The 56,654-nt window shown below is 42.5% G+C and carries 56 protein-coding genes and 1 pseudogene; 23 read left to right on the forward strand and 34 right to left on the reverse strand.

Going from position 1 to position 56,654, the window contains the following annotated elements; all coding sequences use genetic code 11:
• Window positions 1-861, forward strand: an 861-nt coding sequence (locus tag F6K57_RS13720; protein WP_364302781.1) for an alpha/beta fold hydrolase, incomplete at its 5' end; no start/stop codon positions are given.
• Window positions 862-955: 94 nt separating this feature from the next.
• On the opposite strand, the gene F6K57_RS13725 is transcribed toward F6K57_RS13720, so the two are convergent.
• The 8 genes from F6K57_RS13725 to F6K57_RS13760 form a co-directional block, all read right to left on the reverse strand.
• Entirely contained in the window at window positions 956-1,369 is a 414-nt protein-coding gene (locus F6K57_RS13725) for a hypothetical protein (RefSeq protein ID WP_293038014.1), read from the reverse strand.
• A complete protein-coding gene (locus F6K57_RS13730; protein ID WP_293068369.1) occupies window positions 1,366-1,515 on the reverse strand; it encodes a hypothetical protein in 150 nt (49 codons plus the stop codon). Before F6K57_RS13730 ends, F6K57_RS13725 begins: the two co-directional genes overlap by 4 nt.
• Window positions 1,516-1,788: 273 nt before the next feature.
• A complete protein-coding gene (locus F6K57_RS13735; protein WP_293020810.1) occupies window positions 1,789-2,148 on the reverse strand; it encodes a hypothetical protein in 360 nt (119 codons plus the stop codon).
• A 51-nt stretch (window positions 2,149-2,199) separates the two neighbouring features.
• Window positions 2,200-2,439, reverse strand: a complete 240-nt coding sequence (locus F6K57_RS13740) for a hypothetical protein (protein WP_293020808.1) — start codon at window positions 2,437-2,439, stop codon at window positions 2,200-2,202.
• Window positions 2,440-2,470: 31 nt separating this feature from the next.
• Complete coding sequence (locus F6K57_RS13745) at window positions 2,471-3,916, reverse strand: PRC-barrel domain-containing protein (RefSeq protein WP_293068373.1); 1,446 nt, start codon at window positions 3,914-3,916, stop codon at window positions 2,471-2,473.
• 486 nt (window positions 3,917-4,402) lie between these two features.
• The gene (locus tag F6K57_RS13750) at window positions 4,403-4,846 is read right to left on the reverse strand and encodes a hypothetical protein (protein ID WP_293068376.1); all 444 of its coding nucleotides are present in this window, start codon (window positions 4,844-4,846) and stop codon (window positions 4,403-4,405) included.
• Between the two features lie 76 nt (window positions 4,847-4,922).
• Complete coding sequence (rimK, locus tag F6K57_RS13755) at window positions 4,923-5,852, reverse strand: 30S ribosomal protein S6--L-glutamate ligase (protein ID WP_293068378.1); 930 nt, start codon at window positions 5,850-5,852, stop codon at window positions 4,923-4,925.
• Window positions 5,849-6,325, reverse strand: a complete 477-nt coding sequence (locus F6K57_RS13760) for an ATP-dependent zinc protease (RefSeq protein WP_293020802.1) — start codon at window positions 6,323-6,325, stop codon at window positions 5,849-5,851. Before F6K57_RS13760 ends, rimK begins: the two co-directional genes overlap by 4 nt.
• 15 nt (window positions 6,326-6,340) lie before the next feature.
• Between F6K57_RS13760 and F6K57_RS13765 the strand changes: the two genes are divergently transcribed.
• A complete protein-coding gene (locus F6K57_RS13765) occupies window positions 6,341-6,472 on the forward strand; it encodes a hypothetical protein (RefSeq protein WP_293020801.1) in 132 nt (43 codons plus the stop codon).
• A gap of 145 nt (window positions 6,473-6,617) precedes the next feature.
• Here F6K57_RS13765 and F6K57_RS13770 read toward each other — a convergent pair whose 3' ends face one another.
• Entirely contained in the window at window positions 6,618-7,826 is a 1,209-nt protein-coding gene (locus tag F6K57_RS13770; RefSeq protein ID WP_293068382.1) for a VCBS repeat-containing protein, read from the reverse strand.
• Window positions 7,827-8,944: 1,118 nt separating this feature from the next.
• Between F6K57_RS13770 and F6K57_RS13775 the strand changes: the two genes are divergently transcribed.
• The 4 genes from F6K57_RS13775 to typA all read left to right on the forward strand — a co-directional run bounded on the left by F6K57_RS13775 (window position 8,945) and on the right by typA (window position 13,220).
• Entirely contained in the window at window positions 8,945-9,073 is a 129-nt protein-coding gene (locus F6K57_RS13775) for a hypothetical protein (RefSeq protein WP_293038025.1), read from the forward strand.
• A 234-nt stretch (window positions 9,074-9,307) separates the two neighbouring features.
• Entirely contained in the window at window positions 9,308-11,038 is a 1,731-nt protein-coding gene (locus F6K57_RS13780; protein WP_293068386.1) for a peptidoglycan-binding domain-containing protein, read from the forward strand.
• A 7-nt stretch (window positions 11,039-11,045) separates the two neighbouring features.
• Window positions 11,046-11,357: a hypothetical protein gene (locus F6K57_RS13785; protein WP_293068389.1), complete on the forward strand. Its 312-nt coding sequence runs from the start codon at window positions 11,046-11,048 to the stop codon at window positions 11,355-11,357.
• 60 nt (window positions 11,358-11,417) lie between these two features.
• Complete coding sequence (gene typA, locus F6K57_RS13790) at window positions 11,418-13,220, forward strand: translational GTPase TypA (protein WP_075896790.1); 1,803 nt, start codon at window positions 11,418-11,420, stop codon at window positions 13,218-13,220.
• 87 nt (window positions 13,221-13,307) lie between these two features.
• Here typA and F6K57_RS13795 read toward each other — a convergent pair whose 3' ends face one another.
• From F6K57_RS13795 to F6K57_RS13810, 4 genes are all read right to left on the reverse strand, one after another.
• The gene (locus F6K57_RS13795; protein WP_075896792.1) at window positions 13,308-14,519 is read right to left on the reverse strand and encodes a PilT/PilU family type 4a pilus ATPase; all 1,212 of its coding nucleotides are present in this window, start codon (window positions 14,517-14,519) and stop codon (window positions 13,308-13,310) included.
• 291 nt (window positions 14,520-14,810) lie between these two features.
• A complete protein-coding gene (locus tag F6K57_RS13800; RefSeq protein WP_293068393.1) occupies window positions 14,811-15,104 on the reverse strand; it encodes a hypothetical protein in 294 nt (97 codons plus the stop codon).
• The gene (locus F6K57_RS13805) at window positions 15,097-15,429 is read right to left on the reverse strand and encodes a hypothetical protein (RefSeq protein WP_293038036.1); all 333 of its coding nucleotides are present in this window, start codon (window positions 15,427-15,429) and stop codon (window positions 15,097-15,099) included. The genes F6K57_RS13800 and F6K57_RS13805 overlap by 8 nt, the downstream gene beginning before the upstream one ends.
• Window positions 15,430-15,626: 197 nt before the next feature.
• Window positions 15,627-16,613, reverse strand: a complete 987-nt coding sequence (locus F6K57_RS13810; RefSeq protein ID WP_075896794.1) for a GntR family transcriptional regulator — start codon at window positions 16,611-16,613, stop codon at window positions 15,627-15,629.
• A gap of 666 nt (window positions 16,614-17,279) precedes the next feature.
• Between F6K57_RS13810 and F6K57_RS13815 the strand changes: the two genes are divergently transcribed.
• The 3 genes from F6K57_RS13815 (at window position 17,280) to F6K57_RS13825 (ending at window position 19,824) form a co-directional block, all read left to right on the forward strand.
• Window positions 17,280-18,023 carry a dienelactone hydrolase family protein gene (locus F6K57_RS13815; RefSeq protein ID WP_293068396.1) on the forward strand — a complete coding sequence of 248 codons (744 nt, stop codon included), beginning with the start codon at window positions 17,280-17,282 and terminating at the stop codon, window positions 18,021-18,023.
• A 77-nt stretch (window positions 18,024-18,100) separates the two neighbouring features.
• Window positions 18,101-19,006: a S1 RNA-binding domain-containing protein gene (locus F6K57_RS13820; protein WP_293068398.1), complete on the forward strand. Its 906-nt coding sequence runs from the start codon at window positions 18,101-18,103 to the stop codon at window positions 19,004-19,006.
• 110 nt (window positions 19,007-19,116) lie between these two features.
• Complete coding sequence (locus F6K57_RS13825; RefSeq protein WP_293068401.1) at window positions 19,117-19,824, forward strand: ROK family protein; 708 nt, start codon at window positions 19,117-19,119, stop codon at window positions 19,822-19,824.
• A 46-nt stretch (window positions 19,825-19,870) separates the two neighbouring features.
• Here F6K57_RS13825 and F6K57_RS13830 read toward each other — a convergent pair whose 3' ends face one another.
• The 3 genes from F6K57_RS13830 to F6K57_RS13840 are packed head-to-tail and all read right to left on the reverse strand — an operon-like array spanning window position 19,871 to window position 22,576.
• Window positions 19,871-20,719, reverse strand: coding sequence for an alpha/beta fold hydrolase (locus tag F6K57_RS13830; RefSeq protein WP_293068404.1), 849 nt, complete (start codon window positions 20,717-20,719; stop codon window positions 19,871-19,873).
• A 19-nt stretch (window positions 20,720-20,738) separates the two neighbouring features.
• Entirely contained in the window at window positions 20,739-22,208 is a 1,470-nt protein-coding gene (gene gatA / locus F6K57_RS13835; protein WP_293068407.1) for an Asp-tRNA(Asn)/Glu-tRNA(Gln) amidotransferase subunit GatA, read from the reverse strand.
• Between the two features lie 11 nt (window positions 22,209-22,219).
• Window positions 22,220-22,576, reverse strand: a complete 357-nt coding sequence (locus F6K57_RS13840) for a hypothetical protein (RefSeq protein WP_293068410.1) — start codon at window positions 22,574-22,576, stop codon at window positions 22,220-22,222.
• A 76-nt stretch (window positions 22,577-22,652) separates the two neighbouring features.
• On the opposite strand from F6K57_RS13840, the gene F6K57_RS13845 reads away from it, so the two are divergent.
• Window positions 22,653-22,799 (forward strand): hypothetical protein, encoded by a 147-nt coding sequence (locus F6K57_RS13845; protein WP_293038048.1) that lies wholly within the window; start codon window positions 22,653-22,655, stop codon window positions 22,797-22,799.
• Here the strand turns inward: F6K57_RS13845 and F6K57_RS13850 are convergent.
• A complete protein-coding gene (locus F6K57_RS13850; RefSeq protein ID WP_293068414.1) occupies window positions 22,756-23,343 on the reverse strand; it encodes a class I SAM-dependent methyltransferase in 588 nt (195 codons plus the stop codon). The two genes, F6K57_RS13845 and F6K57_RS13850, sit on opposite strands and share 44 nt — an antisense overlap.
• Before the next feature lie 548 nt (window positions 23,344-23,891).
• Here F6K57_RS13850 and F6K57_RS13855 point away from each other — a divergent pair.
• Window positions 23,892-25,919 carry a hypothetical protein gene (locus F6K57_RS13855; RefSeq protein WP_293068417.1) on the forward strand — a complete coding sequence of 676 codons (2,028 nt, stop codon included), beginning with the start codon at window positions 23,892-23,894 and terminating at the stop codon, window positions 25,917-25,919.
• Complete coding sequence (locus F6K57_RS13860; RefSeq protein WP_293020785.1) at window positions 25,916-26,371, forward strand: hypothetical protein; 456 nt, start codon at window positions 25,916-25,918, stop codon at window positions 26,369-26,371. The genes F6K57_RS13855 and F6K57_RS13860 overlap by 4 nt, the downstream gene beginning before the upstream one ends.
• Window positions 26,372-26,671: 300 nt before the next feature.
• On the opposite strand, the gene F6K57_RS13865 is transcribed toward F6K57_RS13860, so the two are convergent.
• The 4 genes from F6K57_RS13865 to F6K57_RS13880 all read right to left on the reverse strand — a co-directional run bounded on the left by F6K57_RS13865 (window position 26,672) and on the right by F6K57_RS13880 (window position 29,306).
• On the reverse strand, window positions 26,672-27,004 hold the full coding sequence (locus tag F6K57_RS13865; protein WP_293068420.1) for a DUF433 domain-containing protein: 333 nt from the start codon (window positions 27,002-27,004) through the stop codon (window positions 26,672-26,674).
• A gap of 171 nt (window positions 27,005-27,175) precedes the next feature.
• On the reverse strand, window positions 27,176-27,811 hold the full coding sequence (locus F6K57_RS13870) for a type I restriction endonuclease (RefSeq protein WP_293068423.1): 636 nt from the start codon (window positions 27,809-27,811) through the stop codon (window positions 27,176-27,178).
• A 240-nt stretch (window positions 27,812-28,051) separates the two neighbouring features.
• Entirely contained in the window at window positions 28,052-29,065 is a 1,014-nt protein-coding gene (locus F6K57_RS13875; RefSeq protein ID WP_293068426.1) for a YheC/YheD family protein, read from the reverse strand.
• Complete coding sequence (locus tag F6K57_RS13880) at window positions 29,055-29,306, reverse strand: hypothetical protein (RefSeq protein ID WP_293038056.1); 252 nt, start codon at window positions 29,304-29,306, stop codon at window positions 29,055-29,057. Before F6K57_RS13880 ends, F6K57_RS13875 begins: the two co-directional genes overlap by 11 nt.
• A 112-nt stretch (window positions 29,307-29,418) precedes the next feature.
• Here F6K57_RS13880 and F6K57_RS13885 point away from each other — a divergent pair, with 112 nt between their 5' ends.
• Window positions 29,419-29,559, forward strand: coding sequence for a hypothetical protein (locus F6K57_RS13885; protein ID WP_293038058.1), 141 nt, complete (start codon window positions 29,419-29,421; stop codon window positions 29,557-29,559).
• Between the two features lie 69 nt (window positions 29,560-29,628).
• A complete protein-coding gene (locus F6K57_RS13890) occupies window positions 29,629-30,201 on the forward strand; it encodes a Uma2 family endonuclease (protein WP_293020780.1) in 573 nt (190 codons plus the stop codon).
• Here F6K57_RS13890 and F6K57_RS13895 read toward each other — a convergent pair.
• Window positions 30,144-30,296: a hypothetical protein gene (locus F6K57_RS13895; RefSeq protein WP_293020779.1), complete on the reverse strand. Its 153-nt coding sequence runs from the start codon at window positions 30,294-30,296 to the stop codon at window positions 30,144-30,146. The genes F6K57_RS13890 and F6K57_RS13895 overlap by 58 nt on opposite strands.
• A 134-nt stretch (window positions 30,297-30,430) precedes the next feature.
• Here F6K57_RS13895 and F6K57_RS13900 point away from each other — a divergent pair, with 134 nt between their 5' ends.
• On the forward strand, window positions 30,431-30,580 hold the full coding sequence (locus F6K57_RS13900; RefSeq protein WP_293020778.1) for a hypothetical protein: 150 nt from the start codon (window positions 30,431-30,433) through the stop codon (window positions 30,578-30,580).
• Here F6K57_RS13900 and F6K57_RS13905 read toward each other — a convergent pair.
• Window positions 30,555-34,838, reverse strand: coding sequence for a DUF6519 domain-containing protein (locus F6K57_RS13905; protein WP_293068432.1), 4,284 nt, complete (start codon window positions 34,836-34,838; stop codon window positions 30,555-30,557). The two genes, F6K57_RS13900 and F6K57_RS13905, sit on opposite strands and share 26 nt — an antisense overlap.
• 159 nt (window positions 34,839-34,997) lie before the next feature.
• Window positions 34,998-37,181, reverse strand: a complete 2,184-nt coding sequence (locus tag F6K57_RS13910; RefSeq protein WP_293068435.1) for a phage tail protein — start codon at window positions 37,179-37,181, stop codon at window positions 34,998-35,000.
• 462 nt (window positions 37,182-37,643) lie between these two features.
• Between F6K57_RS13910 and F6K57_RS13915 the strand changes: the two genes are divergently transcribed.
• The gene (locus tag F6K57_RS13915; RefSeq protein WP_293068438.1) at window positions 37,644-39,125 is read left to right on the forward strand and encodes a putative Ig domain-containing protein; all 1,482 of its coding nucleotides are present in this window, start codon (window positions 37,644-37,646) and stop codon (window positions 39,123-39,125) included.
• A 248-nt stretch (window positions 39,126-39,373) separates the two neighbouring features.
• Here F6K57_RS13915 and F6K57_RS13920 read toward each other — a convergent pair whose 3' ends face one another.
• The 4 genes from F6K57_RS13920 to F6K57_RS13935 all read right to left on the reverse strand — a co-directional run bounded on the left by F6K57_RS13920 (window position 39,374) and on the right by F6K57_RS13935 (window position 43,626).
• A complete protein-coding gene (locus F6K57_RS13920) occupies window positions 39,374-41,638 on the reverse strand; it encodes a hypothetical protein (protein ID WP_293068441.1) in 2,265 nt (754 codons plus the stop codon).
• A 752-nt stretch (window positions 41,639-42,390) separates the two neighbouring features.
• Window positions 42,391-42,516: a hypothetical protein gene (locus F6K57_RS13925; RefSeq protein WP_293068444.1), complete on the reverse strand. Its 126-nt coding sequence runs from the start codon at window positions 42,514-42,516 to the stop codon at window positions 42,391-42,393.
• A gap of 80 nt (window positions 42,517-42,596) precedes the next feature.
• Window positions 42,597-43,112, reverse strand: coding sequence for a DUF29 family protein (locus F6K57_RS13930; protein ID WP_293068447.1), 516 nt, complete (start codon window positions 43,110-43,112; stop codon window positions 42,597-42,599).
• Between the two features lie 160 nt (window positions 43,113-43,272).
• Window positions 43,273-43,626 (reverse strand): DUF433 domain-containing protein, encoded by a 354-nt coding sequence (locus F6K57_RS13935; protein WP_293068495.1) that lies wholly within the window; start codon window positions 43,624-43,626, stop codon window positions 43,273-43,275.
• 232 nt (window positions 43,627-43,858) lie between these two features.
• Here F6K57_RS13935 and F6K57_RS13940 point away from each other — a divergent pair, with 232 nt between their 5' ends.
• Window positions 43,859-44,194: a XisI protein gene (locus tag F6K57_RS13940; RefSeq protein ID WP_293047812.1), complete on the forward strand. Its 336-nt coding sequence runs from the start codon at window positions 43,859-43,861 to the stop codon at window positions 44,192-44,194.
• Between the two features lie 30 nt (window positions 44,195-44,224).
• On the opposite strand, the gene F6K57_RS13945 is transcribed toward F6K57_RS13940, so the two are convergent.
• The 5 genes from F6K57_RS13945 to F6K57_RS13965 all read right to left on the reverse strand — a co-directional run bounded on the left by F6K57_RS13945 (window position 44,225) and on the right by F6K57_RS13965 (window position 48,452).
• The gene (locus F6K57_RS13945; protein WP_293068450.1) at window positions 44,225-44,398 is read right to left on the reverse strand and encodes a hypothetical protein; all 174 of its coding nucleotides are present in this window, start codon (window positions 44,396-44,398) and stop codon (window positions 44,225-44,227) included.
• A 252-nt stretch (window positions 44,399-44,650) separates the two neighbouring features.
• Window positions 44,651-45,925 carry a glycosyltransferase gene (locus tag F6K57_RS13950; RefSeq protein WP_293068453.1) on the reverse strand — a complete coding sequence of 425 codons (1,275 nt, stop codon included), beginning with the start codon at window positions 45,923-45,925 and terminating at the stop codon, window positions 44,651-44,653.
• A 105-nt stretch (window positions 45,926-46,030) separates the two neighbouring features.
• A complete protein-coding gene (locus F6K57_RS13955; protein ID WP_293068456.1) occupies window positions 46,031-47,002 on the reverse strand; it encodes a CinA family protein in 972 nt (323 codons plus the stop codon).
• Between the two features lie 399 nt (window positions 47,003-47,401).
• Entirely contained in the window at window positions 47,402-47,650 is a 249-nt protein-coding gene (locus F6K57_RS13960; RefSeq protein ID WP_293068459.1) for a UPF0175 family protein, read from the reverse strand.
• Window positions 47,651-47,759: 109 nt separating this feature from the next.
• Window positions 47,760-48,452 (reverse strand): Uma2 family endonuclease, encoded by a 693-nt coding sequence (locus tag F6K57_RS13965; RefSeq protein ID WP_293068462.1) that lies wholly within the window; start codon window positions 48,450-48,452, stop codon window positions 47,760-47,762.
• Between the two features lie 293 nt (window positions 48,453-48,745).
• Here F6K57_RS13965 and F6K57_RS13970 point away from each other — a divergent pair, with 293 nt between their 5' ends.
• The 5 genes from F6K57_RS13970 to F6K57_RS13990 all read left to right on the forward strand — a co-directional run bounded on the left by F6K57_RS13970 (window position 48,746) and on the right by F6K57_RS13990 (window position 54,413).
• Complete coding sequence (locus F6K57_RS13970) at window positions 48,746-48,874, forward strand: hypothetical protein (RefSeq protein ID WP_293068465.1); 129 nt, start codon at window positions 48,746-48,748, stop codon at window positions 48,872-48,874.
• Between the two features lie 284 nt (window positions 48,875-49,158).
• Window positions 49,159-50,172: a 3-oxoacyl-[acyl-carrier-protein] synthase III C-terminal domain-containing protein gene (locus tag F6K57_RS13975; RefSeq protein WP_293068468.1), complete on the forward strand. Its 1,014-nt coding sequence runs from the start codon at window positions 49,159-49,161 to the stop codon at window positions 50,170-50,172.
• A gap of 568 nt (window positions 50,173-50,740) precedes the next feature.
• Entirely contained in the window at window positions 50,741-51,175 is a 435-nt protein-coding gene (locus F6K57_RS13980) for a hypothetical protein (RefSeq protein WP_293068470.1), read from the forward strand.
• A gap of 10 nt (window positions 51,176-51,185) precedes the next feature.
• A complete protein-coding gene (locus tag F6K57_RS13985) occupies window positions 51,186-53,633 on the forward strand; it encodes a pentapeptide repeat-containing protein (RefSeq protein WP_293068473.1) in 2,448 nt (815 codons plus the stop codon).
• A 210-nt stretch (window positions 53,634-53,843) separates the two neighbouring features.
• On the forward strand, window positions 53,844-54,413 hold the full coding sequence (locus F6K57_RS13990) for a Uma2 family endonuclease (protein ID WP_293020745.1): 570 nt from the start codon (window positions 53,844-53,846) through the stop codon (window positions 54,411-54,413).
• A 34-nt stretch (window positions 54,414-54,447) separates the two neighbouring features.
• Here F6K57_RS13990 and F6K57_RS13995 read toward each other — a convergent pair.
• A pseudogene (locus tag F6K57_RS13995) lies at window positions 54,448-55,346 on the reverse strand (transposase).
• Window positions 55,347-56,025: 679 nt separating this feature from the next.
• On the opposite strand from F6K57_RS13995, the gene F6K57_RS14000 reads away from it, so the two are divergent.
• A partial coding sequence (locus tag F6K57_RS14000) for a calcium-binding protein (RefSeq protein ID WP_293068477.1) occupies window positions 56,026-56,654 on the forward strand: 629 nt, incomplete at its 3' end.

Below are 56,654 nucleotides of genomic sequence, written 5' to 3' on the forward strand. Positions count from 1 at the left end.
TCCCACGGACTGGGTTCAGAACGGAAGACATTTGAGTACTTAGCCCGTCACCTGGCATCCCATGGATTTGCTGTGGCTGTACCGGAACATCCAGGCAGTAATGCGGATCAAATACAGGCTTTGTTAACTGGTCTTGCCAAAGAGGCAGCTCCACCATCAGAATTTATTAACCGCCCTCTGGATATTAAGTTTTTACTGGATGAACTAGAAAGTTCCTTTCAAGGGCAGTTAAATTTGCAACAGGTGGGAGTATTGGGTCAGTCCTTTGGGGGTTACACATCCTTAGCTCTTGCTGGAGCCGAGATCAATTTTGAGCAATTGCAACAGGATTGCGCTCCCTTAAATCAGGATACCTTGAATATATCCCTACTACTTCAGTGTCGTGCCTTTGACTTACCACCACAGGACTATCAGTTATCGGATCAACGGATTAAAGGTGCGATCGCAATTAATCCAATTACTAGCACAGTCTTAGGAAAATCCCAACTTAGCCCAATTCAAGTGCCCCTGATGGTAGTCGCTGGTAGTGATGATACCATAGCGCCAGCGTTACCAGAACAGATTCAACCCTTTACTTGGCTGACAACTCTACAGAAGTATCTAGTATTGCTTAGGAGAGGAACCCACTTTTCCACCCTCGCCCCATCACCCGATGATGTCCCCTTACCTGAGGCAGTGCTTGGTCCTGACCCAACTATTGCTCAGGAGTATATGAAAGCATTGAGTTTAGCATTTTTTCAAACCTATATTGCTGGTAAATCAGAGTACCAAGCTTATCTGAGTGCTGCCTATGCTCAATCCCTTAGTAAAGAGCTGATGCCCTTGAGTTTGGTGACAATTCTTGAGCCTTTGGTACGGTAAAAAGCAGGGTTGTGAGGTAAGAAGTCAGAAGTCAGAATTCAGAATTCAGAATTCAGAAGTCAGAAGTCATAAGTCATAAGTCATAAGTCATAAGTCAAAATATTGCTCGTTCTAGCTGTTGAACTTGTTTTGCCTGTTCTGATTCTGCCGGAGCCTCTTTCAATGACGTAATTTCTGTAGTTAGCTCCTTGAGCTGGGTATAAAAGAAATATCCTGTGCAAGCTCCTGCTCCTGCTACCATCAAGATTAAGATCATCCAAATAGCGGTGAAACGACCCATTTTTTTCTGTAGCTCTTTTGTTTCTTGCTCCTGTTTCTTCTTATCGGACATGGCAGTCATTTTAAATTCCACCAATGCTTCGGCGACTTCTTCGATATGTTGCTCTTGGAGATTAGCAAGAGGATTGACTGGGGTCACAACAGGAAGGGCTGTGTTGGTAAGAGGTTTGTTGTCTATAGCAAAATTATTGATCGTGCTTGTTTTACTTAGATGATTGTTGTTAGTCATGGCCTTTTTTTGAGACTATTTATTGTTGGTTTTTTATAGCAAAGAGAACAGTGAGTAGGGAGTAGGGAGTAGGGAGTAGGGAGTAGGGAGTAGGGAGTAGGGAGTAGGGAGTAGGGAGTAGGAAAATTATGATCAAAAATGGGCACAATTAATTTAGTAATACTCTAGTATTTATTAGAGCAATTATATATGCCATGAGGTACCAAGAGATACCCCTAAATCCCCCTTATCAAGGGGGACTTTGAGGTTGAGAAGCGTACCTCATAAATCCTATAAACGCTATATTTAGTTTTAATGGTAGACCTCTTGCAAAAGTATTTTTCTGATAGTGTTTGCGTCAATTATTCTCCACTGTTCCCTGTTCCCTGTTCCCTGTTCCCGACTTCTGCAAGAAGTCTGGTGAATAATTAATCAAAAAATCACCGGTTTTGTTGAGTGGTTTTCCAGGAATTTACTGGTGCGAATTGCTGCTGCAACTGCTTGTAAGTCATAGCACCAAGGGGACTGATAGCAGCAATACTACCTCCTAGGATCACAATACTTAAAACCAGCCAGATTTGGAGCCGTTTCACTGAGGCTTCTAGGAACTCCACCTCCTGTTGCAACCCATTAATAACTCTTATTGCTCTGAGGTCAGACCATATACTGTCTTCTTGAAGAAATTCACAATCGCTATTGTTGTCAGTGGTGATCATTATTTGAGTACTTCTTAAATAAACGTTTCTTGCCACCTTCTGAGATATTACTAAGTAAGCATTCAGCCGTTGGCCGTAGGCCAAGGGCTGATCGCTGAGGGCTGATCGCTGAGGGCTGATCGCTGAATACTGATATTACTGATCAGCGACCATTAACACAGAGATTATGTTCTGCAGAGAGCTCTGTTTTTCTTTTCTCTCGGATGCAACGGTTTCTGCTGGTGTTTGGGGTGCAGTTGCTTCTGCTGAACTCGGAGTCGGTTTAGACTGAGAGTTCTCATTACCATCAGTAGCTAGAGACAACCAAGATGCGATCGCTAAAATACTTAGCACCATTGCAAATTGTCTAGTTACCAGTATTGCAACTTGTCTCATGGTATTTTTCTCCTTGAGTTGTATAGATCAGTTAGTGCTTAAGAGCTGTTTTGGCAGATTCTGGCTCAGAACTAGCTTTGAGTGTCTTGTCTTTCTGAGCAGCTTCTGTAGTAGTAGCGGAGTCAGCACTCGGCAACTTTGTCTTTACTTGAACTAGTTTTTCCTTAGCCTGGTCAGTCAGCTGTTTAGTGGTCTGTTGTGCTTGACCAGCGACCTCAGAGAGCTTTTCTTGGGTATTCTCCGCTACTTTTTTAGTAGTTTCTTGCACTTGAGCGGTGAGATCAGAAAGCTTCTGTTGAGCATTACCAGTCAGCTGTTTAGCAGTCTGTTGCACTTGAGTAGTAATCTCAGAAAACTTCTCTTGGGCATTCCCCGCTACTTTTTTATTGGTCGGTTGTACTTGACCAGCAACATCAGAGAGTTTCTGTTGAGCATTACCAGTTAACTGTTTAGTGGTCTGTTGTGCTTGACCAGCGACCTCAGAGAGCTTCTGTTGAGCATTACCAGTTAACTGTTTAGTGGTCTGTTGTGCTTGACCAGCAACCTCAGAAAACTTATTTTGGCTATTCTCCGCTACTTTTTTAGTAGTTTCTTGCACTTGACCAGCAACATCAGAGAGCTTCTGTTGAGCATTATCAGTCACCTGTTTAGTGGTCTGTTGCACTTGACCAGCAACCTCAGAAAACTTATTTTGGGTATTCTCCCCTACTTTTTTAGCATTTTCTTGCACTTGAGTGGTGACATCAGAAAACTTCTCTTGAACATTACCAGTCACCTGTTTAGTGGTCTGTTGCACTTGACCAGCAACCTCAGAGAACTTATTTTGGGTATTCTCCGCTACTGTTTTAGCATTTTCTTGCACTTGAGTCGCTAACCCCTGAGCCCCTTCCATCAGCGCCGCCATATCTTCCTTAGTTTTGGCGTAGTCATCTTTCAAGGATTCAGCCGCCTGAGCAACTTTTTGGTTGATGCCATCGGTATACTGCTCAGCGTTTTGCACCATCGCCTCTATGGCCATCACTCGTTTACCGCCCACACTGGCGATGGCGACAGGGGGAAGTCGGTAGGTGCCATCAGTGACACCACGCCAGCCCTTGGAGCCAAAGATATACTCAACTACCGTCCCGGTGTTGGGGTCAAATCGATAGTCCACCAAAGTACCTGCCTGATTCCCTCCGTCCGTCCACAACTGATGTCCCACAATCGATTCCACTGATGGGGGTTTTTTCGCTGCGGTTTCCGAGTCAAGGTAAACTAGAATGCTGTCGGAGCCAATCGCCTCAATTTCTGCCCAAGTAAATGACCGTTTTTTGCGACCCAGCAGTCCTGACTTGCAAACCAAACCCAAAACTTTATGAGCCATTGGGTCGAGCCACAGCTCAGCTACCCGACCAATTTCTTCAGTGTTTTGGCGATTCAGTACTATCCGGTTGATTACATCACTGTGCTTAATGGCAGTTTCTGATTGTGTGTTCATCAACGTTCTCCTTAGTTTTAAATCAGAGTTTTTAGAGCAAATCTGGTAGCATCGGAGTTGTTAACAACTGGCATTTGCCGACCTTGACTCTCTCCATCTCCTCCCCTTTTTAGTCATGACATTAGGCATCAGCTGGTTGTTTACGCCGAAACAGAGTATTTACTTAGACATTCGGCTCCTTTGATTAAGCTCTGATGAAAGATTAATCAAACTTTGTGAACAAACTGTGAGTATGCTAGGGGCGCACTCGCGCTAAAAAAGCTTTTGAATGACTGATATCAGCAGAAAATTGTCAACTGCTTGACCAGATTTGTAAACTATTGGTTTTGTGAAAATTCCTAACTCAAGGTGTCAGCATTCAGCCGTCAGCTTATTTTATTCAAAAGCTGTTCGGTGTCAGGATAGGCTGAGCCAGCGGTAAACTTTTCAGGACTTACGCATAAAGGCGTTTCTCGTACTTATCAGGTACACTCAATTTTATTCCCCCTACTCCCTACTCCCGACTCCCGACTCCCGACTCCCGACTCCCGACTCCCGACTCCCGACTCCCGACTCGCTGCTCCCTTGCACTTGCTCCCCCAGCCACTTAGTAATTAGTTCTGGACAATTCTTCTTAAACCAGCGCAGAGCAACAACTCTGAAGGCTGGTTTGGACATACGGGCAATTGATTTCATCATCCAGTTGAGGGAGCGAGACTGAAACTTTTTGTTGATCAGGTTTACTGAGCCCACATCGTAGAGGCAATCGAGGATGAGCTTCACGGTAGCCTCTTCCCTTTCTACTAAATGTTCCAGCAGCAGCAGGACATCATGCATACGCTCCTTTTGCATGCGCTCTTCTTCCAAGATTTTCGGCACCTCGACCAATGGTTCGGAAGATGTCATCATAGTCGTAGTATCTATACTTGACTGTTCCAGGCTTGGATTCATTCCTGACACCCTAATCAATAATTTACCTATGTTCTAGTAACAATAACCTAGTATTCCGTCAAAATTGAATGACAATTTAATACTTTATGCGATCGCGAACAGCTCCACTGCGAGGTGTACCTTTTTTATCATTCGCAGCACTTTTTTCCAAAAATTCAATAATCTTCCCCGCCACATCTACTTCAGTCGCCTTTTCAATTCCTTCTAGTCCTGGTGAAGAATTTACTTCCAACACTACCGGACCATGATTGGAGCGTACCATGTCTACCCCAGCTATGCGTAATCCCATGGCTTTAGCAGCACGAATTGCTGTGCTACGCTCTTCAGGGGTTAACTTGATTTTTTCTGCTGTTCCCCCTCGGTGTAGGTTCGAGCGAAATTCCCCTTCTGCTCCCTGTCGCTTCATTGATGCTACTATTTTACTATCAATCACAAGGCAACGAATATCCATACCCCCTGCTTCTTTGATAAATTCTTGGACTAAAATATTGGCTTCTAAACCGCGAAAGGCTTCAATGACGGAGGTAGCAGCTTGATGAGTTTCTGCCAGTACCACCCCAATGCCTTGGGTACCCTCCAATAGTTTAATCACCAAAGGAGCACCACCTACCATCTCGATTAAGCCGTCAATATCTTGGGTGGAATGGGCAAAGCCAGTTACGGGCAAACCAATACCTTCACGAGAAAGGATCTGAAGAGAGCGTAGCTTATCACGAGAGCGGGAAATTGCCTGAGTTGGATTAGCACTAAAAACACCCATCACTTCAAACTGCCGTACAACGGCGGTGCCATAGAAGGTCTTTGATGCCCCGATCCGGGGAATAATGGCATCAAAGTCATCTAAGGGTTTGCCCTGATACATTACCATTGGCTTGTGAGCTGTAATATTCATATAACAGCGCATATAGTCAATCACCCGCATTTCATGACCCCGCTTGTCCCCAGCATCCTTCAAGCGTCGGGTAGAATATAAGCCAGCATCTAGGGATAAGATAGCAATTTTCATCCTTGATTACTCCTATCATTGCTCTGGTGACTCGTAGTTGAACTTTGTACAAAGGAATGACCCGAGTCTACCAAAAAGCGCCTCTGAACAGCTTGACGCCCCAGCAACATCCGGAAACCCATGGCATCTCGATTGGTTAAGGTAAGTTCAATCGGCCACTGCTTGCTACCTAGTTTTACAGTAGTCTGGATAACCGGTCGCAACTGAGTTTGTCCATTGGAACTGCGTACCTTTCGCTGGTCTAACAGTTTCGCTTCTGCGATTACAGTTTGATGGCTGTCCCGCTGATAGGGATGCACTTTAAACCGAACCCACTTGATCCCATCATGGTCGAAGGTTTTGATATCAAAGGCATGTAAGGCGGATGAACGTGCGCCAGTGTCAATTTTCGCCTTGACCTGTATAATACCAAGTTCAGGCAACGTCAACCATTCTCGCCAGCCAATGATTGGCAAGTGTTCGGAGTGCTTCATTTAGGGTAAATTAGTATGCTATGGCGCAGGGAATCGGGAATCGGGAATCGGGAATCGGGAATCGGGAATCAGAACAGTGTGGGGAGAGGGGCGGGGGCGCGTTCCTATAACTATCGTTCTCTTGATAATGAATATAACAAAAATTAGCCTTAGGGGCGCATCCCGTGCGCCCCTAAGGTGTGTGAGTAATTGATTGTATGCGACAGCAAGTCAGAAGTGCGAACGCATAATTTGATTGAGCGCTGTTTGTTGACAGTCAACCGTCAACAGTCAACCCTCAACAAAGGTCACTTTAGGCATGGCTTTCCCAGCTCAAATCTATCGACTCAGAGATTACTGGTCGCTCGTAACCGTTTTCATTGATCATCCACATCCCTGTCTTGCCATCAACAGTATTGCTCCAGAAAATGTCATCGTAATTATTGTCGTCAAAATCCATAACTCCTTGAAATTTCCAGGTGTTGTCGAAGGGTGCATTATTCACCAACACTGACTCGATGTAATCTGTACCTGCCATCCGCCAGTAGGAAACATTTTGGTTTTCAGTATTAAGCCAGAGAATATCCCCGTCATCATCTCCATCAAAGTCTCCGGCACCAACCATCTTCCATTTACTGTCGGCTGATTCTGATTTGATTAGTACTCCCTGAGTTAGCTCAGTGCCATTCATCAGCCAAACTGCATTTTCGCCAGTGGAGTGATTACGCCACAGCAGATCGGTTTGCTGATCACCGTTGAAATCTGCTGTGCCATGGATTTGCCAGTTAAGGTCTGAGACTGGGACGATGGATACTGCTTCTTGGAACTGGGAACCCTTCATTAACCAGATACCAATGTCTCCAGTAACGGTATTGCGCCAAACCATATCTTTGTGGCTATCATCGTTAAAGTCTCCAGCAGCACGAATCTCCCAGTCACTGTTAACTGATTCCATTTGAATCGTCACTGCCTCATCTAGGTCAGTACCCATGACCCCATGCATCCGCCAAGCTCCCATGGCACCAGTCTGAGAATTATGCCAGAACAGATCCACTTCAGCAGAGGTAAATTCGATGGCGTCAATTCGCCCTAACTCGAAGGTCTCATTATCAAGACTATCTGCCTCTACAACAATTTCGATGCGATCGCCTGGGGCAAGTTGTACATCCTTAAAGATAGGATTTGGATTAGGATCACCATTGCTGAGAGAGTCAGTGAAACCGACATAGTTAAGGGGGTTGGGTCCGTCTCCACCAAGGTTTTTCTCCAAAGTATAGGTGTCAATTTCAATACCGTTAACCTGTAGTTTTAGTTTGGCTTTTCCATCCACTTCATCAAAGTGAGCGATACCGATATGGTATTTGCCAGCAACACCATCACTTTCTGTCCAGTCAATTCTGATTATGCCGTTGCTTTCAATGTCTTCGATTCTGACTGCTTTAGAGCCTGAAGCAATATCATTATCAAAAACCTCGTAATTTTCCAGGGTAACGCGAATTGAGTTTTCTGCTTCGATTTTCATGGTTGTTTTCCTGTTTTAGATGAAGCGCGTTTTGTTAATTGGTAACTGTTGACAGTAAACTGTCAGCGGTCAGCCGTCAGCGGTCAGCCGTCAGCGGTCAGCTTCAAATAAAATAGAAAGTCTGGGGAAAACCCCCATTTCACGTAGCCCATAGGCTGATAGCTGATAGCACCTCAAGTAGCACCATCTGTAGCGCATTAGCTGATAGCTGATAGCTTACATTAACAGCTAATTAACTAGTAGTTTGCTGAAAATCCCTTTGGCATAACTGTTAGGAATTGCTCTAATAATTCCCAAACTATTGAGCAAAACTATTGGTAGAATGCAGTTTTTGGTTTAAATGCAGCCTGGTTTTGTCTTGTGTCGATTGCACAAGTGTCTCTTTTACGTGGATGGTAGAGATTGCACACTAGATTATTTTATACCATGACAGATTTTTGAGCTGTTTTGAAATTAGGTCACTTTGACAAGTGGCACAGTTAAATGCTATTATAGAAATTAGCTGCTATAATATTTCGGGTTTTAATTGGGTGAGGTATAGGAAAGGGAATAGGGAACAGGGAATAGGGAACAGGGAATAGGGAATAGGGAATAGGAAACAAAAATTATCACAATTCCTACACGGATTCCTCTTTAACCATCAAAAATAAATTATTTGAATTATTTATAATAGTTTATTTACGATATTTATTTAAATAAGTATGAAGCTTTATTTAAGCTAATTTATGATTGCTATAGCGAGAATATATAGGACAGGTAACCAACAAAAAAAATCACCATTGACTTAGGTTTTTTATACTACTCATATATTAAAAAATCCTGCTAAAATTGGTGACTCGCTAGTCTGATATAAAAAGCTTTTTGAAGGAAATAATTTAAAATTCAAAAATAATTAGTGCGTAGTTAGGGGCGGACTTGCCATTATTTTTCGCCTCTTAGCCAGCCTTGGGATAGTCCGCCCCGTAACGCACCACTACTAATAACCTTTAATAATAGCATTTTCTAGTCAGGGTGGGGGGAGTTTCTGGAAATTGATAAACGCGATTGACCTTGGCCAAAAGGCCACGCTACGCGAATGGTCACGCTACGGGATTGGCCGTAGGCCACGCTAAAAGCGATTGACCTTGGCCAAAAGGCCACGCTACGCGAATGGTCACGCTACGCGATCGCATCTAGCCGAATTCCCCATATTCCCGACTCCCGACTCCCGACTCCCGACTCCCGACTCCCTGCTCCCTTTACCATAGTTTACAAAACTTTACAAATTTCCTCACTAAAATATCCGGGTTGACAAAATAAATTGTGCAAAGCTTACTAGACTCAAGTGCTGTCTATAGCGTTTCTCCATCAGATGTAAACCGAGGAGGTCTTTTTTTATTGTCGAATAAAACTCCGGATCTCTTTCCCCTCTAGCATGCATGCCTCTTACCTCTTGCCTTTTAAAGCAAGAGGTGTGTTTACAACCTAGATAAAAACGCTATATGCCTGACCCCTCTACTCTCCTACTACTAGCCTACAGCCACTGCAAAAATGCCACTGCTAGTCTTGACTACAGTGACAGCATTATCTGCACGCCCACTCAAGAGCCCAACCAATCCCCTCGGCTGGGGAAACCCTCCAAGAGCATCACTGCTCCAGAAGCGATCGCAATTGCTCAAAACTCTCGATTCAGTAATCTCAAAACAGTCCAGGGACGGTCTTTACCAGGAATAAATGTCCCCCCAACACTGCGTTTGGGGAGCAAAGGGGAAGTTGTCACTAGACTACAAACTATACTGCAACAGTTAGGCAACTACCAACAGCCAGTGGATGGTGTATACGGTTCCAATACCTTTGCTGCTGTCTCTACATTCCAGCAAGCACTAGGATTGAATGCGGATGGTATTGTTGGACCAATAACCTGGATAACTCTACAACAATTGCACTCAGAATTCTTATCTGCTACCCAAGAGAGGGAGTTGATCGAGATTTCCCCAAATCAGCCACAAACTAGAGGGGAAGGTCAGGATACTATCATTAATAATTTTATTTCAACACCAGAGTCTGCCTTAGCAAATCAATCGGTTACTTCAACCCCCTTGAACGCCCTCTCCAATAAACCACTATACCGATGGTTGTTTGGCTGGGCAGTGGTATCTCTTGGAGGATGGGGAGTAATTGCGCTACAGATAAACTATCAACGGCTCCCGATTCGGCTGAGGATAGGAAAATCCTCTACAAAAACAGGGCAACCTGAGAATATTGTGCCCAGAGAAGATATAGAAGATAGCGAATCAAGCATCTATTCCATGGATGATTTGCTAACTACCATCAGTGAGAGCGAGATAGACCAATCTTCAATCCCTGAAACGGTCTCTGAAACGGTTGCTATTGAGGAAACTGTAGACCAAAACAATCAAGACTTAAGCTTAGAGAAGTATGGTCTACTTCTGTTCACCAGCCCAGTGGCAACAAGCCCTAATGTTTTACCGATACAATTTGAAGATAGTAATGAAAATAAAGCTAAGCTAAACTTAGCTAAATCCTCTACTTTGTTCTTGCCCTTAGATCAGATTAAATTTAAACAATCCCCACCATCGAGCGGTGAAGATAATCTATCTTTATCAGCTGTTTTGGAATCTTCTGAGGAAGGTCTCTACAGTTTTACCCACCCTTCTATATCCTCCGTTATTCAAGAATTGACCAACAGTGAGTTAGTGGAAGTCGAGGCAGCTAAGGGTGGGATTAAACCTCTCAATAACTTCTTTACTGACCTGTATCGCCTTGCTCAAAACGCTAGCTTACCTGACCAAAACCATCACCAAGATACCAGCACAACTCAGGAAAACGTTCCCCAAAGATCCCAAAACTCTGACCAAGCTGATCAACGTATCCCTGATCAGATCAAACCAGGAACTGTAGTTGGTATCCTATCCCCGACTAATCCAAAAACAGGAGAACGGTATACCTACTCATTAATTGATGATGCTGGCGGGCGGTTTATGTTGAAGGAGAATAAACTGGCTCTTACCGAGCAAAGCTTGATTAATTTCAAAACAGACACCAGCCATACCGTGATTGTCCGTCGCACGGATTCCAAAGGTATCTATGTTGATAAATCCTTTACTCTGCGTTTGAAGGCTGAGAACGAGTCAGCACCTCCTCAGCCCCCGGTTAACAATCAGAAGAAGGTATCCACTGAAACGCGATCGCTTACCAGTGTCAGCAGTTGATCAATTCATGATTTACCCAGTAACAGGTAACCCACAACTGATGGCACTAGGAGCAAAGATTGACCTTGGCCAAAAGGCCACGCTACGCGAATGGTCACGCTACGGGATTTTCCTTTGGAACCGCTTCGCGAACGCAAACCTATCAAGACGGCATAGTTTGATAGGGGTCTGTGTAGAAATTGTGATAATTTTTGATGCCATATTCTCTACTCCCGACTCCCTACTCCCGACTCCCTTTGCTATACATAGGTTTAACTTAGCCGGATGCTACCAGTCCGGCATCAGCCATTTTTCTTTGGCTCTTCCCAAGGTAAGCTAGAATTATTAAGAAATCTTTAGAAAAAATTGTAACTGCTGCTACCTATTTCCAGGCGCTGGTATGACTCTCCCAATTCGCAACGTTGCTATTATTGCTCACGTCGATCACGGCAAAACTACCTTAGTTGACGCTCTACTCAAACAATCCGGTATCTTCCGCGAAGGGGAAGACGTTCCAGACTGCGTCATGGACTCCAACGATTTAGAGCGGGAGCGGGGTATTACTATTCTTTCTAAGAATACCGCCGTTCGGTACAAAGACATCCTAATTAATATTGTTGATACTCCCGGTCACGCTGACTTTGGTGGAGAAGTAGAGCGGGTATTGGGTATGGTGGATGGCTGCATCCTAATTGTGGATGCTAATGAAGGACCAATGCCTCAAACCCGATTTGTCCTGAAAAAAGCTCTGGAAAAAGGACTCCGCCCGATTGTAGTGGTCAATAAAATTGACCGACCCCAAGCGGACCCTTATGGTGCCATCGACAAAGTGCTGGATCTGTTCCTAGAATTAGGAGCAGACGATGACCAGTGTGAGTTTCCCTACCTATTTGCCTCCGGTCTACAAGGCTACGCCAAAGAAGATTTGGACGCAGAAGCGGTAGATATGCAACCACTGTTTGAAGCGATTTTGCATCATGTCCCGCCACCAGTAGGAGACCCTGCCAAGCCGCTACAACTACAAGTCACCACCTTGGACTATTCCGAGTACCTAGGTCGCATTGTGATTGGCAGAATTCACAACGGAACCATTAAGGCCAGTCAACAAGCTGCTTTAGTTAAGGATACTGGGGACATAGTTCAGGCAAAAGTTACCAAGTTGATGGGATTTGAAGGACTCAAGCGAGTTGACCTAAAAGAAGCATCAGCTGGTTATATCGTGGCGGTAGCTGGGTTTGCTGATGCCAATATTGGTGAAACCATTACTTGTCCCAATGAACCCCAAGCCTTACCCCTAATTAAGGTAGATGAGCCTACCTTGCAAATGACCTTCTGCGTGAATGATTCCCCCTTTGCGGGTAAGGAAGGGGACTTTGTAACTTCGCGACAATTACGCGATCGCTTATTCCGAGAATTAGAAACAAACGTAGCACTACGGGTAGAACCCACTGACTCCCCCGATAAATTCCTAGTATCTGGTCGTGGAGAGCTACACCTGGGTATTCTGATCGAAACCATGCGTCGCCAAGGATATGAGTTCCAAGTTTCCCAACCCCAAGTCATCTACCGGGAAGTCAATGGTCAACCTTGCGAACCCTTTGAATATCTAGTGCTAGATGTGCCAGAAGAAGCCGTGGGTAGCTGTATCGAGCGTTTAGGACAGCGCAAAGGGGAAATGCAAGATATGCAAGTGGGTGCCAATGGTCGCACCCAAATCGATTTTGTGATTCCTGCCCGTGGCTTAGTTGGTTTCCGGGGGGACTTCCTTCGCTTGACCAAAGGTGAAGGGATCATGAATCATAGCTTCCTAGAATATCGTCCCATGACTGGGGAATTAGAAACTCGCCGCAATGGAGTAATTGTAGCCTTTGAAGAAGGGATGGCTACCTTCTATGCCCTGAAAAATGGAGAAGACCGTGGTGTATTCTTTATTAAACCAGGCACTAAGGTTTACAAAAACATGATTATTGGGGAACACAATCGTCCTCAGGACTTAGATCTAAATGTCTGTAAAACGAAGCAGTTAACTAACCATCGTTCCGCCACTGGGGATGAATTAGTGCAGTTACAAGCCCCAATGGAGATGAGTTTGGAACGGGCTTTGGAGTATATTGGACCCGATGAACTGGTGGAGATTACACCTCAGTCAGTTCGTTTGCGGAAGCTGTCTAAGAAGAAGTTGGCGAAGCAAGGTAAAAGGTAAGAATTGAGAATGTAGAATTTAGAATTTAGAATGTAGAATGTAGAATTTAGAATGCATTCTTAATTCTAAATTCTGACAGACAACCTCCTAACCTTCATTCATCCAATCACGAGCCGAGGCGGAAGCATCTATACCACCAGTGCGCATCTGGCGTATCAAAGCCTGGGGATCAGGAGACACTTTAAGGGCTTCGGTGGGTGTGATTTTTTCATCAATTAGGTAGTTGTAGAGAGCCTGATTCATAACTTGCATTCCTTCAATGGTTTCAGTTTCCATCAGTCGGAACACATCCCCATCTTCTCCCTTAAGCAGGTAATCCTGTACAGTTGGGGTATTGATTAAAATGTCATGAACCGCAATCCGACCCTTATCGATGGTTGGTACTAAGAGTTGGGCAATAACTGCCAACAGGGACTCAGCAATCTGGATGCGGATCGCTGACTGTTCATCAGGATTGTAGAGATTCAACAGACGGTTAATACTGCTGATGGCATTGCGAGTGTGTAGAGTACCCAAGACCAGATGACCGGTTTGGGCAGCTTGCAGGGCAGTATCAACTGTGATGCGATCGCGCATTTCCCCAATTAGAATTATATCGGGATCCTCCCGTAACACAGACCGCAGAGCGTGGTGAAACTCATGGGTGTGTAATCCCACTTCTCGCTGACTAATCAGGCACTTTCGGGAGCGGTGGACATATTCAACCGGGTCTTCAATGGTAACAATATGTTTGTACTCTGTTTCATTGAGATGGCGAATCATCGCCGCAAGAGTCGTTGATTTACCTGATCCTGTCGGACCGGTAACTAAAATAATTCCCTGACCCTTGCTAACTATTTTTTTTAAAACTTGCGGTAGAGTTAAATCATCGATTGAAGGAACATCAAGGCTGATTAATCGCAGCACAATGGCTCCGCCGTTTAGGGAGTCAAAACAATTCACCCGACAGCGCACTAAGCCAGGGTAAAAAATAGCAGTATCCAGTTCTTTGGCTTCAGCAAACTGCTTCCTCTGAGCCGGAGTGAGAATCTCATTGAGGTATGCCTCAAAGACTTCCACTGTGACCTTGGTATGACGTTTAGCCACATACATCTTGCCCCGAATCCTAAATCTGGGGACCTGTCCCACTCGAATATGAATGTCAGAAGCTTTGTGACCATGAGCCTCTGCGACGATTTGCTCGATAGAAGGGGGATGGCTAAGGTTCGAGTTAAGTTCTACTACTGGTTTAAGTGGTGATGGTAAAGTTTGAGGCTCTTGATCAATTTGCACTCCTACACCAGAATTCGTGTTCTTCATATGATGTACCTAGGGATACCCTTGCTGGACTGATCAGGTCGGGGCGTTGATGTTTGCTGATCTTCTTGTTGGCAGTGAATTTCGGTTGCTTGTGATCCAACCAAAGAACTGTCAACCCTAGAGAAATTTTACTTTATATAAAAAGTTTTCACACTAATCCAGCTAGGTTTTTGATATTGCTGTCAGACCTCACCTAGATATGATATATTTAAAGTTTATGGATTAGGATGATAGCCTTAGGTACCGGAACTTAAGCTAAGCCCTAACCCTCAAAATTACAATACCAGAGTACTAGTCACCAAGCTCAATAGTTTTGAGTTCCCCTTCCACGAAATAAAAAATTTCAGAACCGAAAGCGATGGTGCTCAGTTCCAAATCTTGAGGTTTGCCAGTGGCCTGATCAGTTGTCGCTTTCCACAGCCTAATCGCTGGTTGGGACTCAAACGTCTCCCGTTCCGGTGTTCCTGGCTGCAAGGGAAAATAATCACGCTGGGCAGAACCAAGTTTTCCTGGAGGCTTGAATCTCATTGAGGTGTAAATCACACCTTCAGATGGTTCACTAAGGCGTTGATATTCCCTAGTCACTGCTGGAGCTCTCCTTGCCCTTGCCCTGATTAAGTAGAAGCTGAAATTTAGGCTCAGCATTTTCTTGGCTTACTAGTAACACGGCGTAGTCTTTGAGACTATCCCTATTAAAATCAGCGGTGAAGATAGTACAGGTAAGCTGCACATTTATATCTTCTTGATCAAAGGAGCGAATTGACTTCACAAAGTCAGAACCTTGAGCAAGTCGATATTCCCCAATGTTTTTTTGGAGTTGTTTTGGCAGTTCTCCGTAACATTGAAAGTCTGGTAGCTCAACTGATGGCTCAGCTTTAGAGTTACAGGCTACCAGTAGTAGTATTGGCACCGAAAATAGGAAAATTTTTATGAGCATTATTTTCGGATAATTTTTAGTAATTTAAATACTTTCGTTCAACTAGTAAATTTAAACTAATTAATTTAGCTTATGGGGTAATGTTGTCACACTGCTGCACAACTTTTTTTGATATTTTTAGCGGTATAATCCATAATATCCCATAGCTTTAATCCCATCAAACCGTTAAGTTAACCCAAACCCAGTTCCCGTTTGAGCAGATTAATCGACTTGCTACCAATATAGTTTTCACAACGGATCAGCTTGGGTGGTCGAATAATATCTTCACGAGCAGCTAAGATGGCCTCTTTAACAGTTTGATAACTTGCTTGATCGCTAATAATTATCTGGGAACTACGAACCAGAGCTTTTAGTTTGTAGTTGTCCTTAATCTGAGCCGTCATCACTAACAACTCATCTCCCCGTAGACTATGGATAATAATTTCTACTATTTTTAAAATCCCAGAACTGATGCTAACCACTCCTAAACGGCTACCTTTGGAGAGATTCTTAATTAGCTTAATTTCTGGCTCATAGTCATAAATATCAACAGGGATGACACGGACAGATTTAGGGGCAACAATCCCTTCTGCTTTACCGATAAAATAGCGACTAGTAACTACTGTCGCCGAGTGAGTTTGATCCAAAGCTTCCGAGAGTTCTTCCATTGGCACCAACTGCACCGGGATTCCCAAGGATTGTTCTAACTCCTGCACCATCAATTCTCCAGCACCAATGTCTCGTGACTCTACTGTCACCAGTACCCTAGCGCTACACCGTAACCGCCAGTCAATCTCCGACAAAAATAGTTCCCTAGCTTGGTTAAGGGAGCAACCTTGTCCGAGAAGTTGATTGAGGCTATCTTGAACAACCTTGTAAGCTTCGGGGGAAAACTGGTTAAGAATGCCAACCTGACGTCGATTACCCCCTTCATGACCCTGTGCCTTAACATAAATGCCTGACCCAGCATGGGACTCTACTAGTCCTGTTTCTTCTAACTGCCGATATACCTTGCTGATGGTATTGCGGTGCAAACCCGTCTCCATCGCTAGCTGACGGGTACTGGGCAGTTTATGACCTGGGGAATATTGTCGGGATGCGATCGCAAACTGAATTTGGTCAAATAGCTGCTTCGAGGCAGGTATTTCACTATCTTGTTGAATATGATACTGAACCATTACAGAGTCTCCAAAATCCCCTGTTTATCACTATTATATGGTAAATTTTATATTTTAAACTTTTCGTTCAAATTTTGCTATCCACTTCAGCTATAATGTAAGCATTCAGCTATCAGCCGTGAGCTAAAAGCTCACGCGTGCGCGTTCAGCGGTCAGCTTAAAATAAGATTTGGGATAATTTAATAGTTCGAGATTTTATCGAATTCAAAGTCTCGGTAGTAATGATTCAGCCGTCACCTGATAGCACCTCAAGTAGCTTGCGCGTAGCGCATTAGCTGATACGCGACACGCTGATCCCATCTCAAGTAGCACCATCTGTAGAGCCTAGGCTGATAGCTGATCCCTAATAGCTTATCGCTGATCCCTAATAGCTTATCGTTTAAAAATTAGCTAATTATAACTAAGTTAGCTCCCAAATAACTAAGTCAATAAAAATCAATAAAAATCAATAAAAATTAATAGATTTTTAATTTATACTCTGGACTATACTGAACTATCCAATTAAGTAAACTAGTTAATTAACTTATTATTTATTTATTAAATACAGGTATAATTTAGAGTTAAGCTACTGCTGTAGAATTGGCGCTGAATTCAGAAAGCCAAGAAAACCTTTAGCTTAGCATCTATAACTGCCAAGCAAGAGCTTCACATCCTTCCAAATCGATTATGACACATAGCGAAATTCGTACCATTACCGTCAAGGTGGTCAATGGTGATCTAGACATAGCAGCTTACCTGGCAATGCCGGTGGCAGAAAGACCTCTTCCTGGAATTGTGGTGCTGCAAGAAATTTTTGGGGTGAATGGCCATATCCGGGATATCACAGAACGGTTTGCCAAAGAAGGCTATGTTGCGATCGCTCCGGCACTCTATCAACGCCAAGCCCCAGGCTTTGAGACAGGTTACACCACTGAAGACATTAAGATTGGCAAGGAATACAAGGCACAAACCAGAGCAGCTGAACTGCTGGGAGACATACTCGGGGCCATCGATTACCTGAGGAGTCAAACCCCTGTGCAAGATAACTCCATCGGCTCTATTGGCTTTTGTTTCGGCGGTCATGTTGCCTATCTGGCTGCTACCTTACCCGATATTAAAGCTACTGCTTCGTTCTATGGCGCTGGGATTACTACTATGACTCCTGGCGGTGGTGAACCAACTATTACTCGCACACCAGAGATTAACGGTACACTCTATGGTTTCTTTGGCATGGAAGATGCTAGCATTCCAGCAGAAGAGGTTGATCAGATTGAGGCTGCTCTTGAGAAAAATAAAATTAATTATCGTGTCTTTCGTTACGATGGAGCAGACCACGGATTTTTCTGTGACCAACGGGCTAGCTACAATGAAAAAGCAGCTACTGATGCGTGGGCTAACGTTTTGCAGCTCTTTAGGGAAAAACTTGACTAAACTGTCACCGGCTCCCAACTTTTTAAGCAGCTGATCCCATATCAGAAATCATCACTGATTTTAAACCGTTAATCATCATGAATTCAAAATCAACCTCTTCGACCACCAGCAATTCATCCTTTTCTATGGATGATTTTGCTCAAGCCCTAGAAGAATACGACTATGAGTTTAAACAGGGACAGGTGGTTCGTGGCAGAGTACATAACTACGAAACCGATGGTGCTTATGTAGACATCGGTGGTAAGTCCCTGGCTTATCTACCAATTAGTGAAGTTTCCTTAGAATTGGATCTCGATTGGTCGGAAGTACTGCCCTTGGATGAGGAAATGGATTTCCTGATTATTCGGGAGCAGAATGCCGATGGTCAAGTTACCCTTTCCCGGCGTCAGCTGGAGATTAAGCAGGTTTGGGATGGGTTAGTTGAACTCCAAGACAATGGAAAATCATTAGATGTCCGGGTTTCTGGAGTGAATAAAGGTGGTGTCACCGTGGATGTGCGCGGATTGCGGGGATTTATTCCGCGATCGCACTTGAGTCAGCACGACCATCTAGATTCCTTGATTGGTCAGAAACTAACAGTCACTTTCCTAGAAGCTGACCGCGATCGCAATAAGCTAGTGCTTTCTCAGCGGGAAGCTGTGCGTGCTGCTACTTTCTCTGAGCTAGAAGTGGGACAATTAGTGGAAGGTAAAGTAGCTGCGATCAAGCCCTTTGGTGTGTTTGTGGACTTTAATCAAACCAATGGCTTGCTACACATTAAGCAAGTAAGCCAAAATTTCGTTGAAGACCTCTCCAAGGTGTTTGAAATCGGTCAAGTGATCCAGGTAATGATTATTAACTTGGATGAAGGCAAAGGTCGTATTTCTATGTCTACCAGGGTTTTAGAAAATTACCCAGGAGAAATGCTCGAAAAGATGGCAGAGGTAATGGCTAGTGCTCCAGCTCGTGCTGAACGTGCTAGGCAAAAACTATTACAAGGATAAGTTAGGTCTTTTTAATCGATAATGTTTGTTGTTGGCTGTTGACCGTTGACCGTTTACTGTTGACTGTTGACCGTTGACAGTAAACTGTGAACCGTGAACTAAAATACCTGATGAATCAAAACAATAGCCCAATCCATACCCTTACCGTAGATATTGGTGGCAGTGGCGTTAAGGTGATGGTATTAGATGAAGTGGGTAATCCCATCACCGAACGTAGTCGCTTAGAAACACCCCAACCTCCTAAGCCGGATGCTATTATTGATGCGATCGCATCCCATGCTCTCGGACAAGGGAATTTTGAACGGGTATCGGTGGGATTTCCTGGAGTGGTGCGCAATGGGATAACCTATACGGCGGTAAACCTCGATCCTGATTGGCAGGGATTTGATCTCGCTACTACCCTATCTCAACGCTTAGGCAAACCGGTGCGGGTAGCTAATGATGCCGATGTGCAAGGATTAGGAGCAATTACTGGCCAGGGAGTGGAATTGACGATTACCCTAGGCACAGGGTTTGGTTCTGCTTTATTTGTAGATGGCAAGCTGGTGCCAAATCTGGAAATGGGACACCATCCTTTTCGTAAAGGGGAAACCTACGAAGAACAGTTGGGGCGAGCGGCCTTAGAGAAAGATGGTAAGAAGAAATGGAATAACCGTCTCAAAAAAGCGATCGCATCCCTGGAGCGTTTGTTTAATTATAATTCCCTTTACATTGGTGGTGGTGAAGCCAAAAAAATTAACTTTGAGCTACCCCCCAATGTAAAAGTAGTGCCCAATGTTGCTGGGTTATTGGGGGGTATTGCTTTGTGGCGGGATTAGAAAAAACCCTTAAATACTATCGCCTATCGCGCTAAATACTATAACGCTAAGCTATAGCTTTTCCTGCATAAACCTGTGTTACAAATTCCCCAATTTTCTGCTGATATTCGGAAGTAGCAACAGTTGTCAAATCATTGTGACCTGCATCAGGAACTAGCCAAAGCTGTTTAGGAACTGTAGCAGCATCGAACAAGACTTGACTCATACTAGCAGGAACTGTGGCATCACTAGTGCCATGGATTAAGAATATAGGTGTTTGGAGTGACTTGATTTTACTAATTGAGTCAAACCGCTGGGTAAGCAGAAGATCGATCGGCAAGAAACCATATTTTCTCTCATAATCTGCCATATCCCGCATGGAAGTAAATGAGCCTTCCGAAATCAAGCCTGCCATTTCTGGGTTACGCACCGCTAGATCAATCGCGATTGCTCCCCCCATGGAATGACCATAGACAAAAATATCTTGGGGATTGATGCCTCGTTGTTGGACTAGATAATCCCAAGCTACTTGAGCATCTTGATAAACTTGGGATTCCCTAGGAAATTTCCCCTCGCTGCGACCATAGCCTCGGTAGTCAATCAGCAGCAGGGATAAACCGACCTGATGTAACCGTTGGGCTATTTCAAGATATCCCCCAATATTAGAGGCATTACCGTGCAGATATAGCATCACCTTACTTTTTGGTGAGTCAGAGGGAATCCACCAGCTGTGAATTTTCTCAACTTTACCCTGATTGGATATTGGTAACCAAACCTCTTCGTAAGGCAAACCAAAGTCAGCTGGTGTATTTTCAATCACTGAGGCAGGACAAAACATTAGCCTATGTTGCAACAGCAACACGGAGGTACAAACTAAGGCGTAAGCGATCGCTATAAATCCTGCAACAATCAACATAATCAATTATCTTGATACTTCATCCTTCATCCTTCAAAACCGGTTGACTTAGATGCCATTCGGTTGCTTTTTCATAAGCATAACCTACTTGGAATAGCTGGTCTTCCCGCAATACATTACTAATCAACTGCATCCCAATGGGTAATCCCTGTTCATCAAAGCCACAGGGTATACTCATCCCTGGTAACCCAGCCAGATTAACTGGAATAGTCATCAGGTCAGTCAGATACATACTTAAAGGGTCTTCTGTCTTTTCCCCAGCTTTAAACGCTGTGGAGGGAGCTGTGGGACAGACTAGCACATCGACATTCTCAAAGGCTGCCTCAAAATCCTGTTTAATCAGAGTACGAACTTTTTGGGCTTTGAGATAATAGGCATCATAGTAACCAGCGGATAGGGCATAGGTTCCTAGCATAATCCGGCGCTTGACTTCTGCACCGAACCCTTCAGCACGGGTTTTGGTGTACATAGAAAGGAGATTGTCAGCATCTGATGCCCGTAAGCCATATTTAACCCCATCGTAGCGAGCTAGATTGGCTGATGCTTCTGACGGAGCAATAATGTAGTAGCAAGGCAAACCATACCGGAATCGGGCACAGGAAATTTCCTGGATTTCAGCACCTAAGTCTTTGAGCTGATCAATGGCTTTAGTGACTGCTTTCTCTACTACTGGGTCTAAGCCTTCACCAAAGGTTTCTGTGATAATGCCAATCTTAACTTTACCATTAGATTTTAGGTCTGGTTTGAGGAATTGAGTATAGTCGGGAATGTCTACTTTGAGGCTGGTAGCGTCATTGGGGTCATATCCTGCGATCGCATTCAGTAAAATAGCGGCATCTTCTACAGTGCGAGCAAATGGTCCAATTTGATCTAAGGACGACGCGAATGCCACTAAACCATAGCGCGATACTAAACCATAGGTCGGTTTCATGCCAACTACTCCACAGTAAGAAGCCGGTTGACGAATAGAACCACCGGTATCAGAACCCAGAGCAATGGGACATTCCCCAGAAGCTACAGCTGCCGCTGAGCCCCCGGAGGAGCCCCCGGGAACATGGGATAAATTCCAAGGGTTTTTAGTAAGTTGAAAAGCAGAGTTTTCCGTAGAACTCCCCATGGCAAATTCATCCAAGTTGGTTTTACCTACCATTACTGCCCCAGCATCTTTCAGTTTTTGGGTCACTGTTGACTCGTAGGGTGGGACAAACTTGGCCAGAATCCGGGAGCCGCAGGTGGTGGGAATCCCTTGGGTACACATATTGTCTTTGATGCCAATGGGTATACCGGCTAAAGTCGGGAGCTCTTCACCAGCTGCGATTTTAGCATCTACTTGACTGGCCTGTTCTAGGGCATAGTCTGAGGTGATGTGGAGGAAGCTTTGGACTTGAGGCTCTAGGGCTTGAATCTTATCTAGGGCTTCTTGGGTAATTTCTACAGCTGAGCGTTCTTTGTTGATTAGCTGTTGATGCAACTCGCGGACCGTGTCCATGCTTACTACCTTTACTGACTTAACCATTTCAACTCTAGTATTCTGACAAAAAATTCAGTGATTAGGGGTTTGGGCTCAGGCTTAGCAAAGGGAGTAGGGAGTAGGGAGTAGGGAGTCGGGAGTCGGGAGTCGGGAGTCGGGAGTCGGGAGTCGGGAGTCGGGAGTCGGGAGTCGGGAGTCGGGAAAAGGTAACAAAAATTCTCACAATTCCGACAGGGATTGCTATTACAGGTGTTTGTTGGGCGTGTGGTAAGTTTGGGAAGTTTGGGTAGCGTGGGAGAGATGTTGATCAAGGGAAATTGGGTGCGATGTTCCCTTCGCGCAGCGTCTGGGACTGCCAGTAAGGAACCGCTACGCGAACGCATCATCTCCAACACAACCGGTAGAGTTTTTTTTCGGCTCTAGTTTACAACTACACTAGTATTATTAGTAACGCTATCTGGAATGAGCAAAACAATCTTGTTTCCCGATTCCCGATTCCCGATTCCCGTTCCCCGATTCCCGATTCCCGATTCCCGATTCCCGATTCCCTTTGCTATTAAAAATCCTATTTATTTGCTTCAATATAAATCATACGAGTTCGGATTGTAATTCCTTGGCTGGGAGAAGTCCAACCTACAATAAAATAATCTTCCATGGCATTGTCGAGGGCAAGTTTCGAGTGTTCATAAACTGGAATAGGCACCTTTTGAATATATTCCTCTGTTGTTTCATCAAGGCTAAAAATAATTGTTTCGCGAGCAATCCGATTCATCTGTTTAATAGCTGTTGCCGCGTCTTCCACAAACAGTAATGAACTTAAACAAAAAACAAAATCGTAGGACTGGCTATCAATTTGAGTGAGGGCTGTTTCAATGGGCTTGTGGATGGTTTTATACCCCCTTTTTGCCGCATAATCTAGCATCTTACTGGAAATATCAATCCCTGTATAGTCAAACTCTCCTTGCAACAATTCACTTAGGATACCTGTCCCACAAGCAATATCTAAAATACTGCCTTGATGGTGATTATGTCGATGGAAGATTTTAACGGCTTCATTGACATACTGGACATTAGAACTGGGTGCCTTTAACACCTCGTCATATTTGGCCGCAAATTTATCATAATAGTCTTCAGCACCAATTTTTGTTGACATAGTTTTGATTTATAAATTTAGATATAGTATAAGTCTTAATTATCTTAGAGCAAATCCGGATAATTCCCCATACTTCTAATATCCATATAAAATCTGGCTACCCCTGCTCCCTTGCTCCCCTACTCCCCCTGATATCCTCACCTAGACGTATTGTTTTTTGACCGGATTTTAGATGACACTTATTAGTGGTATTATTGGAAATTGAGCAAAAGTTAAACCCAAACACAGCAATACGGTTCAAAATCCGCAAAACATCATATAAATAATTGCCATGATTCCAGAAATCAAAAGCTTTTGCTCAAGCCTATCGTAGGTTTTATATTTTAAATAAATAAATTTATAAATATCAAGCTGGCACCCTATTTTAGGATAGTTTTTTATTTTTTTTACTATCATTCAAAATTTCTGGTTTAAAAGATTGAGTTACAGTTTGTGAAACTAGGTAATGAAGGAGTAGTATACCTTTTGTGTAAATTTTTGTTGCAGAATTAAACATTTCTGGGAACTTGAGCTAAAATCAATATAGGCTTTAAGTCCTTAAAAATTATATGAATAATCGTCAGAGGTTTGTCTTTAGATTCTTGGTGTTGCTTGTCTCAGGAGCTCTTGTTGCTTGGCTAGTGTTCGATAATAATCACTGGAGCGGTCGTAAGTCTGCAATAGAGAAAGCACTTAGTCAGGGTACTATAGGTCAGCTTAGTTCCAGAGAGGAAAAGCATCTTCAAGAGTTGCTTGACGAACTAGCAAGTGTCTCCACAACTGACTCAAAATGTAACATACAAGTCATTTTGAACAAGCCTTTCAGTGAAGATGGTCTGAATGTTTTCACTACGACTCCAGATTTAAAAAAACTAACCAAATGCAAATATGCTGATGCGATTTATGATGCAGGACTTGATGCCGTTTTTTTAGATAAGTCTCTTCTCCGCAGTTCAAGGATTAGTTGTACATTTGGAAGTTGCAAAATAGATTACTTTAATTTGAGCGATCCGACAGCCGAAATCTATCTACGCTACATAATTTTGCATGAATTTGGTCATAAATGTCTTCATCGAAATTTAAATTTTTTAAGTATTTTTTTCGCTTCTTCTGATGCTGCAAAAAAAATAGAAAGAGAAGCAGATTATTTTGCTCAAGAGGCGATTCAGCGACTTGGAGAAAAAGGAAAATTGCCTTCTCCGGCTGGGAGGGCAAGGTGGATTCATTTACCACCATCTACGCCAATATCTCCATCAGACAAAGTACAGGTAGCTCTGGCAGATATGGCTAACGAAATTACAGATGCATTACTTTTTTCAGATGCACCATACTCATCGATTTCTGATAATAAAACTCACGATAGCTTTGTAACTCGTTCTTTAGAAGTTCTAGAGAGAACCAATTCGATAATAACTAGTGATGATGTTTCAGGCTATGTTAACTTTGCTATTCAGCAAATTGAACGTATTCGAGATGTAACACCTCTGTTAAAAGCTGAAATCCATCTTGAAGAGAAAGATAAAAAGAAAGAGATCACTCAGAGAGTTAGCTTTGAAAAAGACCAGCTTATTATTTTCGGTAATGAAGGAGGAATTTTTTCGATTCCCTATTCAGATATTCGCAATGCTTGTCGTTATAAGCCATGCGCAGCAAAAACAGCAAAAAAAATTAACTCTCTTTCATCAGATTTACTAACAGATTTACTAAATCCATTTACACAGGTTGTTGCGACAAAAGCTTTTGGAACTTTGATCTCTATTCCTGGAAAAGGCTTTTTTTCTATTCACCAGAATAAGTGGATAGAAGTCTCTGACAGTATAAGTTTTCCCTTTAATTGGGAATATATTATTACCCCTTCACAACCAAGCGATGTTTTCCTAATCGTCTCAAAAAAAGATAGTGATCGTATTTTTCACTATGTTCAACTAGGTGAGCCAACTGTTTCAAAGAGCCAGACAGATCTATGTCGAGAAATTTCATTAGAGGGAGGAGCATATAAATGTTCAATGGAACCCGAGTTTGCTGGAGATGAAATTTATTTCTTAGTCAAGGATCTAAGCAATAAAAATAGGCTTGGTGTAGTTTTTGAAAATGCCAAAAACTTAGAATTTACGACATATAAATCCTTAAAAGCACCACCAGGTTTTTCCGCTTTTAGTACCAATATGAGGTTCGTTATTACTCATGATTATAATAAATGGTCTTACTATGCAGTAACTCATAATTTCGATCCTTACTTATTACATAAAGAAAAGTATCAAATAACTCTTTGGAAATTATCTGAAGTCGATGATCAAGCAAAAATAATTGACCAACATCAACTTACACTAGAAGCTATTCCTAGAGGAAATCAACCTAGAGACTGGTTGAATGTGCGACATCCCTCTCTCTTGACCTGTCAAAATATTTCATCAAGTTCAGTGATATGCACAGCCTGGAATGATTCGATCTATGGTTTTAACTCTGTCACTGAAAAACTTTATCCAGTTTTTCACCCTTCAGGTGTGAATAACCAATCAGGGGGTGGTTTAGTAGCTTATTGGACTAATAATGGCCACAAGGTAATTGTTATGGATGGGAGTAGAAATGATTTATGAAAAAGCTAATTTATTTATTTATTCGTTTCTTATTATTTGGCTTTGGTCTTATAGGTTTCTTGTGGCTACTTAGTCCAAAGTTTTTAGTTCTGGGTGCACACCAAGATCCTGAACCGAATTCTTTACTGATGCTTATAGGAGGCTACATTACGACAACAGTGGGTGTCGTGCTGGGTTCAGGTTATAGAGAGCTACAGCGCCGCATCAGAAAAGGGGAAGCAACAATCTCTCCCCGCAAGTTTCTTAAATACTTGGCTCAATCAACAGACCTTTGGTTAGGTCTTTTTGGTTCGCCTCTTGCGTTTGCTTTATTATGGAATTCGATCGAAGCAATTAGTCCTGGAGGTCTGGTAGTGACTGCCCTTGAAAACGGTTTCTGCTGTACTATTCTTGTAAATTCAGTAGTAGAGCCAGGTCCACCTACCACACCATCACCGCCAGCTGAGCAGTGAAAGTTGCACCGTTTTGGTCGGTAAGGTTAATTGGAAGCAATGGGATTTTGTTATCGAGACTTAGACAAAAAATCATGAAAAAAAAGCATCAAAGCTAAGTAGGGCAAAGGATATACACCACAGGTTAATCCCATCTAATTTAAGTAAGTTGTAAGTAAGTTTGCTCTACCGAACCTAGTATGCAGAACACCGCTGGCTAATTAATCACGTCGTAGGCATCATCTACCAAACAACCGGTAGAGTTTTTACTCTAGGTATAGTTCACCAGTACACCATTATTATTACTAACGCTTAGCTAATCTACTGATAGATTTCCATGTAGAGTTGGGCAAAAGCTAAATCTATCTTCGATAGATAAGGATAGTCTTCAAAAATAAACTCTGGAGATTCTCCCCGGTTAAGCCGACCAGCAATACGACGAACTGACAAGCGAGATTGAGGGAAAACCAACTCCCCTCCCATGATGTTAGGATCCCTTACCAAACTATCGACCCATATGGCAAATTTTTCAATTAGAGCTAGCAAGCCGAAATTAGTTATTTCCTTGGGCTGGGTTCCCAATAGCAAGGGCGAAAGTTGCCCATGATGAAGACGTCCACTTTTAGGTTGAGTTTTGTCTAGGGTATTTGTCATGGTTTAGGCTTTATATTCCATCAAAACTAAACGAATGATTACCTCTTTTATTCAAAAGCACCTCAAGTAGCGTGGCACAGGCTTCTAGGGTGGCACAGGCTTCTAGCCTGTGAACTAACGCATAAGCTGATAGCTGAGAGCTGATAGCTGATAGCTTACTTGTTGTCTCCTCTAAGACTTAGCCGTAACAGCAGCAATACGCTTCAAAATACTCAAAACATCATATAAATAATTGCCAGGATTCCAGATATCAAAGGCTTTTGATAAAGCATAGCGTAGAGTTTCGCCTTTAACTAACTTGATAAAGATAAAGCTAGCACCATTAGTAACAAGACCAAATGTTGGTTGCTCTGTTTGGGGACTCTTGACCATGTAAACTAGTGCTTGAGGAATTGCTGGTTGTAAGGAAACAGCAGAACGCTTCGACTCAATAACGGCTATCCAAATTGGTTTGCTCGCTGCCAAAATATCAATACGTCCTTTTACAATTGTGTCTTCATCTTTATCTTCAATGGGTAAAGACACTTCATACTCTGCTTTAACTTTAAAAGGCGGTTGGTAAAATCCTGCCCAATCCAATAAGGGAGAAACAACAACCATTTTAACTAGGTCTTCTAGTACCAAATCTTTAGACAAGTACTTGTAATTAGCTTTTGCTCTATCGAGCATTTGCCTTTCTAGTTCACTTAGTTGGGGGAGGTTTTCGACGCACTCTGGAAAAAACTCCGGCTCCATTACTTCTTGGAGCTTAAATTTATCTTCTACGTCACTAAGGCTGAGTTTTGATGGAGAAATAATAGTAGCCATAATGATTGATTTTTGTTTACAGACTCATTCTTTAATTATATATCAAATAAAATGGGTGCATCCCTGAGTGATAAATTGAAAACTTGGAGATGCACCCAATATAGAGTTTATAAAATAGATGAGGGACAGTTGTTATTGGCGCTGATTGCCTTTAACACCTTCTTACTTCTGCCCTCTGCCTTCTGCCCTCTGCCTTAAAAGGATAAGCAAAGTACTTCACCAAAATTAAAATTGCTATAGTTATCCAATATGTTCACAAATATAAGACCACATTAAATCAGATGACTCTTGAACTACTGGTTTTCCTGAGTGGGTTTGGGCTTCCTCTAAACCAGTAACATTTAATGTGTTAATCTCAGATAACACTCGCTTGCCATCGTCATCCACTAATGTATCGAAGCCAAAAATGACTATGCCTTGCTCCAAGAAACTAGGAATAATCGTTTCGGCAATTCTGATTTCGTCTTGATCCGGTTCGCCAACAGTTGTAGAACCCCCTGCTGACATATTGCAGATCCAAGAGTCTTCTTTAGGAATCCTGAGGAAACCTCCTGTAACTTTCCCATTCACCACTAGCACTCTTTTATCACCTTTGCTGTAATTTTTTAAGTACTTCATGGCTAAATAGTCACCACTATCCCTTAAGCTTTCTTCAATGACTGACTTGTATTCATCAAGGGAATATTGATTATTCCCTTCCCAAGCCTGGTCATCAACTATCCTGATAATTCCTTTACCTCCATAGCTGCGCAGAGGTTTTAAAACAATGGGAAACTCTTGGTAAAATTCTAAAATTTCCTCCAGAGTACTGCAAAGTTTCATCGGTGGACACAGTTCTGGAAAGTTCAGAAGCGATGCTTTTGTATCTGTTTTTTTGATTCCTGATGGACGATTAATGATTTTATCTTCCGGTACATGACTGGTAATGAATTCAAAAAACTCATCGGGTATTGGTCGGTCTATCCTCAGAAAAATCAAATCATGATCTTTAAAGTCTGTTTTGATGCTAGCATTTAAGAATTGTTCACCGCTTTCTTGAGGAACAAAGTTATCGTCAACCAGCAAACTCATTAACTCAGTGGAAGTATAGTCATAGAAAAATTCCTTATTTTTGGGGTTTCCCCTGCTTGCCACTTGAATAGAGTCACAAACAGGATGTTTAGCCATAGTTCTCAGTAGGGGATAGATTGAACTTATTCCCCCGTGGGTATGATGATCAGTAATAGCTAGTATTCGATACTTTTTATTGGTCATGAAATAATTCCGGTAGTTTGGAAAACCCCGATTTTAATCGGTGGATGACGTATTGCATTTGCCTTTCGCCTAGGCAATTATAAGGCTTCGTGGTAGTTGTGGGGAACAGGGAACAGGGAGCAGGGAGCAGGGAATAGGGAATCGGGAATCGGGAATCGGAACCCACCCCTAACCCCTCCCAGGAGGGGAACGGGAATCGGGAATCGGGAATCGGGAATCGGGAGCAGAGGCAGGGTGTCAAAGGTGTTAAAGATATTAAGTGTGGCAAGTGTGGGGAGATGGGGAGATGGGGAGATGGGGTAAATTCTTATTAAGGGCAATTATCCCGACATGATATGTATTTTATCATAGCTATGAGGTACAAAAAATTGGTTTCCTTATTACCTATTCCCTGCTTACTGCTTACTGCTTATTGCTTCCTTATCCCTGTTCCGGTGATCCGCTGTTCCCTGTTCCCTAAAACCCAGAAATTTGTACCTCATGAGGAAAGATAATTGCTATAAAACCAACCCGATTGAGAATTGCTATAGTATGGTCAAATCTGTTTCTCGAACTAGCTGCCAATGGTAAAGATAGCTTCCTTACCTTTGACTCTCGAAGAGTTTCTGGAACTACCAGAAACTAAACCCCCTAGGGAATATATCAACGGTGACATTACCCAGAAACCAATGCCTAAAACTCGCCACTCCAGACTTCAGAGCAAGTTGACGAGTACAATTAATTCTGTTGTTGAGGAACGGCAAATAGCCTACGCTTTCCCAGATATACGATGTACTTTTGGCGGACGGTCAATTGTTTCAGATCTAGCAGTTCTTCGCTGGAACCAGATTGAATTTGATGATGAATGGGAGCCTGTCGATGATGTGTTTATTGCTCCAGACTGGACTATTGAAATTATATCTCCAGGCCAGAGTTCAAACCGAGTAACAGGTAACATTTTACATTGTCTAAGACATGGTTCTCAACTAGGATGGCTAATTGATCCTTACGACCGCTCGGTCTTGGTTTTTCTACCTAACCAACAACCGGAATTGTGTCAGAGAAGTGACTCTCTAGTGGTGTTAGATGGTATCGAGCTTCAGTTGACAGCAGAGCAAATTTTTGGCTGGTTGAAAATGGGAAGTTTAGCAACATAAGGGAGTAGGGAGTAGGGAGTAGGGAGTAGGGAGTTTTGATTAAGCTGAATTAAGCGCGATCGCATTATCATTGAAACAACCGGTAGAGTTTTCATTCCCGGTCTAGTTCACAACTACACTATTAGAATTAGTAACGCCATCTGGCCAGATGGGACAGATGTTGATTAAGCTGAATTAAGTGCGATGTTCCGTTCGCGCAGCGTCTGGCACTGCCAGTAAGGAACCGCTTGTGGCCTTCGGCCTCCGCTGCGCGAACGCGATTGGCCGTAGGCCACGCTACGCGAACGCATTATCTACCCAACCTTCCCTGCTCCCTACTCCCTACTCCCTACTCCCTACTCCCTTATTACCAACTATTGACCAATCAGGAATCCCATAAAAGAACTATAAGACACACTAAAGGTACTTTTGTCTACACCTTCTAATCTGACATCAACACTGTCTTTAGGATCTAATTTCATCATTGCTGTTATCGATTGTGCTGTGGAATTTTTAATCAGCCCAGGTTCGATTACAATAATCGTTGTGTTATTGTCATCAGTCTTACCATTCTTATAAATGCCCATAATCACACCATCGCTGTTACCATTCCCTCCTGAAAATTGTAATGTGGCAGCAAAAAAGTAATAGCCTGATGTGGGGGCTATAAACGCATTGCTTTTATCATCAAAAACCTTGTAAGGGTCATTCCTTTCAACAAATTCTATGACATGGGTTCCTGAGCTTTTAATATTTTGACCATCAAATTTTCTGTCTGCAGAAAATTGATATCGTGTTGCTGTGCCCCCCTCTGCAACAACACCCTGACTAATTTTGGTATCAACATAGGTTTTTACCGCCTTTTCGGTCGGTACGGCTGAATCACTGTTACCCTTAAGCTCTTGATCATTGGAAAACTCATTGACTGCTACACCATTTTTAAGCTTCAGATTACCATTGACATCTAGATTTGCCCCTGGATTGGTCTTGTTAATACCAAGTCTGCCATTATTGGTATTGAAGTGCATCTTGATATTGTTAGAATCCCCTGTATCACGGATGTAGAGATTATCGTCAACACTTATATAAACCTGTCCACCGTAACGATAGAAGGCACCATCTTTATTTATATGCTCAGTGCGTTGAACACTCACATCAAGGCCTTGGGTCTGGGTAATCCCAGCAATGGTTAGGTTACCGGCAAACGAAGACTGACCTGTCCCCAGCACACTCAGCCCACCATTGGCTGTTGTGGTTAATGCCATTCTCTCATTGATGCCATTTAGGTCTCGCCAGGAGTGCTTGAGATCAGCAGCATAGAACAAGGTTTGATAGTTGATACCTAGACCATATCCGCCCCATAATTGCAACTTCAGGTTGTTGTTGAGATCTGTATTTGTAAAGACAATTTGTTGGCTACCGTGAATTTGAAGCTTGCTGGTGTCCCCTAAGGTAACATTACCATCAACATTCAGACCACCTTGGCTCTGGGTAATCCCAGCAATGGTTAGGTTACCGGCAAAGGAAGACTGACCTGTGCCCAGCACACTCAGCCCACCATCGGCTGCTGTGGTTAATACCATTCTCTCATTGCTACCACTTACGTCTCGCCAGGAGTGCCTGCCATTAGCAGCGTAGAACAAGGTGCTACCGTTGATACCTAGACCATATCCGTTCCATAATTGCAACTTCAGGTTGTTGCTGGTGTTGATGTCGGTAAATACAATTTGTTGGTTACCGTTAACTTGAAGCTTGCTGGTGTCCCCTAAGGTAACATTACCATCAACACTCAGGTTTTCGGCGACGTGTAAGGCATCAGCTACCTGTAGGGCACCGGATGAATGTTGCGATCGCACTGTGCCATGAATCGCGATATTGTCAGTATCCTGATTCCCAAGAAAGACAAACCCTGATAGGATGCTATCCCCTTGCACACTTAGTCTGGCATCAGCATTAGCATTGGTCCCAATCCCAACATTGCCATTAACTGTCAGGTCTTGGTTTACGTTGAGAGTCTTGGCTTGAAAGTCTTGCTCCGATGAACCAGCTAGATTAGCTTTTCTCTGGTCAACTTGGTTTATTTGGTTGTCAATATAGCTCTTTACTGCCCTTTCGGTGGGTACGGCTAAATCATTGTTACCACCAAGACTGCCATCATTGGAAAACTCATTAACTGCTACACCCAGTTGCAGCTTCAGATTACCATTGACATCTAGATTTGCCCCTGGATTGGTCTTGTTAATACCAAGGCTGCCATTATTGGTATTGAAGTGCATCCTGATATTGTCAGAATTATCCTCAGCACTATTAAAATCACGGATGTAGAGATTATCGTCAACGGTTATATAAACCTGTCCATTGTAACGATAGAAGACACCATCTTTATTGATATGCTGACTGCGACTAAATCCACCGACATCAAGGCCAGGAGTCTCGGTAATCCCAGCAATGCGTAGGTTACCGCCAAAGGAAGAGTTACCTGTACCGAGCACACTCAGCCCACCATCGGCTGCTGTGGTTAATGCCATTCTCTCATTGGTACCGCTTACGTCTCGCCAGGAGTGCCTGCCATTAGCAGCGTAGAACAACGTGCTACCGTTGATACCTAGACCATATCCGCTCCATAATTGCAACTTCAGGTTGTTGCTGGTGTTGGTGTCGGTAAATACAATTTGTTGGCTACCGTTAACTTGAAGCTTGCTGTTATCTACAATGACTTGCCCAGTGCCTTTGGGACGAATCAAAATATTTTGGCTACCATTACTGCCAATCGCTTCAATACGGTCATAGCCAATCCCAATGCCTTGGCTCAGATTTTGGGCATAGAAGGCTCCAATATCAGCAGTTATCTCATTGTGGTTAGCTCTAACTCTGAGTTCACCCTGTTCAACATGAAGTTTCTTCTCTGGAGTGTCTATACCGATACCAACATTCCCACCAACACTCAGGTCTTCTGCTACCTTGAGAGCATCAGCGATTTCCAGTTTCCCGGATGAATGTTGCGATCGCAATGTGCCATGAAAGGTAATCTTATCTTCATCCTGGTCTCCCAGTAACACATCCCCGGGTTGATGATCAACGTCCCGAGCAATGACATCCCCTCGAAATGTTACATTGCCCTCTACTTCTAGATTCCCGGAGACAGTCACTGCTCCATTTAAATGGGTATCTCCCCCATCAACCTTAAGCTTGTAATTCCCTGGTTGTGTTGTGCCAATCCCAACCTTACCATCAACGGTCAGGTTTTCCGAGACGTTTAAGGCATCCGCTATCCGCAGTGACCCAGATGAATGTTGCGATCGCACTGTGCCATAAATAGTCACTGTATCTTGATCGCTGTTCCCTAGGGTGACGTTATCACTGACCGTTAGAGCACTCTCAATGGTCAAGGGTCCGGTCATGGTACCCCCAGATTGACTCACTACTCCAGTCAAGGGAGAGAAAATAGCGCGACGGTCTTCTACTAATTCCCACTTGCTGCCATCACAGAGCAGTAGGGCTAAGGGAGAGTAGTGATGACTAATGCCATGGGGATTGGCTTTGTCTATACTCCATTCAACGGTCTGTGAGGTTCGGGTAGGAATCAACCAATAATCCCCAGTGCTGTAGTGTCCCGATTCAAACTTAACTTCTAGGTCATTGTTTAACTGGATATATCCCTCATTCCCCTCAGGCTGTGTCACTGTGATCGCTTGTTCCGAATCCCAAAGCCGCACTGTGGGAATTGTCCCCAAAGACTCTCGTGTCACCGGTTGATTGTTGGGCCACTCGGTCACATACAGGTTATCCCCTTGGACATTGTTGAGCTTGACAAATATCCCCGGGATGCCCTGTAGGGTATTCCGCTCATCAGTGATTTCCACCCACTGACCAGTAGCAAACTCAGCTTGGGAATCACCGCCAATATTAATCCGGTTACTATCAATGCTTTCGATCCGAGCTGCGATCGCACCATTATGCCGTGACCACTTAAAGGTGGCTTGCCCTAATTCTCCGGATTGATGAATTTCTAAACGGTACAACTGATTTGCCTGACTTCCCCCTGCCCCTTGGGGAGTACGGGCTAAGAGCTGCCCTTTGTTATTAGCAACGTTAACCCAGTTATTCCATAGTTCAGATAATGTGTTATTATCTAATTCCTTATTAATATCCGCTTCCACCTTAAGCAGCTTAGCCTGCCAAACGGTCTTAGTCCTGGTGCTGGTATCTGGTCCACCGAGAGCTTCTTCTCGAATACTGGGGTCTTCAATGATTGTGATGTGCCGTTGCCAGACATCCAGATAAGCCAAGTAGTAACCTGAGGTTTTGTCCAGTTCTACCTCAGGCAAATCCGGTTGTTTGGTATATTCCACCTGCTGATCATTTTCACAAAAGATGCCATCCACATAGCAGTGTCCCTTGTTAATGGTCAACGTGCTACCATTGTCACTCACCTTAAGTTGAAAGCTGCTACTGGTATTACTCAGAACACCATTTTGAGTATCAGTGGGAAAACCATTTAGCCCAATGGTATCTTGAGCAATTGTCCAATCGCGATAGGCACTGATATCTAGCTGTTCATTCCAATCCGCATCCAGCAATACCCTACCTTGCTGCATCCGGACGCTACTGTAGTGTTTGTTGCGATTAAATGTGAAGCGAGTAAAATCCCCTTTCATCAAACCCTCCTTATTATCAGATAGATATCAGATATCTACAGACAATTACCTACAATTTTTAGAATTAAGAATTAAGAATTAAGAATTAAGAATTAAGAATTAAGAATTCTACATTCTACATTCTGCATTCTACATTCTGCATTCTGACAAACAATCTTCTCAAGTCACATAAAATACCCCTACCTGAAGACCAAAGCGCAAGTATTCATTGAGGGCTGCTTTTAAATTAGCTTGGCGCTGGGGCTGCACTAAGGGATTGAATGCTCCCATCTCAGAGCCATTTTCAGCACCGGTGCGGATTCCCTCAGGAGTGTCAAAGGTCAATTGGCCATAGCCCGGTTGACCATAGTTAAGAGTTGTGAAAACAGGTTGCTGGTTAGTTAGTAATGTGGTATTTTCTGCTGCTGTCAACTCGTCGATACTGTTGCGTCCTAGCCGCTGTGCCTCTTGTTCCAGGAATAGGTCAGGTTGACACTGATAGCGATTCGGTGTTTGGGAACCGGACGGAACATAAGAGAAGCGTATCCCACCAACCTGTCGTTGTTCAACGGTGACAGTATCTGTGAAGATAGTTTCTGAAGCCAAGATTATTTCCTGGACAGCGACTTGACCGAAAACAGTGGTTCTTGCCATAGTGGTTGGGGGTCCGTAACTGTTGTTAGCAACAGATGCGATCGCAAATTTCCCAGCGCCATCAATAATACTATCTTCGACAGTTAAGTTAGCACTCTGTGCTGGTAGGCGTAATGGTCCGACAATGCTGTGTCTAATCATTAGCTGTAAATCAGCTGTCTGTCCTTCTTCGACAACTATGCTGGCTTGACCTTCTTCTGCCATCACGGTGCAGTGGGTTAGGTTCAGTCTCAGATTCCCTTGAATTGCGATCGCACCTTTGATCAGCAAGCCATTGAGATCTAAGGTTGACCCCGCTGCTGCCCCCACTACAGTTAACTTTCCATCCACGGGATGGATACTAGGGCAAGCGCCATCAGCGGCTTCAATCACTAATCCTTTAAGATTGCTCAGTTGCAGGGGAGTGTAATAGGTACTGTTATCCATAATTCGGATAACTCCGAGCTTGCCACGGTTTACCCATTCCTTGAGGGCTCCCTGCAAGCTAGTAAACCATTGCTCAGATTTGGGAGTATGGGTTTTTGAAACAAACCATACCGTGTTAGAGGTCTGGGTTAAGCTTTGGCGTCGGCTGTAGGGTCCACCACCAAGGTCAGCACTAAATCCGTAATTGTAGCTGACTTGTAGTTGATCTGGCTCCGGGTCTTCCCCTTCCGCAAAAGTCAAGCGTCCCAAATCCACATCCACAGCTACGGTTTTCCCCTCTGAAGGGCGACTCCAGTTGCGCAAATCCCTCCCTTCTACCTTATCGATTGGGATCAGTTGACCATTTTTAATAATCGTGACACTGCTGAGATCACCGTAGTAGTCTTGTAACTCTTCCTGAAAAGCTTGGGATGCGATCGCTTGGGGTACATTAATTGCTGCCGCCACCTCGCTAAACTCGGTTCTAGTTTGAGGACGGTTAAACAAGGGCATGTCATAACCCAAAGGATGGAAGGTATAGCGACCTTTGTTCGGTAAGGGAGTGACTTGAAAGGTATACTTGCGCTGGGTTGAGGCCGATTGCACCGCAACAATGGTATTTTGGAAGCGTTCTGGATCCTGACCGAGGGCAAAGGAATAGGCAACATTCCGTTGTTCGGTAATGGCATAAGCATTACTATTCCTGACCGGGTAGCTTTCCAGACGCCACAAAAACACTCCTACACTGGGGATGTTATATCTACCGCGATTGGATTCAAAGGGACGGATATCGATAGTGTGGGCAGCAGTGTTGAAAGGACTGTCTAGGCGCTCTAGGGCATCGGTTCGACGCAGGTCAAAGGTACCCCCTTTCCCTGGGCGGATGTGAGACAGATGCTGGGTTGTGGCGATATAGTCAAAATATTCTACTACCCTGGCTTTCCAGCCAGTTACATCCTGAACCACCATTTCCAAAGTGGCAGTAGTCCCTTTACGGCGACGGTAACGAATTGTATTAGCAATCCGGGTACGTTGGCTGAAGATAATCTGCTTTTCATCATTTAAATCCTCGATGCCCAGTAACTCAGCAATATAGGGCATCACCCAGGAATCACAGGTTTCAATAAACCAGTTGTCATACAAGCCTTCAATATCAGCTTCTATAATCTGGAGTTCCTTTTCCATTACTGCCAACAGCGCCCGTAGGGGTTCCCCTTGGGCAAAATCTCGCTGCCGGTAGATAGCAGGTAATAGATTATAAAGCCGCTCGGTTGATTGGTTCATCTTAGGAATACCGTTGTTCACCAGGGAGATTATAGAGAACTCAAAAGTCAAAAATAACAGGATTTGATCAGATGCGCATCTTATGGTAATAAACAATATAGATTCTTAATAAGGGGAGCAGTAAAGGTAATTGATAATTCCTGAAACCCTTATCTATCAAGATATACGAGCTTGTAAATCAAAAATAATATCTAAAAAGCCTAAACTCCTATAAAATTATAATTTGGGCAAAATTCAATATCTGCATAGCCTTGCACCATACTTTAGCTACGGTTTCCCCAAAGGAGACCATTGAGCTGTTTGCAGTTACATACAGCAAAAAACAACAGGGCTACTTACACGTAGTACCCGATTAATCTGTAAACCATTAGTTGGAGGTGCAGCGGAAAGGGGCTGAGTGCGGTATTGCGTCCACACTTTGAAAGCTCCTTGCTAACTCTAACCCTCAGGGTTTAAGTGGTGTATTCTGCTGCGAAATTTTCGATGAAAAAAATCCGTATTGTTCTGTGGGCGGCACTATTGTCTGGTGCTATGCTCATGATTCCACAGCCAGCTCAGGCGATTGAAAGCATAATCGAGCCGGTCAGTCACTTTGATACTGGCACAGAGGGTTGGAGCGTTGTTGACGTTAATGATCAAGAAGTTGACCCCGAACAGTCTAGAATCTGTGGATTCATCACTGGTGGCTACATTCGTAATGATGATCAAGTCGGTGATGGAGCCTACGATTACGTTGCTCCCGAGAAGTTTGTTGGTGACAAATCCAGTTTTTTCAATGGAAACCTCAGGTTTGCTGTTGAGGTTAATTTGGAAAATAGCGATCAGATTACCGAGGATATCAATAGTTTAAATAATAGTTTAATAAATGGTTTAATAAATGGTTTAACAATAAGTGGTGGTGGTTTGGAACTACAGAACCATGTATCGACGCCCACTATAGACCAATGGACTCCCTACACAATCCCCCTTAATGCAGAGGGTGGATGGATAAAAACTGACAGCAATGAAGCAGCGACGAATTTAGAGATAATGCAAGTGCTGACAGATTTGGATTATTTAAAGATTAATGGCGATTGGTTTACAAATACCAACAAAGACCGTTCCAGTCTCGATGAAGTTCGCTGGGAAAAGTGTGGATCTCTCTACGTCTATGAACCCCCGAATAATTCTGCCCCTGTGGTGACTAATCCCATTGGCGCTCAAACCATTAACGAGAATGAGTCTTTTACCCTGACAATTGGGGAAGCAACATTTAGCGATACCGATGGAGATAGTCTGAGCTTGAGTGCAACCATACCGAGCTGGTTGGATTTCGATGGCACTACGTTCAGTGGTACTCCCAGTAGCGATGACATTGGCACAACCACAATTACTGTAACAGCCTCTGACGAGCTATGCAAAACCGTCAGCGATGCCTTTGAACTTCAGGTTAACCATGTTCCCGTGCGTACTGAAATTGCCAATTCAGTGGAGGATTTTTCTGATACTCAAGGAGAGCATAACTGGTTCTATGGCTACTACGATGGTTCCCTGACCAGTGCTGATTTCCATGAAATGCAGGAATACACTAAGGGATCCTGGAAAGTGAAGCAAGGAAAATACTGGACTGAGCTATCTAACACTATTGCTCATCCCAACGGTCCGAAAACCACCGGTAGACGGAAAAGGGTTGAGCAGTGGGGAGTTCGTCGCTGGGTTAGTGACATTGAAGGGGAAGTTACCTTCAAGGGTCACCTCGCCAAGAAAGACAGTCGTACTGCCAGCGATGGTGTGATTGCCTATATCTTTGTTGATGGTACTAAAATCTGGTCTGACGCAATCCATGGCAATGATGGTGTTGGGGTTTATTTCACTGTATCGAGCAAAGTGCAAAAAGGCTCGGTAGTTGACTTTGCCCTGGCACCTGGCAATAGCGACTTTTTTGATAAGAGCACATTCACGATTAGCATCATTGGTTTGTTGTAGAGCTTAAGTATTCAGCGGTCAGCGGTCAGCGGTCAGCGGTCAGCTTCAAATAAACCTTGTTCGCCCATTGCGCATTGGCGCAATGGGCGAACGGGAGAATTTAAGATTGATAGATTAATGAGAATTGAAAGTCTTCAGAAAAGTCCTTGGCTAAGGTCAAAGGCTTATAACTGATAGCTTACGTCATTTTGCGAGAGCTTCCATAGTAGAGACCCTGAAAATAATTGCCATATAAGTGCCATGTTTTACTAAGAATTACCCTCTATATATGCTTGAATAGTTTTAATTAGATGGTTTTTATTTAGTTGACATTTATATAACTCATCATAGAAGTTAATATCTACTTCTCGCCAACTTATCCAACCGAGCAAACTAGTATGGGAATGTTTATTATCTGTAAAACTATAAGCAACTAACTTGGGAGCATTTCTGATGGAAATTATACAAAAATCGTCCTGAGGGCTAATTATGTTCTCAAGATCGTCTTGATAGACCATAATTTTAAAGGTAGATTGATTGATCAGTTTTGATTTCGTTTCATCATCAAGGGAATCGTAAAAATACCGAAATTCATCCTGTTCATATTCAATCAGATATCGTTCAGCCACTCGAACGTCCAAAAAATCTTTCAATTGCTGTTTATTTTTCAGGATCTTGAGGAAATGTAATGAACAAATTGCCTTGACCGTACCTTCTTTGTATAACTCAGCCAGAGTGAGAATCTCCGAAAAAACAATTTTTCCTTGTTGTAGATATAAACTACTATTGATTAGTGTTTTGAGGCTGTCTATTTTTTTAATAAATAGCGGTATAGTTTGCCGTCTACTATATTGACGTTCTAAAAAAGCTACTAATTCTGGCTTTTCGCTGAGCAGTAAATGGTCTCGTAGTTGTTCTTTTAAACTATCTAAGTTATCTTCATAGTCTTGCTCCCAATAGATAGATTTTATATCTAGTCCTTTTTCAAGGTTTGCACTGTTATTGGTATTCCAATGTGCTACAAAGAAACCTATTGTCTGAGTTTTGCCCGATTGAGATTCCGATAGGACTCTCCAAGTTTCAATACACCTATATGTAGGTCTATTTTCAATCATACTAAGATCATATCGCTTAGTGAATTCATAACTAAAAGTTGCTTCTTGCTCTGTGGCATTACTTTCATAACTTTTGATACTAATTTCTATAGGGATTATATTATTCAAATTCCATCCCGCTTCCCTTGACTGTTCGCTGCTATTTATGGCTTTAGTTTCCCCCTTAATATTAAATGTTATTTCTCCTTCGTCTTTGCTAGCGTAATTTTTGCTTTCTCGTTGCAGCTTTATTGTCACGACGAAATCCTTCGCAGGATCATAAAGTTTAAGTCTGATAAGAATAGGTTTTAGTATAAATTCATATAGTAAAGATAAGCATAAAGCCATAACCGCACTTAGGGGTAATAGATATACCCAAATCCCTGACTTTATCGGTTCTTCTAGTAAATATAGTAAGTTTTCTTCTTGTACAATTTGATGGCTTTTGTCCAGGAAAATATCTAAACATAAAATATAGTATTGATCAGTATCTTTATCTTTAAATTTATACCATAACGTTCTAATTGCGTTAGTATTTTGATCGTTTATATCTATATAGATACCAGTAATTGCTGACTTATTGTCGAAACCATCAGTGATAAAAAAATTATTACTATAATCATTGTTACTAGCTCTAAACCAAGGTCTGGTTTTAAAATCTATCTCTGATGTATAACCCTGATCAGTAAATGGATAAGATATCAAAAAACCTGTATCAATGTTAAAAATATAAACATTATTTATTCTGAGATCAGGAATATGTTTCCAGTAATGCTTATCATCTGTTAAATAAGTAATTACCTCTTTACTAAAATCATGAAAATTTTGTGTAGCCATACTATCGTCATCATTTTTTATTATTTCTGTCCCTATACTTTTTAGCATTATATGAGTAAAGTTTTGAAAAATTTTATCATTACGACTTTGTTTTTGTTGTTGATTTCTGTTTATTGCCTGCTCCTGGACAGTCTCGTTTATATTACTCCATTGTTTTGAATTAAAATCGATTACACCAGAATAATCATAGTAAACGTTAATAGATTCACTTGTCTTTATTATCTTCCAGGGAACAGAACCTTCATTTGGTGATAGATTGTCAACAATTATTTTTTTTGTTATATTTCCAGGAACGTTTAGGATTCCAGATCTTTGAAAATATGATTTATAGTCCTCTTTTAATTTATCTTGTGTTTTTCCAACAAAATCAGCAAATATTTTTGTAGATTCTACCTCTAGGTCTAGATTCTCATACCAGACAGTGAGCTGTTTATATTTCTCAATTTCTCGATTATTTTTTACAACATATCCAAAAGATATGATCAGCACCATCGATACTATATAAGCAATTAAAAATTTAGAGGATAATGCATAGGATAATACACGATGTATTAATTTAAATGAATTATTGTCTGATTTCCGATTGAAGCCTGAAGATACCATACTATAAGTCTAATTTCCTATTTCAATGCAGGTGTTTACACCTAACTGATTTGCCAATTGTTACTAGGTTAGCCCTAGGGCGTGTTTTCAAAGTTTTCCGCAAGATTTAGATCCCCCCCAGCCCCCCTTAAAAAAGGGGGGAGCCATACTCAAAGTCCCCCTTTTTTAAAGGGGATTTAGGGGGATCTCCGAGGCAAGAAAACACGCCCTAGGCACTTTCAGATGTCGGGGATAAGATTTTTAATCTCTTGATACTAAGTTTGTTGCAGAGAACCATGATTGACTGACTTTATTCCTAAAACCTTTGATGTTACCTAGGGAGCAGTGGAATGCTAGCAAAATCCAACAAAACCATTGCCAGGGTGAGGTTTTACTATGTTCAACCCAACCTACGAAGCTGCAATAATAAGTCTATTCGCTGAACCCTGAGTACTAAGATTCGATAATAGCGATCGCGAAGCGGTTCCAAAGGAACATCGCGTTTTCTTACTTCACTGCTTCCTTATTTGGTTTTGGGATTTGGTTTGAGTAGTGATTATGATATCACTACAGCTAACTTCTCACCTCTCCCTATTCGTATTGATAGTTTTATCAAATTTATTTTGATTTGGCAATGAGTATTTGTACTTTTTTTTTTGTATAAATGAGTTGTAAAACTAGATTGTGATTTTTTATAAACTAAAAAATTCTGTATTCCTTACTGCTCTTAGCTATTGGGAGTTTTATGTTTCCTAACCTTTTGGATTATTTGTTCACATATCAAATCGAAATACTATAGTAATCTTAATTTCCTTCATGTTCCTTCGGTAGTGCTTCAGTTTGACCCGGTGGGTGGAATGGGCATCTTGGTGGAACAGGCATCTTGGTGGAATGGGCATCTTGCCTGTTCCAATTTTCGGACGGGCTGTACCAACGCTGGCTATGAGGCGGACAATGAGAGTTTCTTCCCTAAAGCATCCTACGCCTCCCTACCCCACTCTTCGCCACCTGGTAATTCAGTTAAATAATCATCTAAAACTGCTGGCAGTTCTTTAGCTGAATACCGGTAAGTGAGACTAAGTAAACTATTGGCAGTCAAAATCAGCTGTGGTTTATCCAGTCTCTGGGAAAGTTGAGACCGCCTTAACTCTCCATTGAAAACTTCCAGACTAGCAGGAGCGATCGCTGCTTCTAGTGCTTCCTCTAACCTGGGCTGCCATTGATCAGGCTTAATATAATAGGAGGTCTTATTATCTTTGAGATTAAGCTTTTTAATTTCCAGAATTGAACTGGCAATTGAAGCTGCCCAAGAATTGGTTAAACGCTGCTCAACTTGGTTTTTAATTAAGTGGATAAATAGCCTAACTAGGAACGAATCAATATTACGCAAAATTGCCTGTTTACTCATCCCTTCTAATTCATCGACAATTGCTAAAGCATCTGCGTATCGTCCTTCTACAATGCTAGTTTTGAGGTCTATAAGTTCTTGTGTCATAGGTAAGGGAATTGTTAGGGAGTCGGGAGCAGGGAGCAGGGAGCAGGGAGCAGGGAGTAGGGAGCAGGGAGTAGTTAATTTAGAAGAGGTGATTTTGATAACATTAGTGTGATCAAGATTTAAAGTAGAGGCATAAAACTAATTTGGTCTTGATATTAATCTAACTAGCCTCTATTGTTTTAGTATGGTTTTGATAGGCAGCCTCTTTTTCAGCTTTAAACTGTCGGAGTTTTTCAATAAAAGGAGGGGGATTTTTACGCTGTTGCTCGCGCATTTGATGACTCCACGCCAACCAGTCAGCAATATAAGCGCTCACGGAAACTTGGTTGTGTAAATAGTATAAAATTGTGGCATAAACCTGTTCTAGTGTTACCGTCCTATAGCGTTCGGCAATCGCTTCTGGTGTCTGGGCGCGATGGATATATTGATAGAGAATATGTTCTATCCCAATGCGTGTTCCTTTAATGCGAATATCATCGGGGGCTAAAAAATCAAAGTAATCTTCTAATTGCATTAGAACAGTTTTTAATTGAGGGAGTAGGGAGTAGGGAGTAGGGAGTAGGGAGTAGGGAGTAGGCAACAAGGAAAAAATATTGTGTACCTGATTAGGCTATAACCCGCTATTATATATAATACGTGGTGATAATGCGTAGGCTACTTGCCAAAATCATACCCTAATTCAGCAACACCTGGTATTTGACTATGGTAATTATTGTTTTTGAACCAAATACCCAGGATATTTTACAATGGATACCGTAAAATTATACCAAGATACCGTCGAAAAAATTCTCAAAGACTATGCGGCAATCCCATACAGTTATGGTGATATTAAGCAGTATGTCATTATTGATGCCGATCGTACTCATTTCCTACTGTTTAATGAAGGATGGAACGGCAAAAAAAGAGTCCATGGCGTTGTCACCCATGTTGAAATTCGTCAGAGCAAACTCTGGATTCATTATGATGGCATCGAAGACGGCATTACCGATGAACTAGTTGCGGCGGGTGTGCCAAAGGATCATATTGTCCTCGCCTTTCATCCTCCCCATTTACGTCAACATACTGGATATGCGATCGCATAACCCCAATCACAAATATAGCAATTATCATAGCTATGAGGTACACAATTTCTGGATTTTAGGGAACAGGGAACAGGGAACAGGGAACAGGGAACAGGGAACAGGGAACAGGGAATAGCGATGCGCTGGATCAAGACAGGGAATCAAAGTCAAAGAAGACTGTACCTCATAACTGCGAGAAACGCTATAAACCGAGGAATAAGACAATTCTCAAAAAAGTGCGATCGCATCAGCGCTAACCAGTCAGTCCGCAACTTGATGCGATCGCATCCCATAGTTATTCAAGTAAGAAGTGAGTAGTAAGGTATGTTCATAACGCACCCATCCCATTAACAATTCCCTCTTCTTTCTTCCCTACTCCCTACTCCCTACTCCCTACTCCCTGTTCCCGACTCCCGTTCCCCTCCTGGGAGGGGTTAGGGGTGGGTTCCGACTCCCGACTCCCGACTCCCTAAAATCCTAACCCAATCGAGATTCAATAATAGCGATCGCATTAGCAATGCCATCTTCATCCCGGATTTGTTTGCCCAAGGCTTCAGCATTTTGCCGAATAGTCTGGTTTGTCGTCACTTCGCGGATAGCAGTAGCCAGCTTCTCGGCAGTCAATGTCTTTTGGGGAATCGGTTTACTGCCCACACCAAGGGCATGAACACGCTCGCCCCAAAACGGTTGGTCTACAAAAAAGGGACAAATGATAGTCGGACGACCTGCCCGTAAGCCAGCAGCGGTAGTGCCAGCCCCACCATGATGCACCACTGCCGCCATACGGGGGAAAAGCCAATCGTGGGGAGCGCTATCAATTTTGAAAATGCTGTCGGGCAAGTCATCCACAGCCAAGCCACCCCAACCCGTAGCAATAATCCCCCGCACATTGGCTTGCTGTAACCCTTCAATCACAATTTCCGTCAGCCGCTGGGGATCTCGTCCAGCCATACTGCCAAAACCGACATAAACCGGAGGATTGCCAGCATCAAGGAAATCCTGTAACTCAGCCGGTGGTTGCCATGTATCTTGTTCCTCTAGAAACCAGTAGCCTGTTGGCACCACACTCTCAGGCCAGTCCGTAGCTTCTGGCATAACAAACTTACTGTAACAATATAAAACCGGAATCTGTTCACCGGTAGTGGTACGCAGAATATTAAAACTCCCCGGTTGGGGTGGCAAATCATGGTCAGCTCGCCACGTTTTAACGGGTTTGCCTGCTGAAAACTCCATTAATCGATTGACGAAGCGATAGGTCAGTTTGTTATACCAGCCCCCTAAAGGCCATTTCGGGAAGCCCATGTTAGGAAATTCAGCGGTAGGCACCAGCATCGGCAAGGGAACCGCCATGATCACGGGAATGCCCAATTTTTCGGCGAAATGAGGGCCCCCATAGGCTTTGGGGTGGAAGATGATCAGATCAGGGTTGGCTTGTTGTGCGGAATTCCAAGTATCCTTAAGCATCATCCGTTGCATGGGAGCAACTTGTTTAGATAACTTGCGAGTGAGTTTGATGATTTCCCAGAGGTTGGTCGTATTTTCCATGGCATCGCGACCTTGATCTGAATTCATCAGCTTCATCATCTCATCGGTCATATAGCCATAACTTAAGCCATGCTCCCTGATGAATAATTCAAAACTGGCACTAGTACAGACTGTGACGGTATGTCCTGCTGCTTTTAAACCTTTGCCCAATGCTACATAGGGCTGGACATCGCCCCGTGAACCTAGTGTTTGGATAAATATATGCATAGGTCAGTAGACTTCTTTGCTGAAGTAGGGAACAGGGAACAGCGGATCTGGGAATAAGGGTACATGAATCAATTGTGATAATTTTTGTTCCCTGTTCCCTACTCTCTACTGCCTGCTCCGTCTTTCCTGTTCCCTTTTCTTTCTTCCCTTTCCTATACCCAATCGACAACGCTCGCTGTGCTCCTTGATCACCCAAGTTGGTTCACCGTACCTGATGTAACGGCCATCATAGGGTTCTTGACACATGGAGTCGAGAGTTTTACAAGTCACATTATCGCCGTCGCTGGTACAGACAAAATTTTGGAGGTGTTGTGTCGCCAGTTCCAGAGCGTCAATCACCACATTTTGCCGAATCAATTTCCGGGTCATGGATAAGATTGGAGCTGATACATAGCCCTTAGGGTCGGCCTCAGCTTCGGAACGATATTGTTGGCATACAACTTCAGTCATAGGCAATCCATCACCATCGCACAGTGCCATGCGCCGGTGGCTGGTATTGAAGACAATGGGCTGCTCTTGGATGTCACTGTCTTGGCTCTCAGAGATGGTGCGAATAGAAACTGCTGCGTTGACAACACCGAGGTCTTCCAATTTATTTTTGTCAACTGGTCCCGCTTGTCCGGTAACTGCAATGGAGACCATCGCCCGACTATTTTTCAAAGCACCAGCAGCCATTTGTCGAGCTGTGGTTTCTGTATAAACATCGCCTTTTTTGACCCCAAGCATCTTGCGCTTAGCATCACTATCATAGGTGGAAAATCCACCGTAGGTGTAGGAGCCATAGAGGGGAATGTTGACGATTGTGGAAATAATCATGCCACTGGTCAGAGACTCCGCTGTGACAACATTTAGCTGCCGTGCCTTAATTTCTTTCAAAAAGCTTTCAGCTTTGTCATTCATCAGAGGAGTGTAATCAATGGACATATAATCTACTGTAGTGCAACCATTGTCCATGTACAGTAACCCTCGTAAGCAGGTTTGAGCTGAGTCGCTGGTATCCGCCATTGCTAGTTGGACACCAAGCAGAAAGGGTAAGATTAGCGAGACCAGTACCATCAAAACTTTATTTTTTCGCATTTTTGATTGTCTTTTTCCAAAAGATAGTTAAATTGACTCTGATTACACTATCAATGATTGGGTTTTATTAGCTGGTCTTTATTTAAATTTAATGGTTTTGAGAGCAAGGGAGTAGGGAGTAGGGAGTAGGGAGTAGGGAGTAGGGAGTAGGGGGAGAGGATTTGATGTTTTTGTTATAACTGAATAATTTTTAATTTAAATGCACAACTAAATGCACAAAAGGTTTAACAAAAATAATCCGATCTTCCGATCAAAAACGTTATTCCGAAGTTTTACAAGGTTTCAAAAATGTGTTTTACGCTGATCGGGATGCCGTGATTTGATTATAAAGTTGAGGCAGAAGCTGTAAGTGTTGAATCGCTGCCAAATTTGTGATTGCCGATGTATCGCTAATAACAATCACAACCTTCCTAACTCCCGCAAATTTTTCAAGTCAAGTTCAAAGTCTTCAACATCGTAGGAGTAAAGCGGAATTTTGCGCTGCTTAAGAAATTGGCGAAACTCGTTGGGTTCCATGTGGGCCAGTCGGCTGGCATAGTTTAGTGTTAGGCGACCTGTTTGGAACAAGTGTAATGCAATTTCCTGGCGAAACTCACTTGGGGTAAGCTGAGATGCTTGTAGGATTGCGTCTGAAATAACGATACTCATCGCATAATTGCCTTATCAATCGTATTTTTAATGATAGCTCAAAAACTTTCTGGGTAGTGGTAAAGATGTAATCTTTACCACTACCTAATACTCCAAACCTGACAATTAATTAATAAAAACTTGCCAACTGCTGCAAAAACTCTTGATGTTCCTTACTGGCCAAGCCAGCTTGCAAGGTTGCCATCACCTTCACCATATCTTCCGCCAAAAGTGCCGAAACTGCTAACCATAATCCCGGAAAAATTTGGCTGCGGATAATTCCTTCTTGATCAGCTACAAGCGAAACATAGTCTCCCTCTTGCCAAGAAAACCAATCAAAACGCTGGTCAATTACCTGCCAAACCAGATATTCTTTTACTCCATTGCGACGATAAACTCGTTTTTTATCTCGGAGGTCAATAGAAGCAGTACTTGCTGCAATTTCTGCCACTAGTTCTGGTGCGCCCTCAATATAACCATCATCGTCCAGGCGACTTTGGCCACCACAATTGCTATCAATTAGTAAAACCACATCAGGTTGGGGTTCATTATCAAGATCCAGCCGCACTGTAGGGTTATCACCTAATCTTACACCAGGAGTCGCTATTTTATAGTTGCCCAACCAAACGAGTAAATTAGCATGGGGCTCAGCCTGGGATTCAAACCGTAAGGGTGATCCCATATAAACAATTCCTTCAATTAGTTCTGCTTTTTTGAGATGGGGCATGGCTTGATAACGCCGCTCAAATTCTCCACGAGATAGCAGATATCCATTTTCTAGGACTGGAATAGTTTTCTGTCTGTTACTAGTGGGAGCACTCATAACTTTTCTACTGTTTCCTAATGGGTTTGTAATCAAGTTATTAGTTATTAGTTATAGCAGTTTTAAATTGGGTGAGGTACATTTTTTAGGGAGCAGGGAGCAGGGAGTAGGGAGTAGGGAGTAGGGAGTAAGGAGTAGGGAGCAGGGCTGTTTGAGTAAAACGTAAGCATATGCGCTACGCGCACGCTACGCGAACAGCTGAATGCTGACAGCTGTCAGTTGTCAGCTTAAAATAAATCTGGGGAAAAGTTTTGCTTAGCGATGCGCTACGGGCAGCCAAATGCGATTGGCCTATGGCCTCAGCTTCCGCGCTTATGCGATCGCATTTGAATTGGGATGTTGGTTTTTGCTGGAGTAATTCCAACGCAACGGTCAAAGTTGGCTTCAGCTACGACAACCTATCCCTGGATGTCTGTCGATAACAGTCTGTATGTTAATAAACACAATAAAGCAGGGTTTATTAATAATTATTTCCAGTTTATTGACAAGAAGTGTTTATCATAGTAAATGATTTAAAGTAAACTTACCGACTCCCGACTCCCGACTCCCGACTCCCGACTCCCGACTCCCGACTCCCTATTTCCTATTATGACTTCGGAGCAGGGAAAAGTGCTGCTTTGCTTGACAACAACGATAGAAAAACATCAGCCATTTTGGTAAACTTGTATTACTGGATTCAACACTTATGGGAATAGAGAATATAGAGATGAGTCATCAGTCAATCGGTATTACTTCTCTTGGTTACTATTTACCAACTGGAAGAATGACTAGTTTGGAAATGTCCCAGCTTTCTAATACTCCGGAAAATGTCTTTATTGAAAAAATCGGCATCTTTCAAAAGTGCGTAGTCACTGATGATGAGCAACCCTCAGAAATGGGTACCAAAGCGGCATTGTCTGCTATAGATAATGCCGGGATTAGAGCTAGTGATATCGATCTTATTGTTTACTGTGGTGTAGGGGATTATGATTATCGACTATGGTCACCGGCTGCTAAGATCCAATCTGAAATAGGAGCTGATCAAGCTTTTGCTTTTGAGGTCAGAAACTTCTGTAATAGCGGCAATCTAGGGATAGATATATGCCGTAATATGTTAATAGCAAACACTGAGTTTACCTATGGGTTAGTTGTTTGTAGTGACAGATTATCAAGTCTTGTGGACTACTCTAATCAAGATAGTTTATCCACATTTATGTTTGCCGATGGTGCTACTGCTGCCATTCTGAAGAAAGGAGAAACTAGTAACCAAATTTTGGCTTATCACGCGGTTACTGATTCAGAAGCTGTGGACTGTCTTAAAATTCCACTAGGGGGAACTAGGCTACCTTTTCATTCTGACAATGTAGACCAAAGCTTAAATTATATGCAAGTTGCTGACCGTGAAAAGCTAGACAAAATTATTTCAGAAGTTTACCTGGAGAATTATAAAAAAGTAATTTTGAAATCCCTACAAAAAAGCTCATACACTATCAATGATGTAGATGTAATCTTTACTAATCAAGGAAAAAAAAGCCTATTAATAAATATTTTTTTCTGGTTGGGCTTGACCCTAGAACAAACATTTATCTCTCTTCCTGAACATGGAAACTTAGGGGCTAGTGATACGTTACTTGGCCTCTGCAAAAGTAGAGAAGAGGGTAAGATTAAACCAGGGAATTTGGTAGTGCTAGCAAGTAGCGCTGCTGGCTTTTCCTGGGGGGCTTTGACTATTAAATTTTAAATCCATGTACCTGGAAAAAAGCAGAGTAATCAAAAAGTAAGCATATGCGCTACGGGCACGCTACTTGAGGTGCCGTCAGTTGTCAGCTGTCAGTTGTCAGCTTAAAATAAATCTGGTTTCCATGGAAAAGTTTTGCTTAGGGATCAGCTACGGGCAGCCAAAGGCGATTGGCCTATGGCCTCAGCTTCCGCGCTTATGCGATCGCGTTTGAATGGGGATGTTGGTTTTTGCTCGGGTAATTCCAACGCAACGGTGGAAGTGGGGGGTGGATCTCATTAAAGCTGTTTGACCCGGTGGCTGGAATGGCCATCTTGGTGGAATGGCCATCTTGGTGGAACGGGCATCTTGCCCGTTACAATTCCCAGGCGGACTGTCCCAACACTGGATACCGAGAAAATGAGGGCGAGCTCGTCCCTAATGCATTTTACGAACTCGTAGGGGTGGGAGTAAAAGGGTCACTTTCCCTTAACAAAATTTAAAAGCAAGACATTACTCCAAAACTAGGTAAATGTTCTATAAGTAGAGACAGGGTCCGCTAGATTTCTCAAAAACACTATCTAGGTTTGGCATGACCACAGACCAGGAACCGATAACCCGAAAACCAGTCAGTAAGGCAACTCAAGATCCAACACAGCCACCAACTAGACTAGTAACATGGCCTGGAAAGTTTACTAATAAACTCCTGATCAACATCTGGGAGCCCTTGGACCAGATTGGGAAAGCTTTAATAGGTGACCTCTGGCGAGATGTCTATTTGACAATTCAGGATGCGATTGGTCTTAGCATCCTATACGTTATTTTCGGCTGGATATTTCAGTCGATAACTAAAGAAAATTTTACAGGCTTTGATCAATGTGTGGGTACCTGGAACGTTTGGGAAGTAAACCGCTACTTCTGCCTTGTTGTTGTCCTGTTAGCTTTTAGCTCCTGTATTACCTTAAGTGGTCGGATTGTCAAACGCTTCTTAAAAGACCTGATTAATCATCTACGATGGAATCAATAGGCTAGTTAGTATGTCTCCAGTTAAACGCGAAGAAATTAGTCTCTACGAAGAAGCCAAAGCTGGTCTGAGTTCTTTGTTTTGGCAAACAGCCCAAGTTTTTACTAGTTTACTAGTAATCTTCTTGTTCGCTGGTGGCAACCCTCCCGCTTGGTTAGTCACCGCCAGTTTTTTCGTCGGCATTGTATTTGTTGCTTGGAGAGAACACAAGCGGACTAAGGATGGATCAGGTGAACAGAAACAAACAAATGAGAAGGAGGATAAATCAAACCCAACTATAGTTTCCAAAGTTTCCAATCACAGTTACAAGCAAATTGAAGCCAGTGAGGTCTTGAGAAGATATGAAGCAGGAGAAAGAGATTTCCGAAGGGAAAATCTTAGAGGTCAGTCATTCCAGGGAGAAGACCTTTCAGGGGTAGATTTTAGTGAAGCGGATATTAGAGGGGCAAACTTTAATAATGCTATTTTAAAAGGTACTAAGTTTTGTAAGGCCAAGGCGGGATTACGAAAGAGAATAGCAATTATTTTAATAGCATCATCATGCCTGCTTTCAGGACTATCAGGGGCAGCCTTTGGGCTAGTCGGTGTGAATGCCTCAAATGTTCTGAACCCTAAATATATTAATAAATATACTTTTATTCCTGCTACAGTAATCTTTGTCGTATTAGTACTTTTCTTTACTCTCACTATCAGGCGTGGTTTTACAAAAGATATAGCAGCTTTCGCTGGAACTGTAGCTGGAACTTTAGCTATTTGTGAGGCTTTGGCTTTTGTTGTATTTAAGGATACGGGTCTCGATATAGGTCAGGAAACAGCTTGGAAGTTAGCTGGGGTAGGGTTCTGGGGTTTGACTGGTGTTGTATCGGGCACTTTAGCTGTGACTGGAGCTTGGGCTATCAATCGGACTAAAACTCTGGTTCTGTTCGGATTTTGGATTGTGGGTTTAGCTATAGCTATTTATCTTAGTTGGTTTTTGTCTAAAGGTTTATCTACAGGGTTTATTTACAGGTTGCCTTACGCTGTGACTTGGGCTGTGGCTCTAGGGTTACTGTGTATTTATTTTAGTTGGCAAGCCTTAGAAGAAAATAAAAAATTTGTTGTGATTCGGACTCTTGCTCTTGCTTTTGCTGCTATAGGAGGTACAAGTTTTCACCAAGCTGATTTAACCGATGCTGATTTTACGGGAGCTATCCTCAAAAGTACAGATTTACGAGAGGCTAATCTCACTCGTACGTGTTGGCGAGATACTATAAAACTTGACCGAGCAAGACCAGTTGAAACTATCTTAGCTGATACAGCTGTCAGAGAATTATTAGTTAGTGGTGATGGTAACAATAAGTCTTATGTTAAGGCCAATCTTAGAGGTGCAAATTTAAGAATGGCTAATCTAAATAAAGCTAATTTAAAACTGGCTGATCTTAGCAAAGCCACTTTAGAAGAGGCTAATTTAGAATGGGCTAATTTAACTGAAGCTAATTGCGTTGGTACTGATTTTACTCAGGCTTATCTTACGGGAGCTTGTTTAGAAGCGTGGAATACTGAAAGTAGCACCAAGCTTGAAAATGTTGACTGTAAATTTGTATATCTTCTTGAAAAAACCAAGCATGATCAAACAGACGATCGCGAACGTCGTCCAAGTAGTGGCGAATTTCAACCAGGAGAATTTACCAAGCTATTCCAAGAGGTCTTAAATACTGTTGACCTAATTTTCCGAAACGGTGTTGACTGGAAAGCTTTTGTTGCAGCTTTCAGAAAAGTCCAAGTAGAGAATGAAGATACCGAACTAGCTATTCAGAGTATTGAAAATAAAGGGGATGGTGTAGTTGTTGTTAAGGTAAGTGTTCCCCCTGACACAAATAAAGAAAAGATTCATAGTGACTTCACGAAAAACTATGAACTTGCCCTCAAAGAATTAGAAAAATATAAAGCAGAATTAAAAGATAAAAATGAACAGATAGTAAGTTATCGTGAGGATAGCAATAAATTATGGAATATTATTCAACTACTAGCTAATAGATCTATTTACACCATTATTGATGTTAGAGCTAAAGCCGAGAGTGATATGTCAGATAATTCACAGAGTTTTCATATAGACCAAAGCAAAGCTAATAATCCTAATGTTACTAATCCTAGTATTGCTGTTGCCAAAGACAATGCTATACAAGAACTTAAAATTACTAATTTGACACCAGAGCAAAAACAAAGCCTAGACGAAGCAGCAGCTGAAATTCAGCAACTCCTAAACCAACTATCTCAGACTAATCCCACTACAACCAACAAAGAGAAGATGATATTTGTAGGTGAAGTTATTGATCAAATTGACAATAACCCAACCCTAAAAGCCAAAGTGATCAATGCCCTGAAAGCAGGAGGAGTAGAAGCCTTCAAAGAAGCCATAGACCATCCTTTAGTTAACATTTTGATGGCTACGATTGAGGGATGGAAAGAAGTTGAGGTGTAAGCTATCAGCTATCAGCTATCAGTTATCAGTTATCAGCTATCAGTTATTAGCTATTAGCTAATAGCTAATGGGCTACGCCCACGCTACTTGAGGTGCCAAAGGCCAACGGCTGACGGCTGACGGCTGACGGCTGACCGCTGACGGCTGACCGCTGACCGCTGACCGCTGACCGCTTACAATAGGCTTATCAGCTCAAGTAACAATTTTCCAATGGTTCAGCAGCTAACTCCCACCACCGATGACATTTTTTATCCCGAAAGTGACGGTAAGCCCTTGGCGGACAATACCCTTCAATTTGAACTAATTACCACCATTAAGTTTGGCCTAGAAGTTCGATTCAAAGATGACCCCAATGTGTTTATCGCCGGGGATTTGTTGTGGTATCCAGTACAAGGACAACCAAAAATCAACCAAGCCCCCGATGTCATGGTAGTTATCGGTAGACCAAAAGGGCATCGGCCTTCTTACAAAACCTGGGTTGAAGATAACCTTAATCCCCAGGTGACCTTTGAAATAGCCTCACACACAAACACTATCAAAGAATTAGAAGAGGATAAACTCAAGTTTTACCAGACCCATGGAGTAGAAGAGTACTATCTTTTTGACCCAAATCGAACAAAACTAAAAGGCTGGTTGCGTTCATCAGAAACCTTAGAACCCATCCCCCAGATGCTTGGTTGGGTTAGTCCCCGTTTAGGAATTACCTTTGACTTAGTAGACTCGGAATTGGTACTGTATTCTCCTAAGGTCGAGCGCTTTGCTATAGCAGTCGAAGTATAGATTAGGACGTTAACTGAACAGCTAAATCAACTCTCTATCTAAAATCTTCGATAGTACCTTTTGATTTTATAACCCGATTTTTAATCGGAAACCAATAATGTTATATTTTCTTTAAATCAGGAGAATAGGGGGGCAAATAGTGAATTTCACAATCCGCTGCTTCAACTAATTATCTAATTCTTTATCCTCTCTTGGTGCGCGTTCCATAGGCGAATAAACCTCGCGCCTTGTCGCACCTCTGGATTTAATTCAGGAATCAATTTATCTTTAAGCCATGTCTCAAATACTGAAGGATTACAAGAACCATCAAAAGTCAGTGGCGCTATCAGTTTTCCTTCAACCAAACCACTCATAATCCTGACTCTTACACTTCTTTTTACTGATTTTAAGTCATAAAATCTTTTTCCTTTTATTGATGCAGTCCCTCATGGAGGAAACCCCCGTCATGCCACTGCATCGCTCTCATTCCATCCATAACCATAGTCTTCACGATTATCCATTCCTGATTCATCTATATAAACTAACTGTTCCAGCTTCTTTTGACTAACTTTTTATCGAAACGCTTTTTTTCTTCATCTCTTTATCGATAACCGTAAGTTTTTTTTTCGGGTATAACCAATTTTTTTAAAGCCTTTACCTATAGTCCTATCACTAATCTTTTATGACCACGCTTCTGCCATTTTATTCTGAGTTAAGCTACCATGAGCACGGGACAAATTACCGAAATTTATCCAAATCAGCTATTTTAGAAATATATCCCTTTTGATAACCCTCTTTTGCCCTATAATCTCTTGTTTACTTTCTCTTTTTTAACCAGAGGTCAATTGTATTTCGGCTAATTTTGAAGAGATGACTAGCTTCAGTTTTTCCCATGCCATCGTCAATAGCGCCCATGACTTTTGTTCTTAAATCGTAACTGTAAGGAACTGGCATTTAATTAATTGATTAACAATACTTTACTTTCTGACTAGTATGTCCTAAGATTTGCTTCGACTGCTATAAATGCTGCTAAAACTCGTTACCAACAACAGATTTACCGGCATTCTTTGGAGATGATCAAATATCAGACTAATTTACAACGGCAGCAGTACCAGCTGGCATCCTTGGTGAAGCAGTCTCAGGAGGTGGAGAAGGAGCTGGCGGAGTTGAGTGTTGTGCGATTCTCCTAGGTCGCCGCTACGCGAACGCCCTATGCTGGTCGGGTTAGACGGGTGAAGATTGTCTCGCAGACGGACCGGGTGATCACTGCTGAGATTACTCTTGATGTTAGGGATGGTGGTTAATTCTAGGGCAAGGGCATGTTTGTGGTAGTGGTGTCTTTGCCCAATAAGTTTAAAATGATCGGAGTCAATAACATCATCTGACCACTAAGACTTGAACTTTTATTCTCTCATTAAAGTATATTTACCGGATACCACTAAGATAATTTAAAAACCATTGTCTAGTCAATGACTTTGTTGATTATTGTATGATATTAAGCATTTTGATAGTCAATAATCTGTAGTTAATCATACAAATTACTGAACTTTTATGTTCGAGATTTAAACAATATTTTTTATGGGATAATTTTTTTAGTTATCAAGGATAGTATTTACTATCAAGGAAAATAAACATGACTAATATCATCAATGGAACACCAGGGAATGATTTGCTTGAGGGTACTCCTGGTGATGACCAGATTAATGGTAACGGTGGAGATGATACTCTTTTAGGTCTTGCTGGCAATGATCAAATCAATGGTGGTTCTGGCAATGATTCCATCGAAGGTAATGATGGTGATGACCAGCTTAATGGCAATGGTGGCAATGATTTGATTTTCGGTGATGCTGGAAATGACCAAATCAATGGTGGTTCCCAAGCTGATTTTATTGTTGGCGGTGCTGGTGATGATGTAATAAATGGCAACGGTAGCAATGATGGCGGTGAGCTCCTTTTTGATTTTGATGGAGGAAATGATACTTTAACGGGATCTTCAGACCGAGAGCTTATTGCTGGTGGCGATGGCGATGATATTATTTTTGGTAATGGTGGAGACGATAGAATTTTTGGTGGCGAGGGTCTAGACCAAGTCTTTTTAGGAACCGGTGCTGCTGAAGTCATTTTAACTACAGGGGAGGGGTATGATACTATCTATAATTTTGATCTTAGTCAAGCTAAATTTGTTCTACTCCCATTCTTTGTAGGCCAAGACTTAGATTTTGGGAGCTTGGAATTTTCTGATACTAACCAAGGAACTGAAAT

The sequence above is a fragment of the Moorena sp. SIO4A5 genome, from assembly GCF_010672005.1.
In the GTDB taxonomy this organism is placed as follows: Bacteria; Cyanobacteriota; Cyanobacteriia; order Cyanobacteriales; family Coleofasciculaceae; genus Moorena.

What these genes read in the sequence shown, in the direction of transcription:
- F6K57_RS13770 (WP_293068382.1), bottom strand. Translation starts at nt 7,826, where the DNA reads ATGAAAATCGAAGCAGAAAACTCAATTCGCGTTACCCTGGAAAATTAC.
- F6K57_RS13905 (WP_293068432.1), bottom strand. Translation starts at nt 34,838, where the DNA reads ATGAAAGGGGATTTTACTCGCTTCACATTTAATCGCAACAAACACTAC.
- gatA (WP_293068407.1), bottom strand. Translation starts at nt 22,208, where the DNA reads ATGGACACGGTCCGCGAGTTGCATCAACAGCTAATCAACAAAGAACGC.
- F6K57_RS13795 (WP_075896792.1), bottom strand. Translation starts at nt 14,519, where the DNA reads ATGAAGAACACGAATTCTGGTGTAGGAGTGCAAATTGATCAAGAGCCT.
- F6K57_RS13840 (WP_293068410.1), bottom strand. Translation starts at nt 22,576, where the DNA reads ATGATGCGTTCGCGTAGCGGTTCCTTACTGGCAGTCCCAGACGCTGCG.
- F6K57_RS13825 (WP_293068401.1), top strand. Translation starts at nt 19,117, where the DNA reads ATGAATCAAAACAATAGCCCAATCCATACCCTTACCGTAGATATTGGT.
- F6K57_RS13815 (WP_293068396.1), top strand. Translation starts at nt 17,280, where the DNA reads ATGACACATAGCGAAATTCGTACCATTACCGTCAAGGTGGTCAATGGT.
- F6K57_RS13955 (WP_293068456.1), bottom strand. Translation starts at nt 47,002, where the DNA reads ATGCGAAAAAATAAAGTTTTGATGGTACTGGTCTCGCTAATCTTACCC.
- rimK (WP_293068378.1), bottom strand. Translation starts at nt 5,852, where the DNA reads ATGAAAATTGCTATCTTATCCCTAGATGCTGGCTTATATTCTACCCGA.
- F6K57_RS13875 (WP_293068426.1), bottom strand. Translation starts at nt 29,065, where the DNA reads ATGACCAATAAAAAGTATCGAATACTAGCTATTACTGATCATCATACC.
- F6K57_RS13750 (WP_293068376.1), bottom strand. Translation starts at nt 4,846, where the DNA reads ATGAATCCAAGCCTGGAACAGTCAAGTATAGATACTACGACTATGATG.
- F6K57_RS13860 (WP_293020785.1), top strand. Translation starts at nt 25,916, where the DNA reads ATGAAAAAGCTAATTTATTTATTTATTCGTTTCTTATTATTTGGCTTT.
- F6K57_RS13940 (WP_293047812.1), top strand. Translation starts at nt 43,859, where the DNA reads ATGGATACCGTAAAATTATACCAAGATACCGTCGAAAAAATTCTCAAA.
- F6K57_RS13915 (WP_293068438.1), top strand. Translation starts at nt 37,644, where the DNA reads ATGAAAAAAATCCGTATTGTTCTGTGGGCGGCACTATTGTCTGGTGCT.
- F6K57_RS13975 (WP_293068468.1), top strand. Translation starts at nt 49,159, where the DNA reads ATGAGTCATCAGTCAATCGGTATTACTTCTCTTGGTTACTATTTACCA.
- F6K57_RS13990 (WP_293020745.1), top strand. Translation starts at nt 53,844, where the DNA reads ATGGTTCAGCAGCTAACTCCCACCACCGATGACATTTTTTATCCCGAA.
- F6K57_RS13930 (WP_293068447.1), bottom strand. Translation starts at nt 43,112, where the DNA reads ATGACACAAGAACTTATAGACCTCAAAACTAGCATTGTAGAAGGACGA.
- F6K57_RS13965 (WP_293068462.1), bottom strand. Translation starts at nt 48,452, where the DNA reads ATGAGTGCTCCCACTAGTAACAGACAGAAAACTATTCCAGTCCTAGAA.
- F6K57_RS13725 (WP_293038014.1), bottom strand. Translation starts at nt 1,369, where the DNA reads ATGACTAACAACAATCATCTAAGTAAAACAAGCACGATCAATAATTTT.
- F6K57_RS13870 (WP_293068423.1), bottom strand. Translation starts at nt 27,811, where the DNA reads ATGGCTACTATTATTTCTCCATCAAAACTCAGCCTTAGTGACGTAGAA.
- F6K57_RS13925 (WP_293068444.1), bottom strand. Translation starts at nt 42,516, where the DNA reads ATGCCCATTCCACCAAGATGCCTGTTCCACCAAGATGCCCATTCCACC.
- F6K57_RS13970 (WP_293068465.1), top strand. Translation starts at nt 48,746, where the DNA reads ATGGCCTCAGCTTCCGCGCTTATGCGATCGCATTTGAATTGGGATGTT.
- F6K57_RS13985 (WP_293068473.1), top strand. Translation starts at nt 51,186, where the DNA reads ATGTCTCCAGTTAAACGCGAAGAAATTAGTCTCTACGAAGAAGCCAAA.
- F6K57_RS13740 (WP_293020808.1), bottom strand. Translation starts at nt 2,439, where the DNA reads ATGAGACAAGTTGCAATACTGGTAACTAGACAATTTGCAATGGTGCTA.
- F6K57_RS13820 (WP_293068398.1), top strand. Translation starts at nt 18,101, where the DNA reads ATGAATTCAAAATCAACCTCTTCGACCACCAGCAATTCATCCTTTTCT.
- F6K57_RS13810 (WP_075896794.1), bottom strand. Translation starts at nt 16,613, where the DNA reads ATGGTTCAGTATCATATTCAACAAGATAGTGAAATACCTGCCTCGAAG.
- F6K57_RS13950 (WP_293068453.1), bottom strand. Translation starts at nt 45,925, where the DNA reads ATGCATATATTTATCCAAACACTAGGTTCACGGGGCGATGTCCAGCCC.
- F6K57_RS13890 (WP_293020780.1), top strand. Translation starts at nt 29,629, where the DNA reads ATGGTAAAGATAGCTTCCTTACCTTTGACTCTCGAAGAGTTTCTGGAA.
- F6K57_RS13895 (WP_293020779.1), bottom strand. Translation starts at nt 30,296, where the DNA reads ATGAAAACTCTACCGGTTGTTTCAATGATAATGCGATCGCGCTTAATT.
- F6K57_RS13980 (WP_293068470.1), top strand. Translation starts at nt 50,741, where the DNA reads ATGACCACAGACCAGGAACCGATAACCCGAAAACCAGTCAGTAAGGCA.
- F6K57_RS13760 (WP_293020802.1), bottom strand. Translation starts at nt 6,325, where the DNA reads ATGAAGCACTCCGAACACTTGCCAATCATTGGCTGGCGAGAATGGTTG.
- typA (WP_075896790.1), top strand. Translation starts at nt 11,418, where the DNA reads ATGACTCTCCCAATTCGCAACGTTGCTATTATTGCTCACGTCGATCAC.
- F6K57_RS13780 (WP_293068386.1), top strand. Translation starts at nt 9,308, where the DNA reads ATGCCTGACCCCTCTACTCTCCTACTACTAGCCTACAGCCACTGCAAA.
- F6K57_RS13865 (WP_293068420.1), bottom strand. Translation starts at nt 27,004, where the DNA reads ATGACAAATACCCTAGACAAAACTCAACCTAAAAGTGGACGTCTTCAT.
- F6K57_RS13765 (WP_293020801.1), top strand. Translation starts at nt 6,341, where the DNA reads ATGCTATGGCGCAGGGAATCGGGAATCGGGAATCGGGAATCGGGAATC.
- F6K57_RS13885 (WP_293038058.1), top strand. Translation starts at nt 29,419, where the DNA reads ATGAGGTACAAAAAATTGGTTTCCTTATTACCTATTCCCTGCTTACTG.
- F6K57_RS13845 (WP_293038048.1), top strand. Translation starts at nt 22,653, where the DNA reads ATGAGCAAAACAATCTTGTTTCCCGATTCCCGATTCCCGATTCCCGTT.
- F6K57_RS13830 (WP_293068404.1), bottom strand. Translation starts at nt 20,719, where the DNA reads ATGTTGATTGTTGCAGGATTTATAGCGATCGCTTACGCCTTAGTTTGT.
- F6K57_RS13745 (WP_293068373.1), bottom strand. Translation starts at nt 3,916, where the DNA reads ATGAACACACAATCAGAAACTGCCATTAAGCACAGTGATGTAATCAAC.
- F6K57_RS13960 (WP_293068459.1), bottom strand. Translation starts at nt 47,650, where the DNA reads ATGAGTATCGTTATTTCAGACGCAATCCTACAAGCATCTCAGCTTACC.
- F6K57_RS13850 (WP_293068414.1), bottom strand. Translation starts at nt 23,343, where the DNA reads ATGTCAACAAAAATTGGTGCTGAAGACTATTATGATAAATTTGCGGCC.
- F6K57_RS13785 (WP_293068389.1), top strand. Translation starts at nt 11,046, where the DNA reads ATGATTTACCCAGTAACAGGTAACCCACAACTGATGGCACTAGGAGCA.
- F6K57_RS13855 (WP_293068417.1), top strand. Translation starts at nt 23,892, where the DNA reads ATGAATAATCGTCAGAGGTTTGTCTTTAGATTCTTGGTGTTGCTTGTC.
- F6K57_RS13935 (WP_293068495.1), bottom strand. Translation starts at nt 43,626, where the DNA reads ATGCAATTAGAAGATTACTTTGATTTTTTAGCCCCCGATGATATTCGC.
- F6K57_RS13920 (WP_293068441.1), bottom strand. Translation starts at nt 41,638, where the DNA reads ATGGTATCTTCAGGCTTCAATCGGAAATCAGACAATAATTCATTTAAA.